This window comes from Paenibacillus sp. cl6col (genome assembly GCF_900102125.1).
Taxonomy (GTDB): Bacteria; Bacillota; Bacilli; order Paenibacillales; family Paenibacillaceae; genus Paenibacillus_B; species Paenibacillus_B suaedae.
The window spans coordinates 1-57,671 of the sequence record NZ_FNAZ01000015.1 but is presented as its reverse complement, the minus strand read 5'-3'; the positions used below and the strand labels follow the sequence as shown (position 1 = coordinate 57,671).

Here is a 57,671-nt window from a genome sequence, read left to right as displayed (position 1 = left end):
AACGCTCAGGTTGATGACATGATCAAGACTGCGATTCAGTTCTACCAAGATGCTATTCAACGCTTCAGCTTGCGCCAATGTGCGTGGGAAACCATCCAGAAGGAACCCTTTCTCGCAATCAGGTTGTGCAAGGCGCTCTCGCACGATGCCTACCGTCACGTCATCTGGAACGAGCAGACCCTGATCAATGTACTCTTTAGCCTTCAATCCGATAGGAGTGCCTTCTCCAATTGCTTTGCGAAATGCGTCTCCTGTCGAGATATGAGGAACGCCGAATTGCACTACGATGCGCTCGGCCTGTGTTCCTTTTCCTGCCCCAGGAGGCCCCATGAATAGAATGTTCATCGAATGTCACTCCCTTTATGGTAAGCACAGGCTTAACTTCGTCGGAAGTGGGGTGCTTCGATGCCATTCGTTAAGCCTCTGCTCTACAAGAACAGCACAATAGGTGCCAATGAGCCTAGATGGTCTCACCGGAACCTATTGCCTATTTATTAATGAAACCTTTGTAATGACGTTTGATCAACTGGCTTTCGATTTGCTTCATTGTGTCAAGCGCAACGCCGACAACGATCAGAATCGAAGTACCGCCAATTTGAACAGATTGCGGCAATCCAGCTAGTGCTCCGAAGAACACTGGCAAGATGGATACGCCAGCGAGGAAGATAGCACCTGCAAGTGTGATACGAGACATAACTCGAGTCAAGTACGTTGCTGTTGCTTTCCCCGGACGAATTCCTGGGATATATCCGCCATTCTTTTTCATTTGATCTGCCATTTGTTGTGGATTCAACTGTACGAACGTGTAGAAGAACGTAAACCCGATAATCAAAAGAACGTATAAGAACATGCCCAGCGGCTTGTTCAATCCCATATGTTCAATGATCCAACGAGCCCACGGCTTATCCGCCCAGAATTGAGCAATTGTAGCCGGGAACATCAAGAGCGAAGATGCAAAGATGACCGGAATAACGCCTGCACCATTTACTTTAAGCGGAATGTGTGTGTTCTGTCCACCATACATTTTGTTACCCACAACACGTTTAGCGTATTGTACCGGGATTTTGCGGTTCCCTTGCTGAATGTAGATAACACCGATCACAATCAGCACGATAACCAATACGATAACGATCATTTTGACGATGTTGAGGAACAATTGTCCGCTTGCATCGGCAAATTGACTACGATAAATTTCCCCAATATGAATCGGGATAGCTGCGACGATACCTGCGAAGATCAGAATCGAAATACCGTTGCCGATACCCTTTTCCGTGATTTGTTCACCGATCCACATCAAGAACGCCGTACCAGCAGTCAAGACAATCGCGATTAGGATATAATCCGCATATGTTGCACCTGGAACCAGCTGCGCACCGTACATGCGATTAAACCCAATCGCCGTACCGAAAGCTTGAATCAATCCCAATACTACTGTGCCGTAGCGCGTAATTTGGGAAAGCTTACGTTTGCCGACTTCTCCTTCTTTTGCCCATTGTGTAAATTTCGGAATAACGTCCATCGACAGAAGCTGTACGATGATCGAGGCCGTAATGTACGGCATAATTCCTAGAGCAAAAATTGAGAATTTAAACAGCGCACCACCAGAGAAAGTGTTCAGCATGCTGAACAAGTCCGTGTTTTGGTTTGCTGTAGCAAAGACCGACGTATCGACGCCGGGGACCGGTATAAAGGACCCGACGCGATAAACGATCAGAACCATGAGCGTAAACAAAATCTTACGTCTCAAGTCCTCGACTCGCCATATATTCGATACGGTCTTGAACATTAGATCACCTCGGATTTACCGCCGGCAGCCTCGATCTTCTCTACCGCAGATTGAGAGAACTTGTTAGCTTTGACCGTCAATTTGACGGACAAATCGCCATTGCCCAATACTTTGATTCCGCTCATTGGGTTGTTCACGATGCCTTGTTCCATCAACAATTCCGGAGTTACTTCCGTACCAGCCTCAAAACGGTTCAAATCCGTTACGTTAACTACCGCATACTCTTTACGAGTTGGATTTACAAAGCCGCGTTTTGGCAGACGACGGTAAAGTGGGTTTTGTCCACCTTCGAAGCCCGGACGAACACCACCGCCGGAACGGGAATTTTGACCCTTGTGACCACGGCCAGATGTTTTACCGTTTCCTGTCGCGATACCACGGCCTACACGGTTACGTGTTTGGCGGGAACCAGGTGCCGGAGAAAGTTCATTCAACTTCATCGTTCGTCGCACCTCCTTTAATATTTATGACTCTAATCTTTTGTATTGTACCATGTAATCTATAACTGATTACAGAAGTCGTATGGTTTTACCCTTACGCTTCGATCTCTTTGACTTCAACCAAGTGTTTAACTTGGTTTACCATTCCGCGGATCGCAACGTTGTCGTTATGAACAACCGTCTGATTCAACTTGCGCAAACCCAAAGTGTTCACCGTTTGGCGATGAGTTTCCGGGCGACCGATCAGACTGCGAACGAGGGTAATTTGCAATTTCGCCATCTTCGTCCCCTCCTTAACCTAACAGTTCTTCAACGGTTTTACCGCGCAATTTAGCTACTTGTTCAGCTGTCTTCAAACGAGACAAGCCTTCCAATGTAGCGTTAACCATGTTCATGGAGTTAGAGGAACCAAGCGATTTCGTCAAGATATCGCCTACACCAGCCAACTCAAGAACGGCACGAACAGGACCGCCTGCGATAACCCCAGTACCTTCGGATGCTGGCTTCAAAAGAACTTTACCAGCGCCGAACTGACCAATTACTTGGTGAGGGATTGTCGTGTTAACAAACGGAACATGAATCAGGTTTTTCTTAGCGTCTTCGATACCTTTGCGGATTGCGTCTGGTACTTCGGATGCTTTACCGATTCCAGCGCCAACCCAGCCCTTGCCATCGCCGACAACCACGAGAGCGCTAAAGCTAAAGCGACGTCCGCCTTTAACAACTTTAGCAACGCGGTTAATTTGAACAACTTTTTCAGAAAGTTCTAACGTGTTTGGATCAACTCGCAAGTCGTTTACCTCCTTCGATTAAAAATTAGAATTCAAGGCCAGCTTCACGTGCTGCGTCAGCCAAAGCTTGAATACGTCCATGGTACAAGTAACCGCCACGATCGAATACGATTGTCTCGTATCCTTGCTCTTTCGCACGTTTTGCGATCAATTCGCCAACTTTGCGAGCGGATTCTACGTTACCACCATTTTTGATATCTTCACGAAGCTCTTTGTCCATAGTCGAAGCGGAAGCGACTGTTACGCCTTTCACGTCATCGATAAGTTGAGCGTAAATATGTTTAGAAGAACGGAATACGTTCAAGCGAGGACGTTCCGTTGTACCTTCGATTTTTTTACGGACACGCAGGTGTCTTTTCAACCGAGCTTTGTTCTTATCGCCTTTGGTAATCATCGGATTGTTTCACTCCCTTCAGTTTAACCATTAAGCTGCTAAGGTAAGTGAGCTAGGCAAGATCTTACTTCTTCTTGCCTGCTTTACCTTCTTTACGAATGATGCGTTCGCCTTCGTACTTGATACCTTTACCTTTGTAAGGTTCTGGCTCACGTACTGCACGAATGTTCGCTGCATAAGCACCAACGCGCTCTTTATCAATGCCTTTAACGATGATTTTCGTTTGAGCAGGCACTTCGAATTCAATACCAGCTTCCGGTGTAATTTCAACCGGATGGGAGTAACCAACGTTCAAGACAAGCTTGTCGCCGGATTTGTTTGCACGGTAACCTACACCGACCAACTCAAGGGTTTTGGAGAAACCATCAGTTACTCCGCTAACCATGTTGTTGATTACGCTGCGTGTTGTACCGTGCAACGAACGATGAAGTTTATTTTCAGAAGGACGTTCTACGGAAATGACGTTCTCTTCTACAGACACTTTCATGTCTTTGTGAAGTTCACGAGTCAAAGTTCCTTTCGGTCCTTTTACTGTAATAACGTGGTTTTCCAAAGTGACAGTTACGCCACCTGGTACCTCAATTGGTTTGCGACCAATACGGGACATGTTGTTGCACCTCCAATCTTATGCGAATGGTTTACCAAACGTAGCAGATTACCTCGCCGCCGGATTTGGACTGGCGAGCTTCTTTGTCAGTCATGACGCCCTTGGACGTCGAGATGATTGCGATACCGAGACCGCCGAGTACGCGAGGAACCTCATTAGCCTTCGTGTACACGCGCAGTCCTGGTTTACTGATGCGCTTCAAGCCTGTGATAACACGCTCGTTGTTTGCACCGTACTTCAGGAACACGCGAATGATCCCTTGTTTGTTGTCATCGATATATTCAGCGTCACGGATAAAGCCTTCACGCTTCAAGATTTCTGCGATTTGCTTCTTCATAGTAGAAGCAGGCATTTCCACCGTTTCATGACGCACTGTATTAGCATTGCGAATGCGTGTAAGCATATCTGCAATCGGATCGGACATAACCATTAGTGTAAACCTCCTTCCCGCAACAGGGTTGATTACCAGCTTGCTTTTTTAACGCCAGGAATCTGGCCTTTATATGCCAATTCGCGGAAACAAATCCGGCAAATTTTGAACTTACGTAATACGGAATGCGGACGTCCGCAGCGCTCACAGCGCGTATATGCCCGTACTTCAAACTTCGGTTTGCGTTGTTGCTTGATTTTCATCGAAGTTTTTGCCACGTGAGTTGACACCTCCTAGAGATTTGTGTCGATGGATTAAGAACTGATTGCTCAGTCCGTATCTCAAACGTAACCGACCTTTAAAACGAATTACTTCGTGAAAGGCATGCCGAGTTGCGTCAACAATTCGCGGGATTCTTCGTCCGTCTTCGCTGTTGTAACGATGACGATATCCATACCACGAACCTTGTCAATTTTATCATACTCGATTTCAGGGAAGATAATTTGCTCCTTCAAACCGAGTGTGTAGTTGCCGCGGCCGTCAAACGCTTTATTCGAGATACCGCGGAAGTCGCGGACACGAGGAAGCGTGACATTGAACAATTTGTCCAAGAAGTGATACATGCGCTCACCACGCAATGTGACTTTCACACCAATCGGCATTCCCTCACGAAGTTTAAAGCCTGCAATAGACTTCTTCGCGCGAGTGATTACTGGCTTTTGACCAGCGATTAGTTGCAATTCAGCTACTGCAGCATCCAAAACTTTGGAGTTTTGAACAGCCTCACCCATACCAATGTTGATGACGACTTTCTCCACTTTTGGTGCTTGCATTACTGATGTATAGTTGAACTTCTGCACTAGCGCAGGAGTAATTTCGTTTAAATAACGTTCTTTCAAACGAGCTGCCATGTAGAATGGACCTCCTTTCCGAAGCGATTAGTCGATAATTTCGCCGGAGCGTTTAGCTACGCGCACTTTTTTACCGTTTTCCACTTTGTAACCGATGCGCGTTACTTTACCCGACTTTGGATCCACGTGCATAACGTTAGATGCATGAATTGCTGCTTCTTGCTCAACGATACCGCCTTGTGGGTTCTTAGCGTTAGGCTTCTGATGCTTCTTCACCATGTTTACGCCTTCCACAATAACGCGGTTTTCACGAGGGAATGCTGCAATAACACGGCCTTTTTTGCCTTTATCTTTACCCGTGATTACGATGACAGTGTCATCTTTTTTCACGTGCAATTTGTTGTTATGCGACTCGAGAATTTTTTTCAATCGTGGCATGTGTCACACCTCCTGAGTCTTGCCTGGCGGGCAAGCTGATTAGATAACTTCCGGTGCCAGGGAAACGATTTTCATGAAGTCTTTTTCGCGAAGTTCGCGAGCGACAGGTCCGAAAATACGAGTCCCACGTGGGCCCTTATCTTCTTTCACGATAACCGCTGCGTTTTCGTCAAATGCGATGTAAGAACCGTCTTTACGGCGTACAGAACGCTTCGTACGAACGATAACCGCTTTGACTACGTCACCCTTTTTGACAACGCCGCCTGGTGTTGCTTGTTTGACAGAGCATACGATCAAGTCACCGATGTGAGCTGATTTACGGCCAGTACCGCCCAACACGCGAATACACATCAGTTCTTTCGCACCAGAGTTGTCTGCTACATTTAAACGTGAAAATGCTTGAATCATTCGAATGTCCTCCTTTCGGTGAAACTATCCGTTCATTAAACGATAACTGCTTTCTCAACGATTTCAACGAGTCTCCAGCGCTTGTCTTTCGACAACGGACGCGTCTCCATGATTTTTACAGTATCGCCAATTTTGGCTTCGTTATTTTCGTCATGCGCTTTGAACTTCTTCGTGTATTTGATGCGTTTGTGATACAAATCATGCTTCTTGTATGTCTCAACCGCTACTACGATTGTTTTGTCCATTTTATCGCTGACAACTTTACCAATTTGCACTTTACGAGCGTTACGTACTTCACTCATTAGTGTTCTGCCTCCTTCCTGGATACAGGATGTCTATTTTTCCGAAACTGACATCTTGGTGTATTAGCTAGTAATACCAAGTTCTCTTTCACGCAGAATCGTATGTGCACGAGCAATCGCTTTACGCACGTCACGAATGCGAGTTGGGTTGTCAAGCTGTCCGGTAGCCAATTGGAAACGGAGGTTGAAAAGTTCTTCCTTGAATCCGGCAATCTTTTGTTCGATTTCGGCAGTGGTCAAGTTGCGGAATTCACTAGCTTTCATTTGCTTCACCACCCATTTCTTCACGTTTCACAAACTTAGTCTTAATAGGCAGTTTGTGAGCAGCAAGGCGCATAGCTTCGCGAGCTACCTCTTCAGGTACACCGGAAAGTTCGAACATTACTTTACCAGGCTTAACTACAGCAACCCACTTCTCAACGTTACCTTTACCGCTACCCATACGAACCTCAAGCGGCTTAGCCGTTACTGGTTTATCTGGGAAAATTTTAATCCATACTTTACCGCCACGTTTGATGTAACGAGTCATCGCAATACGAGCAGCCTCGATTTGACGGTTAGTAATCCATGTAGGCTCCAATGCTTGCAACCCGTATTCACCGAAGTGAACTGTCGTGCCACCTTTAGCTTGACCCTTCATGCGTCCTTTTTGCTGCTTCCGGTGTTTTACACGTTTAGGTACCAACATGATTAGTTGCCTCCTTCCTCAACAGCCTTTTTCTTAGCCGTAGGAAGTACCTCTCCACGATAGATCCATACTTTTACGCCAATACGGCCGTAAGTTGTATGAGCTTCAGCTGTGCCGTAGTCGATGTCGGCGCGAAGCGTATGAAGTGGCACTGTCCCTTCGCTGTAACCTTCTGTACGAGCGATTTCAGCACCGCCCAGACGACCGCTAACTGCAGTCTTGATTCCTTTCGCACCAGAACGCATGGAACGTTGAATTGATTGTTTCAAAGCGCGGCGGAAAGAAACACGGCGTTCCAGTTGTTGTGCAATGCTCTCTGCAACGAGAGTTGCGTCCAAATCTGGAGTTTTGATTTCCGAGATGTTGATGTGTACTTTTTTGCCGTTAGCAATTTTCGTTACTTCACGACGAAGTGCTTCAACTTCGGAACCGCCCTTACCGATTACCATACCCGGTTTCGCAGTGTGGATTGTAACGTTCACGCGGTTAGCTGCACGTTCAATCTCAATGCGGGATACGGCGGATTCTTTCAATTTATTCTTAAGGAATTCACGAATCTTAACGTCTTCGATGAGCAATGTACCGAAATCTTTTTCGGCATACCACTTGGATTCCCAATCGCGGATAACGCCCACTCGAAGTCCGACTGGATTTACCTTTTGACCCACACGTTGTCCCTCCTTATTTTTCAGATACTACAAGCGTGATGTGGCTTGTTCTTTTGTTAATGCGGCTCGCACGTCCCATAGCGCGTGGACGGAAACGTTTCATCGTTGGTCCTTGGTTTACGAAGACTTCCGAAATAACGAGACTATTAACGTCCATTTGATGGTTGTGTTCTGCATTGGCAATTGCAGAGTTCAACAATTTTTCAACCACTGGCGAAGCTGACTTCGGCGTGTGGCGCAAAATTGCGATTGCTTCGCCCACTTGTTTGCCGCGGATCAAGTCAATAACCAGCTTAACCTTGCGTGGGGCGATGCGAATGTTATTCGCATGTGCTTTTGCTTGCATGGAAGTACCTCCCCTCGAATGCTATATCAATAATTAGCGTTTGCCTGTTTTTCTGTCATCGTCATGACCTTTGTACGTACGAGTTGGTGCGAATTCGCCAAGCTTATGCCCAACCATATCTTCCGTTACGTATACTGGTACATGTTTACGTCCGTCATATACCCCGAACGTATGACCGATAAATTGAGGGAAAATCGTAGAACGACGGGACCAAGTCTTGATAACAACTTTCTTGCTTGTATCGTTCAATCCTTCAACTTTCTTCATCAGGTGACCATCAACGAATGGTCCTTTTTTCAAACTGCGACCCATATATGAATCCTCCCTTCGACAGAACTGATTCGTTTGTGATTACGCTGCTGCGCAATCAAATGGAAACATATTATTTCGTGCGACGACGAACGATATATTTATCGGAATGTTTACCTTTTTTACGCGTTTTGTAACCAAGTGTCGGTTTGCCCCATGGAGACATAGGAGACTTACGACCGATTGGAGCTTTACCTTCACCACCACCGTGAGGGTGATCAACCGGGTTCATTACCACACCACGAACGACTGGACGTTTGCCCAACCAGCGGTTACGGCCTGCTTTACCGATTTTGATAAGCTCATGGTCACCGTTACCTACGGAACCGATTGTAGCACGGCACACTTTCAACAATTTACGAACTTCGCCAGAAGACAAACGTACTGTTACGTACTTCTCTTCTTTACCAAGCAATTGAGCTTCCGTACCAGCGGCGCGAACCAACTGACCACCCTTACCTGGTTGCAATTCGATGTTGTGGATAACTGTACCTACTGGAATGTTTTCCATTGGCAATGCGTTACCGATCTTGATGTCTGCGCCGGTACCGGACTCGATAACGTCGCCTACTTTCAATCCTTTAGGAGCGATGATATAACGCTTTTCACCATCAGCATAGTTGATCAACGCAATGTTGGAAGTACGGTTTGGATCGTACTCAATTGTAGCAACGCGGCCTGGAATGCCATCCTTGTTACGTTTGAAATCGATGATACGGTATTTACGTTTGTGTCCACCACCGTGGTGACGAACCGTAATTTTACCTTGGTTGTTGCGGCCCGCAGTTTTGCTCAAAGGCGCCAGCAACGATTTCTCCGGTACATTCGTTGTAATTTCTTCGAACGTGGACACGCTCATATTACGACGAGCCGGGGATGTCGGTTTGTACTTTTTGATAGGCACTTGTTTTCCCTCCTTACTTCAGAAGTCTATATTAAACCGTCTCGAAGAACTCGAGTGGCTTGCTGTCTTTTGCCAAAGTGACAAACGCTTTTTTCCATTCGGAAGTGTAGCCGGAGTGACGGCCATAGCGTTTTGGCTTAGCAGGCATACGAAGCGTGTTCACGTTCGCTACCTTCACTTTGAAGATTTGCTCTACAGCCAATTTGATTTCAGTCTTGTTAGCACGCATATCAACTTCGAATACGTATTTCAAGTCATTCATCATGTCTGCTGTACGCTCAGTAATAACCGGACGCTTAATGATATCGCGAGGGTCTTTCATTATGCGAACACCTCCTCTACCTTCTGAACCGCATCCTTCGTGATGATGAGCTTCTCATGGCGAAGAACATCATATACGTTAACACCATCAGCTGCAACAAGCTTCACAGAAGGAATGTTGCGAGCGGAAAGTGCCACGTTGTCGTTGTACTCAGGAAGCACGACAAGCGCTTTGCGATCCACTTTTAGGTTGTTCAATACTGCCGCGAATTCCTTCGTTTTCGGTGTGTTCAAAGCAAGGCTATCGATTACGATAATTTGCTCTGCCAACACTTTCGAAGACAATGCGGATTTAATCGCCAAACGACGAACTTTCTTAGGAAGCTTGTAAGCATAGCTACGTGGTGTCGGTCCAAATACTGTACCGCCGCCAACCCATTGTGGCGAACGAATGGAACCTTGACGCGCACGACCTGTGCCTTTTTGTTTCCATGGTTTACGACCGCCGCCGCGAACTTCGGAACGGCCTTTAACTTTATGAGTACCTTGACGCATAGATGCAAGCTGCATCACAACTGCATCATGAAGTACGTTTTTGTTTGGTTCAATGCCGAATACGCTGTCGGACAATTCGATCTCGCCAACTTGCGCACCGCTCATGTTGTAAACTGCTACTTTAGGCATAATGTGCTCCTCCTTTCCTCACCAATTACTTTTTAATTGCAGATTTAACGTTAACGAAGCTGTTTTTAGGGCCTGGAATAGAACCTTTAACGAGGATAACATTGCGTTCTGCATCCACTTTAACAACTTCAAGATTTTGAATTGTTACTGTGTCAGTACCCATGTGACCTGGAAGGCGTTTGCCCTTCGGTACGCGGTTCGCTTGAATGGAACCCATGGAACCTGGTCCACGATGGTAACGGGAACCGTGAGACATAGGACCCGTGCTTTGTCCCCAACGCTTAATTACGCCGGCAAAGCCTTTACCTTTCGAGATACCTGTAACGTCAACGAATTCTCCCTCAGCGAACAAATCAGCCTTCAATTCTTGGCCAACTTCATATTGAGAAAGATCCACACCACGAAGTTCCTTAACGTAGCGCTTAGGTGTTGCGTTAGCTTTTTTCGCGTGACCGATTTCTGGTTTCGTAGCACGCTTTTCTTTCTTATCAGCGTAGCCGATTTGAATAGCTTCGTAGCCATCGTTCTCAACGTCTTTCTTTTGAAGAACGACGCAAGGGCCAGCTTCGATAACAGTTACCGGCAGTACATTACCTTCAGCGGTAAATACTTGAGTCATGCCGAGCTTTTTACCTAAGATACCTTTCATGTTGACACCTCTTTTCTTTCCTTAGTCCGTTCATAGTGAAGTAGAAACGGCTTCGCTATCCACATGTGGATAACCGTTTCAACTGTCTTACAATTTAATTTCGATATCTACACCGGACGGCAAGTCCAAGCGCATCAGCGCGTCCACCGTTTGCGGCGTTGGATTCACGATGTCGATAAGGCGCTTATGAGTGCGCATTTCGAACTGCTCGCGGGAATCCTTATACTTGTGCACCGCACGAAGAATCGTAATGATTTGCTTCTCCGTTGGCAACGGGATTGGACCGGATACTCCAGCACCGGAACGTTTAGCCGTTTCAACGATTTTCTCAGCGGATTGGTCAAGAATTCTGTGATCGTATGCTTTCAAGCGGATACGAATTTTTTGCTTTGCCATTTTAGTCCCTCCTTTTATCGCCCAATTTTGCATCGGACATACTCCGTGAAAATTTTCCTAACACATCGCCATGGCAAAGGGGCCGGGTGTGTCGGTAACCTCTCACTTCATCGCAACGTCGACGAACAACATTCACTATTATATATAAATATCCCGACTATTGCAAGTTTTTTTCGTAACTCTTTTTGACGATGCTTGCGGACAGCCAGGACACTACATAAATCGATTCTATTAGGCACTTGTTAGAGTCTATCACAGTTTATATATATAATAAAAGTTGAAGGTTCTGGATGTTGTTCCAGCCTCCGTAAGCTGCCCGAATTACTTCGCTCTCCATACTGTGCCGTCGGAGAACTTAACCGAAGTTACCTTCACACTTGCCTTTACCATAGTGTCATGCAAATGCATTTTCCAGGTGTAGACTCCTCTACTTCCCATTCCTATCACTTCAGACAGATTTTGAGCAATTCCCTTTAATGACGATTCCTTTGTAATGCTATTTCGGACGACTCGATTGTAACTGTCATATCCCGTCATTACAACTTCGAATGCGACAACTCTCTTTTCCGTTAAATTTATGATATCAACATTTACTTCAGGAGTACCTATAGAGTCATAACTCACTTCTGTACCTAGCACTTTTAATGGTTGGTTATTATTTTTCTTCAACTCCTGCTTCAAAAACTCTTTGACATCTTTCTCGAATACCAGATATTCCTTATCCAATTGGTACTTCACGTCTTCAAGTCGTGTCTTACTTTTGTAATAATCGATTTCATCCAAAGCTCTTGAGTTTGCTATTGTTTCCCCATCGGTGGTTACCACATTAAATAATACCGTTCCTAAGTATCCCATCACGATTCGTTTTGCATCGTCCTCTTGCTTATTACCTTTAACTGTAGCCACTGTTTCAACATTACGTAAGGTTTCGAATTTCTCTTTTATCTGCCCATCCTGTAAGTAGAAATGCTTAATTTGAATTTCACTCATCGTTTGACCACTGCGGTTATATACTTTATCGTCTGTGACCCAAATGTTCAATTCATTATTGTAAGTCGAAGTACTGAGGTTCAATTGTATTGTTTTACTTTTTGCATCCCATGTCATGCCACCAAACATTTTTAGGTCGCTTAAACGAATTACATTTGTGTTATCAATTTGATAGGCGGTTAGCTTAATGTTTCCCACGTAGATTTCTTTGTTTGTATATTGAACCGTAATTTCTTTTTTTGATGGAGCTGTATTCGCTTGTTTTACTCCTTTTACTTCCTTATTGAGGTTACGAGAAATGCGTATTGGATCCGATTTACCACCAACTGCTACATCAAATCCGTATTCGGTTAACTGTTTAATCGGTATCCAGAAAGAATTTCTAAACGTAAATCCTGATATCGATAAATCGTTTATTTTTCCTTTCATTTGCTCAGATGAAATCTTCCCAATAACAGCACCTTCTTGTAAATAGTTCGATTTTGCTGATGCTACGCCCGACAGCGAGGTCAGCAGTAATACACTTACAAGCGTCAATACAATCCCCTGAATCATACACTTTCTCATTTTTCTCCCCCTGCTCATCATAACGAAGTAAATACGAAAGCAATCATAACATGATAAACTGCCATAACATAGAAAAAGACTAGTTATTAAACCAGTCTCTTCCACTGTATGCTATATTTCTATCGAATAGGAAATTAATTAGGCTACAAATGCTTCGTCGTTCGATTGAGCTGCTCTGCAGATGCCGCAACTTCAGCTGTCGCCTCATGGATATGACTGATCATTTGCAGCAAATCGCTCATCTCGCCTTGGATATGCTCCATATTCGATGTACTCTGCTCAACATGATCAACAATTTGCTGGAACGCGTTTCCGGCAGCATCTGCTTGTCCCCGAACTGTTCCTACACTCGACTTCACGACTTCAATATTATATATAACTGCATTCGTTGCCAAATTCGAATTGCCGACGAGTTCTTCAATATGATCCACGGTATCCTTTGTATGATCAGCCAGCTTGTTCACTTCTTTGGCTACCACGGCAAAGCCTGCACCATGTTCACCTGCACGCGCTGCTTCAATAGATGCATTAAGCGACAGCAGTTTCGTTTGACCTGCAATTTCCTTTACAGCACTAACAATTGTCCTGATCTGAGCAGACGTGTCCTTTAATTGATCAACATGCCCCTTCATCAAATAAGCATTGTGGTCAATGTCCTGAATGCGCTCGATATACGTACGCATCATTCGCTCCCCCTCATCTGCCTCTAGTTGAGCATGCCGTACAGTAGAAGCTGTATGTTCAATGATATTTTTTACACTCTTGCCTCGTTCGACCAGTTGTTCAATTGTATGCTTTGTTTCCGTCGTTAACAGTTCAAGTTGATTACTAAGTTGTGCGATACTCCCCTTCAGTTCATTCTTGACCTGTTGATATTGTTCTTCTCGTTCTAATCGGTTTCGTTCTTCATATGCCTCAAGGACAAGCTGTTGTTCCAAGTTCAATATTTTATTCACAGCCAAGATCGCCTTCATTCGATCTTCTACGTTGCGGATCTCCGCTGCTATCAGATCAAGAAGCCTGTTCTGCATATTCTGAAAAGCTGCCATGTACCATTTCGTTTCGAGACCGATATGGCGATGAACGTCTGCAATCCGAATTCGTTTCCCTACAAATTCATCATTTATCTTTCCATCAAACATTTCTTCGATATGACGTTCGAGCGTTAACTGCAATCGTTCGATTGTACTATGTTTTGTTATGAGTTGCTTTAAATGCTCTACACTCAAAATAACCGAATAAAATGCCTCCGTTAATGATTTCATGTGCGGCAATAAATATGGCTTGAGCTGACGCAGTAAAGTTAGGTCTTCTGTTGTCAATCCGATCACTTCGATCTGTTTATGAATAGGATGAGTTGTGGATAAATGAATCATACCTTGCTCCATTAATTTAGCTTCTTCGGATATTGGTGTAATTCTATCCACAGTTTGTTGTTCCTTATTCCACTTTCCTGCCCATCCTAATAGCTTTTTGCTCATTTCAGTCGCTCTTCCTTCCTGCGCCTCACTTATCGGCCTAAATCCCTATATTACTAGATCTACATACCTATATGTAAGCTTATATTGTTACATATTATAGCGCTATAACAGAAATCATGTACAGTGATCTGGAAGGGACTTCTTGAAAGAATATTGAACAAAAGCTGTGTTTCTTGTAAAGCAAAAAGCCCCTTATCCGTAAGGATAAGGGGCTCTTATTACCGACTATTGTCGGTACTATCATTATTTAATGATAGTTGCAACCGCACCAGCACCTACTGTACGGCCACCTTCGCGGATCGCGAAGCGTGTACCTTCTTCGATCGCGATTGGAGCGATCAATTGTACAGTAACTGTGATGTTGTCACCAGGCATAACCATTTCAGTACCTTCTGGCAAGTTGATGATACCAGTTACGTCCGTTGTACGGAAGTAGAACTGTGGACGGTAGCCTGTGAAGAATGGCTTATGACGGCCACCTTCTTCTTTAGTCAAAACGTAAACTTGAGCAGTGAACTCAGTATGTGGTTTAACCGAACCTGGCTTAACCAATACTTGACCACGCTCGATGTTGCTGCGGTCTACACCACGAAGCAACGCACCGATGTTGTCACCAGCTTGAGCGGAATCCAAAAGTTTACGGAACATTTCAACGCCTGTTACTACGGACTTACGAGTCTCTTCTTGGATACCAACGATTTCGATCTCGTCGCCGACTTTAACAGTACCACGCTCTACGCGGCCAGTAGCAACTGTACCACGACCAGTGATGGAGAATACGTCCTCGACTGGCATCAAGAATGGCTTGTCAGTGTCACGTTCTGGAGTTGGGATGTACTCGTCGATTTGTGTGAACAATTCAACGATTTTGTCAGCCCATTCTCCGTCTGGGTTTTGAAGAGCTTCACGAGCGGAACCGCGGATAACTGGAGTGTCATCGCCAGGGAATTCGTATTCGCTAAGCAAATCGCGAATTTCCATTTCAACCAATTCCAACAACTCTTCGTCTTCAACCATGTCGCATTTGTTCATGAATACGACGATGTAAGGTACGCCTACTTGGCGAGACAACAAGATGTGCTCGCGTGTTTGTGGCATTGGGCCGTCAGCTGCGGATACTACGAGAATCGCGCCATCCATTTGAGCAGCACCAGTGATCATGTTTTTAACATAGTCGGCGTGACCTGGGCAGTCAACGTGTGCATAGTGACGGTTAGCGGACTCATACTCTACGTGGGACGTGGAGATTGTGATACCGCGCTCGCGCTCTTCTGGAGCTTTATCGATTTGATCGAATGCTACAGCTGCACCGTTACCATATTTTTTAGACAGAACTGTTGTGATAGCCGCTGTCAAAGTTGTTTTACCATGGTCAACGTGACCAATTGTACCGATATTAACGTGCGGTTTCGTACGTTCAAACTTAGCCTTTGCCATTTGAACTAGTCCTCCTTCAATAAGTGGAATAGATATATGTTATAAGCAGCCGAGACACATGACAAGTCATGCGCTCAGCCGATAGCAAATGAATCAGAAGCGAAATTATTCGCCTTTGTTCTTCGCGATAATCTCTTCGGAGATATTCTTAGGAACTTCTTCATAGTGAGAGAGTTCCATAGAGAACACACCGCGTCCTTGAGTACCGGAACGCAATGTTGTGGAGTAACCGAACATCTCGGAGAGAGGCACCTTAGCACGGATAATTTGTGCACCTGCACGAGTATCCATACCTTCGATACGACCACGGCGGGAGTTCAACATACCCATAACGTCGCCCATGTACTCTTCTGGTACTGTAACTTCTACTTTCATGATTGGCTCAAGCAATACTGGCTTACACTTGTCCTTAGCAGCTTTAAGCGCCATGGAACCAGCGATTTTAAACGCCATTTCATTGGAGTCAACATCATGGTAGGAACCATCGAAGATAGTAGCCTTGAGGTCAACCAATGGGAAGCCTGCCAAGACACCGTTCTTCATGGATTCTTCAATACCAGCTTGAACCGCAGGTACGTATTCACGAGGGACTACGCCACCAACGATTTTGTTCTCGAACACGAATCCTGATCCTGCTTCGAGAGGTTCGAAGTCGATCCATACGTGACCGTATTGACCACGACCACCGGACTGACGTACGAATTTACCTTCAACTTTAGCTTGTTGACGGAATGTCTCACGATAAGCAACCTGTGGGCTACCTACGTTCGTCTCAACCTTGAACTCACGACGCATACGGTCGATGATGATATCCAGGTGAAGCTCACCCATACCGGACAAGATCGTTTGACCTGTCTCTTCATCAGTGTAAACACGGAGTGTTGGGTCTTCTTCTGTCAATTTCGACAAAGCTGTACCCATTTTATCTTGGTCTGCTTTTGTCTTCGGCTCAACTGCGATACTGATAACCGGATCTGGGAAGTTCATGGATTCCAAGATGATCGGAGACTTCTCATCGCAGAGTGTGTCGCCTGTACCGGTATCTTTCAAACCAACGGCAGCAGCGATATCGCCAGCATGTACTGTAGCGATTTCTTCACGGCTGTTCGCATGCATTTGAAGGATACGGCCAATACGTTCACGCTTGCCTTTTGTCGCGTTCAAGACGTAGGAACCGGAGTTCAATACACCAGAGTAAACGCGGAAGAACGTCAGCTTACCAACATAAGGGTCAGTCATGATCTTGAACGCAAGTGCCGAGAACGGCTCTTCGTCCGAAGAATGACGAACTTCTTCTTCACCATCTTCAAGATGACCTTTAATGTCAGGTACATCAAGCGGGGATGGCAAGTAGTCAACGACAGCGTCAATCATGAGCTGTACGCCTTTATTACGGTAAGAAGAACCACATACTACTGGGAAGATTTGAACATTACATACCCCTTTACGAAGAGCAGCTTTCAGTTCTGGAACCGAAATCTCTTCTCCTTCGAGGTATTTCATCATCAACTCTTCGTCGAGTTCTGCGATTTTCTCGATCATTTCCATACGAAGTTCAGCGACTTTGTCTTTGAACTCAGCAGGAACTTCTGTTTCATCAACTTCTTTACCCAAGTCATCTTTGAAGATGTAAGCTTTCTCTTCCATCAAATCAATGATGCCTGTGAAGTCGTTTTCTGCACCGATAGGCAGCTGAATTGCAACAGCGTTCGCTTGCAAACGATCCTTCATGGACTCAATAACGTTGAGGTAATCAGCGCCGATGATGTCCATTTTGTTAACGTAAGCGATACGAGGTACGCTGTACTTGTCAGCTTGACGCCATACCGTTTCAGATTGCGGTTCTACGCCTTCTTTAGCGGAGAACACGCCTACTGCTCCGTCCAATACGCGAAGGGAACGCTCAACCTCTACCGTAAAGTCAACGTGCCCCGGAGTGTCGATGATATTTACACGATGGCCCTTCCATTGCGCTGTAGTCGCAGCGGAAGTGATCGTAATACCACGCTCTTGCTCTTGTTCCATCCAGTCCATCGTAGCGGCGCCTTCATGCACCTCTCCGATTTTGTGAGTACGGCCTGTGTAGAACAAGATACGTTCCGTAGTTGTTGTTTTACCGGCATCGATGTGAGCCATGATTCCGATGTTACGCGTATTTGCTAAGGAGAACTCTCTTGCCATGGTATGGTCTCCCTTCAAATTGGGTTTGGTTACTCGAATATCGAGACCAAAACAGCTTTATCCTACCAACGGTAGTGAGCAAACGCTTTGTTCGCTTCAGCCATTTTGTGCGTATCTTCGCGTTTTTTAACTGCTGCACCAGTGTTGTTGGAAGCATCGATAATCTCTGCTGCCAAACGCTCTTCCATCGTTTTCTCACCGCGGTTGCGGGAGTAGTTAACCAACCAGCGCAATCCCAAGGATGTGCGGCGCTCAGGTTTAACTTCGATAGGTACTTGATAGTTAGAACCACCTACACGGCGAGCTTTAACTTCAAGGACTGGCATGATATTTTTTAGTGCTGCTTCAAATACTTCCATAGGATCGTTGCCTGTACGCTCACGAATGATTTCGAAAGAGTTGTACAAGATCGATTGAGCAACACCACGTTTACCGTCGAGCATGATGCGGTTGATCAAGCGAGTAACAAGCTTGCTGTTATACACCGGATCCGGCAACACGTCGCGCTTAGTAACAGGACCTTTGCGTGGCATGTGAATCCCCCTTTCTGAGTAGCATTAACTTCTTATTTCTTAGCTTTAGGACGTTTCGTACCGTATTTGGAACGAGCTTGCATACGATTGTTTACGCCTGCAGTATCCAATGCACCGCGAACGATGTGGTAACGAACACCCGGAAGGTCTTTTACACGACCACCGCGAACGAGAACAACACTGTGCTCTTGCAAGTTGTGGCCAATACCACCGATGTACGCTGTAACTTCTACACGGTTCGTCAAGCGAACACGAGCATATTTACGAAGCGCGGAGTTCGGTTTCTTCGGAGTCATTGTACCTACACGAGTGCAGACACCGCGTTTTTGTGGCGCGCTCAAATCCGTTTCTTCGCGTTTCAACGCGTTGAAACCTTTTTGCAAAGCTGGGGATTTGGATTTAGTTACTTTATCTTTGCGGCCCTTACGTACCAATTGGTTAATTGTTGGCATGTTGGCACCCCCTTCCCATATTATCGACACCTTCACAAATCATTCATTTAAGTCCACAGATCCAGGTGGTTCATAAATGAACAAATGAAATGTCTTTGCCCCAGAATTTCTTCTGTTACAAAAACAATCGGCTTCCCTATTCTTCTTCAACGACAGCTGCGACTGCTGCACCTACTTCAATGCCGCATGCCTTGCCAAGGTCGCGCATCGTGCTGACATATGTCAATTTGATGCCCTTCTTCTCACATAAGCTTACGACTTTCGATGTAACGTGTTCATCAGCGTCTTCGGCAATGTACACCTCGATGGCTTTATCAAGTTCAACCATCTTCAATGTTTGCTTCGTCCCAATACGAATTGTTGCATCCTGTAAACCTTTTTCATTACACATGATGCATGTTCCTCCAAAAGTACAGGTCTTTGTCTTGGGCACACTACGACATAATAGCACTTCGTTTACCCAGTGTCAAGCAATTTCATAACTTCTTTTTTAAAACGATATATTTGTCACAAAAATGGAGATTGGCGCCATCTAGACAGCGCCAACCACCTCATTTGAAACCTCTATAGTAGAGCTTACTCCGCTGCGCCAACACCTGCTGCATCAAGGGATTCTTCCGTTACTTCCTCGTCAAGCGGATTAATCACTTTAACGCTGCGATAACGGTTCATACCTGTACCTGCAGGAATCAACTTACCGATAATAACGTTCTCTTTCAAGCCGAGCAATTGGTCAACTTTACCTTTGATCGCTGCATCAGTAAGAACGCGAGTCGTCTCCTGGAAGGATGCTGCAGACAAGAAGGAGTCTGTCTCCAAGGATGCCTTCGTGATACCGAGCAAGATCGGTTTCGCAACAGCAGGTTCCTTGCCTGAGAGGATCGCTTCTTTGTTCGCTGCTTCATATTCATGCATGTCAACGAATGATCCTGGAAGCAATGTCGTTTCACCCGCATCGATGATACGGATTTTGCGAAGCATTTGCTTGATCATAACTTCAACGTGCTTATCGTTAATTTCTACCCCTTGGTTCCGGTATACGCGTTGAACTTCCTGCAAGATGTAGTTCTGAACGCCACGGATACCTTTAATGCGGAGCATTTCTTTAGGGTCGATAGAACCGTCTGTAATCTCATCGCCGGCTTCGATTGCCATGCCTTCGCTTACGCGGACACGAGAACCGTATGTGACGGAGTACACTTTGGACTCTGCCTCACCTTGGACTTCGATTTCGCGACGATCTTTCGCTTCGCGAATTTCTTTAACCACACCATCGATCTCGGAAATAATCGCTTGCCCTTTCGGATTGCGCGCCTCGAACAACTCCTGGATACGCGGCAAACCTTGTGTAATATCGTCACCCGCGACACCACCGGTATGGAACGTACGCATGGTGAGCTGTGTACCTGGTTCACCGATGGACTGAGCCGCGATGATACCAACAGATTCACCAATCTCAACGTGCTTACCAGTCGCCAGGTTGCGACCATAACAAATTTTACATACACCGTGACGAGCACGGCAGCTGAGTACGGAACGGATCATCATCTTCTTGACGCCAGCATTGACGATCAACTCTGCCTTATCCGTATCAATCAGTTCGTTGCGGTTAACAAGGATCTCCTTTGTCTCCGGATGACGAACCGTTTCACCGGAATAGCGACCTTCGATACGGTCATACAAGCCTTCGATAACTTCCTTACCGTCGGAGATGTTGGCTACTAAGAAGCCTTTATCCGTACCGCAATCCTCTTCACGAACGATAACGTCTTGTGCAACGTCAACGAGACGACGAGTCAAGTAACCCGAGTCCGCCGTACGAAGAGCCGTATCCGCGAGACCTTTACGCGCACCGTGAGTGGAAATAAAGTATTCCAAGACCGTCAGGCCCTCACGGAAGTTCGATTTAATTGGCAACTCGATGATTCGACCGGACGGGTTGGCCATGAGACCACGCATACCACCCAACTGAGTAATCTGCGATTTGTTACCCCGTGCTTTGGAGTCAACCATGAGCATGATGGAGTTGTAACGTTCCATCGATTTCATCAAAATCTCGGTAATACGATCTTTCGTGTTCGACCATACCTCGATAACACGATCGTAACGTTCCTCATTCGTAATCAGACCACGACGATACTGATTTGTAATGACACGAACCTTCTCTTCGGATTCCTTCAAGATATCCACTTTCTCTTGCGGTACGATAACGTCGGATACCGCAATCGAGATACCTGCTTTTGTGGAATACGTAAAGCCGATCTCCTTGATTCGATCCAAAATAACCGAAGTCTTCGTTGTATGGAATACATCGAAGCAGCGGGCGATAATTTGACCAAGATAGTCTTTACCTACACCACCTGTTTGCGGAATATTTTCGATTATTTCTCTAATATTCGCGCCTTTCTCATATACGAAATAATGATCCGGTGTTCCCTCGAACAAATTGCGCTTCGTCGGCTCATTGATGTACGGGAAATCTGCCGGGAATATTTCGTTGAAAATGATACGTCCAACCGTTGTAATAAGGAACGCATCTTGTTGTTTTTCAGTAAAGTCAGACTTGCCCAATTCACGTACTGGAATTGCAACACGTGCATGCAAGGATGCTGAACCACGTTGATAAGCAGATACAGCCTCATTCACGGAGCCAAAGATCATACCTGTTCCTTTAGCTTCCTTGTTGTCCATCGTCAAGTAGAAGGATCCGAGAACCATATCCTGAGATGGTGTTACAACTGGCTTACCGTCTTTCGGGTTCAAGATGTTACCGGAAGCGAGCATAAGAAGACGAGCTTCTGCTTGTGCTTCTGCAGACAACGGAACGTGAACCGCCATTTGGTCACCGTCGAAGTCAGCGTTGTAGGCTGTACATACGAGTGGGTGAAGACGGATTGCTTTCCCTTCTACCAGAATCGGTTCAAATGCTTGGATACCGAGTCGGTGAAGTGTTGGTGCACGGTTAAGCAAGACTGGGTGCTCACGAATAACCTCTTCGAGAACGTCCCATACTTCCGGGCTAATGCGCTCTACTTTACGTTTCGCGCTCTTAATGTTGTGTGCCAAACCTTTATTCACGAGTTCTTTCATGACAAAAGGTTTGAACAGCTCAAGCGCCATTTCCTTCGGCAAACCACATTGGTACATCTTCAAGTAAGGACCTACCACGATAACGGAACGACCAGAGTAGTCAACCCGTTTACCGAGCAAGTTCTGACGGAAGCGACCTTGCTTACCTTTGAGCATATGGCTGAGCGATTTCAATGGACGGTTACCAGGACCTGTTACTGGACGACCACGGCGACCGTTATCAATCAAGGCGTCTACTGCTTCTTGCAGCATGCGCTTCTCGTTCTGCACGATAATGTCCGGAGCACCCAAATCAAGCAAACGCTTCAAGCGGTTGTTCCGGTTGATAACACGGCGATACAGGTCATTCAAGTCAGACGTCGCGAAGCGACCGCCATCGAGCTGTACCATTGGACGAAGCTCTGGAGGAATAACCGGAAGAACATCGAGAATCATCCAATCTGGTTGGTTGCCAGAGTTACGGAATGCCTCGATTACTTCTAGTCGCTTGATCGCACGGTTGCGGCGTTGGCCTTGTGCCGTACGAAGCTCTTCCTTCAGCACTTCAAGTTCTTTCTCAACATCCAAGTCTTGCAACAGCTTCTTAACTGCTTCAGCACCCATACCAGCTTGGAATGCATGACCATATTTTTCACGGTAGCTGCGATATTCCTTCTCGGAAAGCAGTTGCTTTTTCTCAAGAGGTGTATCCCCAGGCTCTGTTACAACATAAGAAGCAAAGTAAATGATCTCTTCCAAGGAGCGTGGAGACATGTCCAGCGCCAAGCCCATGCGGCTTGGAATCCCCTTGAAGTACCAAATGTGCGATACAGGAGCAGCCAATTCAATATGGCCCATCCGTTCACGGCGCACCTTCTGGCGTGTTACTTCAACGCCGCATCGATCACAGACAACGCCTTTGTAACGTACACGCTTGTATTTACCGCAATGACACTCCCAGTCCTTCGTCGGCCCGAAAATCTTCTCGCAGAACAAACCTTCTTTCTCCGGTTTGAGCGTACGATAGTTAATCGTTTCCGGCTTCTTGACTTCGCCACGGGACCAAGAACGAATCTTTTCGGGAGAGGCAAGCCCGATTTTCATAAATTCAAAATTGTTGACGTCCATCAAGGAGCGACCCTCCTTAATCTGTACTTGAGTGTACCGCTCTGTCAGTACACAGGAGCGGAATTCTGTGTTCGAACCATATATGGGCTGGCGGTGGCCGTATAGCAATTCGCTAACGGCCACCGTCCGATCCAACGTTATACGACTTCGGCAGCTTACTCGGTGACGTACTCGTCATCCATGCCGAGATTCAACTTATCCTGCGGAATATCGTCATCTTCATCGATTTCACGCATCTCAATTTCTTCTTCGTTCTCTGTCAAGATCTTGACATCCATACCCAAGCTTTGAAGCTCTTTGATAAGGACCTTGAACGATTCAGGAACACCTGGCTCAGGAACATTTTCGCCCTTCACAATCGATTCATACGTCTTCACGCGGCCGACGACATCATCGGACTTGACTGTAAGAATCTCTTGCAATGTATAAGCTGCACCATAGGCTTCGAGTGCCCATACCTCCATCTCCCCGAAGCGCTGACCACCGAACTGTGCTTTACCACCGAGCGGCTGCTGCGTAACGAGAGAGTATGGTCCAGTAGAACGAGCATGGATCTTATCATCAACCATGTGTGCGAGCTTGATCATGTACATGACACCAACCGTAACTTCGCGCTCGAACGGGTCACCTGTACGACCGTCGTACAAGATTGTCTTACCGTTGCGCTGCATGCCTGCTTCTTCCATCGTATCGAACACGTCATACTCTGTAGCACCGTCGAATACCGGAGTAGCCATGTGCATACCAAGATAACGTGCCGCCATACCCAAGTGAACCTCGAGTACCTGACCGATGTTCATCCGCGATGGTACCCCTAGTGGGTTCAAGACGACTTGAACAGGCGTACCGTCCGGAAGGAACGGCATATCTTCTTCAGGCAAGATACGTGCGATGACACCCTTGTTACCGTGGCGTCCCGCCATCTTATCGCCCTCGGAAATTTTACGTTTTTGGGCAATATAAACACGAACGAGTTGATTCACACCTGGAGGGAGTTCGTCCCCGTTCTCACGTGTAAATACTTTAACATCAACGACGATACCGTCAGTACCGTGAGGCACACGCAAGGAAGTATCACGTACTTCACGCGCCTTCTCGCCGAAGATTGCATGCAAGAGGCGTTCTTCTGCTGTCAGTTCCGTAACCCCTTTAGGTGTTACTTTACCAACGAGAATGTCACCGTCTTTAATTTCCGCACCGACGCGAATGATTCCGCGCTCATCCAAGTTCTTGAGCGCTTCTTCGCCGACGTTCGGAATATCACGAGTAATCTCTTCTGGTCCAAGTTTCGTATCACGAGCTTCGGACTCGTACTCTTCGATGTGAATGGACGTGTATACATCCTCTTTCACCATCTTCTCGGAGAGCAAGATCGCATCCTCGTAGTTGTAACCTTCCCATGTCATGAACGCGACGACAACGTTGCGTCCAAGGGCCAATTCACCAACCTCAGTGGAAGGTCCGTCCGCCAAGATGTCGCCTTTTTTGACGATATCGCCTTTTTTGGCAAGTGGACGTTGGTTAATGCATGTTCCTTGGTTGGAACGCATAAACTTCTGCAATTTATATTTGACGAGGTCACCTCTGACCTCTTTACCATCAATCACTTCAACCTTGCGAACTTGAACTTCATTCGCTGTAACACGCTCGATGACACCGTCTACTTTGGAGACGATACATACACCAGAGTCTTTTGCAGACTTGTATTCCATTCCTGTACCAACAAACGGAGCTTCTGGTATGAGCAAAGGCACCGCTTGCCGCTGCATGTTCGATCCCATGAGCGCACGGTTGGAGTCATCGTTCTCCAAGAACGGAATGAGCGCTGTCGCCACCGACACAACCTGCTTCGGCGATACATCCATGTAGTCAACACGATCCGTTGGCATCGTCAAGATGTTATCTGATTGCTTGTTGTAACGAACGATAGCTGTTTCGTCACGGAATGTGCCGTCTTCATTCAGCGGTGCATTCGCCTGTGCGACTACATAGTTATCTTCTTCGTCAGCAGTCATGTAATCGATTTGTTCTGTAACCTGCCCTGTCTTCGGATCGACCCAACGATATGGTGCTTCAATGAAGCCATACTCGTTCACTCGAGCAAACGTAGACAAGGAGTTGATCAAACCGATGTTCGGACCCTCTGGAGTCTCGATCGGACACATACGGCCATAATGGGATGGATGGACGTCACGAACTTCAAAGCCCGCGCGCTCACGCGTCAAACCACCAGGTCCGAGTGCAGACAGACGACGCTTATGCGTAAGTTCCGCAAGTGGGTTCGTCTGATCCATGAACTGAGACAACTGCGAGCTACCGAAGAACTCTTTAATGGATGCAATAACCGGGCGAATGTTAATGAGCGCCTGTGGCGTAATCACGTTCGCATCCTGAATGGACATCCGCTCGCGCACAACGCGCTCCATACGGGACAAACCGATACGGAACTGGTTCTGCAGCAATTCACCAACGGAACGCAGACGACGGTTACCCAAGTGGTCGATATCATCTGTGCTACCAATTCCGTGCAGCAAGTTAATAAAGTAGTTGATCGACGAAATGATATCCGCTGGAGTAATGTTCTTCACGGACTTGTCGATATTGCGGTTTGCAATAATTTTAGTAACTTTACCGTCCTCAATTGGCGAGAACACGTCGATGACTTGAACCGGAATATCTTCCGACTCCATAACTCCGCCTGCCACATGATAGGTTTTGAAACCTACATTGCTTTCAAGACGAGGCAGAATTTCGTCCAAGAGACGACGGTCAACAACTTGACCTGCTTCAGCAATGATTTCGCCTGTTTCTGTATCAACAAGCGATTCCGCCAAGCGTTGATTGAACAAACGGTTCTTAATGTGAAGCTTCTTATTAATCTTGTAACGACCTACATTCGCTAGATCATAGCGCTTCGGATCGAAGAAACGTGCAATCAGCAAGCTTCTTGCATTCTCGAGTGTAGGAGGCTCGCCCGGACGCAGACGCTCGTAGATTTCAATCAGAGCCTTCTCTGTTGAATCCGTATTATCTTTGTCCAGCGTATTGCGGATATACTCATCATGGCCAAGCAAATCTAAGATTTGCTCGTCTGTACCGAATCCAAGTGCTCTCAGCAATACCGTAACAGGAATTTTACGAGTACGGTCGATACGAACATAGATAATGTCCTTCGCATCCATCTCAAGTTCCAGCCATGCACCACGATTCGGTATAACTGTCGCCGTGTAAGTTTTCTTCCCGTTCTTGTCAACTTTAGTACTGAAATAGACACTCGGAGAGCGAACCAACTGGCTGACAATTACACGTTCAGCACCATTAATGACGAACGTGCCCGTTTCCGTCATGAGCGGGAAATCACCCATAAACACTTCCTGCTCTTTGACCTCTCCGGTCTCTTTGTTAAGAAGGCGCACTTTCACGCGGAGCGGCGCCGCATAAGTTACATCGCGTTCTTTCGAATCATCGACTGTATATTTGGGTTCACCCAAGCTGTAATCGATAAATTCCAAAACCAAATTACCTGTGAAATCCTGAATCGGCGAAATATCTTGGAACATTTCGCGCAATCCTTCGTCCAAAAACCATTGATACGATTTCTGTTGGATTTCAATCAAGTTCGGAACTTCGAGTACCTCTTTGATGCGCGCATAACTGCGCCGAGTGCGTCGTCCATATTGAACAAGATGTCCTGCCAACTTTAACTCACCCCTCATGTCTACTCACAAAAATGGATTGCGAATCCTTTTCGGTATCCTTTATAATAAAGTCCACGAAAGAGACTCTAAAAACAAATAATATAGTACAAAATGTCAGAAAAAAGAAAAACGCACGTTCACGGCAAAACGCAAATGCGATGGACGCCGTTTTCCCCCGTGTCGCCGTTTCCTGTTGTCGATACAACTACATATCCGATAGACTTGCCCAAAATGTAAACATTATACGTCATTTCGCAAAAATGTATGCATCCTTTCAAAAAAAGGCTTGACATTTGGGCCATGTGTAGACATGGAGTCCATCCTAATACTGACATTTTATAATAATACCATATTGGGCACTCAGAGTCAACTTGGAAATGATTTCTTCGCTTGATAGATCCGATACCCTTTGTCCTTCACAACTAACTCTACGTTTTCTTCTCCAAACAACTGCTGCAGCTTCGCTTCCGCTGATGGCGCTCCCTGTTTCTTCTGAATGACAATCCATAGAGAACCTCCGTCTGCTAAATGCTCATAGGATTGTTCAAAGATGCGATGAACAACCTCTTTGCCTGCACGAATCGGCGGATTGGTGAGAATAACAGAATAATGCTCACTACCTAGCGCATTGAGGCCATCACTCTCTTGAATCGTGACGTTATGGACTCCATTTAGAAGAGCGTTCTCTCTCGCTAAATCTAAGGCTCGCTCATTCACATCTACCATCGTTACTCGTCCGCGCTTAGCCAGTTTTGCAGCTGTTAATCCAATCGGCCCATAGCCACAGCCGACATCAAGAACGGTGGCGTCTTCAGGAATGTCCATGCAATCAATCAGCACTCGACTGCCGTAATCGACACCGCCTTTGGAAAATACACCGGCATCCGACACGAATGCTAGCTGCATACCTCGCAAGGATGCCGTCCATTTCTTGCGATTATGCTCTACATCTGGACGCTTGCTGTAATAATGCCCTGCCATCTTGATCCCTTCCTGTCATGGTAAAAATAAAAAGTGCTATCGTTCATTGGCTAAGATGCGCGTCGAGTTCCCTATTTACACTTCGTATTCGATGACACCTAAGCTAAATCGGTAAGTCGTATCTTAGACAACGAACCCCTTGAAAACAAGTTCCAAGGGGTTCGCACTTTGCAAGCAGAGATTACTTCACTTCTACAGATGCGCCAGCTTCTTCGAGCTTCGCTTTTACTGCTTCTGCTTCTTCTTTGCTTACTTTTTCTTTCAATGGTTTCGGGCAGTTGTCTACCAAGTCTTTAGCTTCTTTCAAGCCAAGACCAGTGATTTCACGAACAACTTTGATAACGTTGATTTTGCCTGCGCCTGGTGCAGTCAAGATTACGTCAAACTCAGTTTGTTCAGCTGCGCCAGCATCACCAGCTGCGCCACCCATTACAGCTACAGGAGCTGCTGCAGTTACGCCGAATTCTTCTTCAATTGCTTTAACAAGGTCGTTCAATTCCAATACGGACATGCCTTTGATGGCTTCCAAGATTTGCTCTTTGCTCATTTGTTAAACCTCCATATTTAGTAAAGTGTATGTTACGCGATTAAGCTTACGCTTCCGCTTCGTTCTTCTCTGCAACGGCTTTGACAGCCAATGCGAAGTTGCGCATTGGTGCTTGGAGCACGCTGAGCAACATGGACAACAAACCTTCGCGGGAAGGCAATGCTGCCAAGGCTTTGATTTGATCTACGTCAACGACGCGACCTTCAACTACTCCACCCTTAATTTCAAGAGCTTCGTTTTTCTTCGCAAAGTCGTTCAAGATTTTCGCAGGTGCTACTGCGTCTTCACGACTGAATGCGATAGCTGTCGGACCAGACAATACTTCATCAAGTTCAGACAACTCAGCTTCTGCTGTCGCACGGCGTACCAATGTATTTTTCAACACTTGGAATTCGATGCCTGCTTCGCGCAGTTGCTTACGAAGTTCAGTAACTTGAGATACTGTCAATCCACGGTAGTCAGCAACAACCGTTGTAGCGCTGCTACGGAATTTCTCAGCGATATCTTGTACAGCTTGCTGTTTCGCTTCGATTACTTTTGCGTTTGCCACTCGTTCCACCTCCTACAAGGTTCTACTTAACACCGCATCCTGTCCGAGATCTTCTACCTACTTCAGCATAAGAAAAGCCTCTGCAGTTTACTACAGAGGCATCACGATAGCACTTGGTGCGCAGACGTGTCAACGACACGCTCCAAGCACTCAGTCTATTTCGAACACCTCGGTAGGAGATTAAGCCTTTCGGCACCTACTGTCTACGGTACGATTATTCAAAAGTTAATTGCACATCATGTGTTAGCAACTCTATTAGCATAGCATGGACAGTTGAACCATGTCAACCACTCTCAAAACTTGCCAACAGATTCCCACTAAAGAATAAATCTTAGCGGAAAGATGCTGTGTTCACACGTGCTGCAGGACCCATCGTGGAAGAAACCGCGATGTTTTTCAAATACACGCCTTTAGCCGCTGCTGGCTTCGCACGGTTCAATGCATCGATCAACGCTTTGAAGTTGTCATGCAACTTGTCTGCATCGAAAGAAGCTTTACCGATCGGTGCGTGGATTTGTCCTGCTTTGTCCAGACGGTACTCGATTTTACCAGCTTTGATCTCTTGAACAGCTTTAGTAACGTCGAATGTAACCGTACCAGCTTTAGGGTTAGGCATGAGACCTTTACCACCGAGGATACGTCCCAATTTACCTACTTCGCTCATCATGTCTGGCGTAGCTACGCAGACATCGAAGTCGAACCAGCCTTGTTGAATTTTGTTGATCATATCTTGATCGCCTACAAAATCAGCACCAGCTGCTTCTGCTTCTTTTGCTTTTTCGCCTTTTGCAAAGACGAGAACGCGTTTTGTTTTACCTGTACCGTGTGGAAGTACAACTACCCCACGAACAGCTTGGTCTTGTTTACGAGGGTCTACACCCAAGCGAACAGCAACTTCAACTGTTTCGTCGAATTTTGCTGTAGCCGATTTCTTAACCAACTCAATAGCTTCCATCGACTCATAAGCAGCATCTCTATCGATAAGCTTTGCAGCTTCGACATATTTTTTGCCACGTTTTGCCATGATTTTTTCCTCCTTTGTGGTTTTAACGGATTAACCTCCCACATGCGCCAAAGAAGAACGTATTAGTCTTCTACGACAAAGCCCATGCTGCGAGCTGTACCTTCAACCATACGCATAGCCGATTCAACGGATGCTGCGTTCAGGTCAGGCATTTTTTGCTCAGCGATTTGACGTACAACGTCGCGTTTCACTGTTGCAACTTTTTTCGTGTTCGGTTCACCGGAACCTTTTTCGACCTTAGCCGCTACTTTCAACAATACTGCAGCCGGTGGAGTCTTCGTGATGAACGTAAAGGAACGATCTTCGAATACAGAGATTTCAACAGGAATAATCAAACCTGCTTGATCAGCTGTTTTCGCATTGAATTCCTTACAGAACGCCATGATGTTGACACCCGCTTGACCCAATGCTGGACCTACCGGAGGCGCTGGATTCGCCTTACCCGCTGGAATTTGCAATTTAACGACTTTAATGACCTTTTTCGCCATTTCAAACACCTCCTTGCGCTAGTTATGTGAGGTTCAGGTTGCCCTATCTCACAGTAGAAACCAATAGAAAGATGTATTAGATCTTCTCCACTTGGTGGTAATCCAACTCAAGAGGGGTTTCTCTTCCAAACATGTTGACATGAACCTTAAGCTTCTGCTTGTCTGTAATGATCTCTTCGACCGTACCGACGAAGTTTGCGAAAGGCCCTACCATAATGCGAACCGATTCCTTCAAGTCGAAATCGACTTTTGCTCTCGGATCTTCCATGCCCATTGTCTTTAAGATCTGATCGACCTCTTCAGGCAACAGTGGAATAGGCTTTGAACCAGAGCCGGTAGATCCGACGAATCCGGTAACCCCTGGCGTGTTGCGAACAACATACCAAGACTCATCCGTCTGAATCATTTCAACCAAAACATAACCCGGGTAAACTTTACGCATGACAACTTTCTTTTTGCCATCCTTGTTTACCATTTCTTCTTCCATCGGAACAAGAACGCGAAATATTTTGTCTTCCATGCCCATGGATTCAACGCGCTTTTCCAAATTGGCTTTAACTTTGTTCTCATAACCTGAGTAGGTATGAACAACGTACCATCTTTTTTCCATAACTAAGCCACCTTGGGACTTTATTAAATAATCGCTTCGACTATCGCGGAAATTCCGATATCAAGGACCCAGAAATAAAGCGTCATAAAGATAACCGTGGCTAAAACGACGATCGTATAGCTTGTCAGTTCTTTACGACTGGGCCAGCGAACCTTTTTTAATTCACCCCAGCTGTCGGCAAAGAAGGAAAACATCGAACCGAAACTTTGTTTCAGTTTCCCGAAGAAAGCCACGGACTACACCTCCATCAGACTTATCTCGTTTCGCGATGAGAAGTATGCTCGTTGCAGAACTTGCAGAATTTCTTCAACTCAATGCGGTCTGGGTGATTACGTTTGTTCTTTGTTGTCGTATAGTTGCGTTGTTTGCAGTTCGTGCAAGCCATCGTAACGATTACCCGCATGTAGTACACCTCCTGAAGACACCTTAATGATAAGAAGCGTCGAATTTCCCCAAGCAGAAACGGATTGACCATCCTTCTACAGGGGGACAAATCGTCTCTTGTTCGCTGAATAATCCACTCTCAGTCTAATAACCAATCATTTCTTATTCAGTAAATACGTACGCATATTTAGGGCTACCTAAAACACTTTATCACAAGGGGCAAATGATGTCAATGATAAGATGTTGACGCCGTGGGGGGCGATGTCATTCACTCTATCATATCCGACAGCTGCTTGACAAAGGAAAAGATCACTAATGTTCCTAGTCGCTATCAGTATGGTGGAATATTACGCAATCTAAACCTTCATTCTCGTAAACTTTCGATGTAAAATTAATTGCTTTCAATCGGGAACAGTATGTAAACAATGAAAAAGAGCCTATCTCCCATACTAGGTTGATAAGCTCCTACATCTGTATTCGACTAATTAACATCCGCTATCCCCGCCATCCCGTAACTCCAAATATCGCTCCAACTTTCGCTTGACTCGCTGCAGCGCATTGTCTATCGATTTGACGTGGCGATCCAGATCAACGGCAATTTCCTGATAGGAACGCCCATCCAAATACAGCATGAGCACTTTCCGTTCCAAATCGCTCAAAATTTCAGACATCTTGTCCTCGAGCCCAACGAATTCTTCTTGATTAATGATCAATTCTTCTGGATCAGACACCCGCGAGCCACCAATCACATCTAGCAAGGTGCGATCTGAATCTTCGTCATATATCGGCTTATCCAACGACACATAAGAATTCAATGGTATGTGCTTCTGGCGCGTCGCAGTCTTAATCGCAGTAATAATCTGTCTAGTAATGCACAGTTCGGCGAATGCCTTGAATGATGCCAGCTTGTCTCCCTTAAAATCACGAATTGCCTTGTATAATCCGATCATGCCCTCTTGAACAATATCCTCACGGTCAGCGCCGATTAGAAAATATGAGCGTGCTTTTGCTCGAACGAAATTGCGGTACTTGTTAATTAAGTATTCGAGCGCTTCGCTATCTCCCTCCCTGACCGCGTCGACTAGCTGTTCATCCGACGAACGATCGTATGAGGAGGTGCTTAATACTTTGAGGTCAACACTCACTAGCAATCCCTCCGGCCTGCAACGCAATCCACCCGTTACATCACAAATGATAGATTCAGTATATATGAATCTATCTATCATCGTCAACCAAAGGAAGCCTTATCCTGTGCGGAATTTGAGCATTATTCCAAAATAAGTCTATGCATTTGACTGCATACGCCAAAAATAACGTTGAAAATGACGCTCATGCTCCTGTCCTACGCTACTCAATCTTCTTCCCCTCGGCGCAGCCGTTCAAGCTTAAGCAGTTGATCCAGCTTAAGCTTGCCTTCAATCGGGTTACGCTTGATCGGCTGCAGTGCCTGTTCACGAATCTTCGTCTCCACCTCGCGCCGGGCCTGTACAATAATGAGCCTCAGCTCGCGTGCCGAAATACGAAGTGCACCTTGTGCAAAAGCTACGTTCTGTTCTGTCATGTCTGATGTTGCTACGTAGATTTGACGGCGGCGATGCCCAAGCCCCCTGGCAAGCCGCTCGATGCATTCGTCCGCTGTCTCTTTCTCCTTCGTGAACTGTACAGAGACTTTACCCTGCGTGTACTTGGCTCCTAAGCCAGGAACGCGATATGCGTCAAATACCACAATTACTCTTCGGCCGGAATATGCTAGATAGTCTGCAAGCATATTTAACAGTCGTTCTCTTGCTTCATCTAAGTCTTTATCTTTCAGCTCTCTTAATTCCGGCCACGCCCCGATCATGTTGTAGCCGTCAACAAGAAGCACATCGCGCCAATCCTGCCGATCCATATCGGGCAGCCTCAGCCGCGACGCCGGCGCACGACCTCATACATGAAGATGCCTGCAGCTACCGACGCATTAAGCGAGTTAATTTGCCCTGCCATTGGAAGCTTATACAACATATCGCAATTTTCCCGAACAAGTCTGCCCATTCCTTTATTCTCGTTACCGATGACAAGCGCGATTGGAAGATTGAATACATCCGCTTCATAAATGTCTTGAGTTGCTGTTACATCTGTACCTACGATCCACACTCCACGGTCTTTAAGCTGCTGCATCGTCTGAACCAAATTCGTCACCTTGGCTACCGGCACATACTCGACAGCTCCAGCAGAAGTCTTAGATACCGTAGCAGTCAGTCCAGCTGAGCGGCGTTTCGGAATAACTACGCCATGCGCACCTGTGCAGTCCGCTGTCCGAAGAATGGAACCCAAATTGTGCGGATCCTCGATCTCATCCAATAGGATCAGAAACGGAGTCTCGCCTTTAGCCTCAGCTTGAGCTAAAATATCTTCCACTTCTACATAATGATAAGCTGCAACCTGTGCGACAACTCCTTGATGCTGAACCCCCTCGACCATTTGATCGAGCTTGCGCTTATCGACCATTTGAATCACGACGCCAGCTTTCTTGGCTTCTGCAATAATCGGCCCTGTTAAATGTTTTTGTGCATTTTCCGCAATCCATACTTTATTTATCGTTCTCCCGGATTTGAGCGCCTCGGTTACCGAATGCTTCCCGGCAATATATTCTTCTTCATGCATGCGTAAGTGTGCCTCCCGTCTAGATGTTTCCCTTTTACTTTTGCTGCTGTTCTGTCCCATGTGCTTGAACAATCATATTAACGAATTGCCGCATCCGTTCAAAATTTTCATTCAGATATAAATAGCCGAATAAAGATTCAAGCGCTGTAGCCTGTCTATATTCACTTACGTTCGCACTTTTCGGCACACTGGACTTCGTATTGCGTCCTTGACGAACGACGTCTGCTTCTTCATCTGTTAATATCGGCATCAGAAGCGATAGCGCACGCGCCTGCGCCTTGGCAGACACATACCCCGTCGCTTCACGATGCAGGTGGTTCGGCCGATGATTCGGCTGTGATATAAGATATTGTCTGATGGCAACTTCGAAGATTGCATCGCCTATATAAGCGAGTACAATCGGATTAAGCTGCTGCGGCCGCTTGGTCGGGGCGAAAGGGAACAGCCATGTTCCAGCATCCCCTGACCTTGCTTCTATTGTTGTCGATTGATGTTCCTGTTGATTATCATTCATTGCGTATGCATAAGCTCCTTCGTCGACCGTAATGCCGCTGCGACTATTTTCGGCGCCAGCGCACACCCTGAGGCGTATCTTCCAGAACGATCCCCTGCTCGGTTAACAGATCGCGAATTTCATCGGCTCTCGCCCAGTTTTTCGCTTTGCGAGCATCGTTGCGTTCTTGGATAAGTTGGTCGATTTCCTCATCCAGCAATTCCTCTTCCTTCTCCAATACCAGTCCAAGCACCTCGTTCATCGCTTCAAAGGCATCCAGCAATGCTTCCAAGTCCCCAGCTGCAAGCGAATCAGCTTGCTGCAAATACGAATTCGCCTCACTTGCCCATTCGAATACAGCAGTAATGGCATCTGCCGTATTGAAGTCATCCTGCATCTTCGCATCAAAGGTCTCTAGAATGGAAGCTATCTTCACTTGAAGTGCCTCGTTCGCATTTTCCTGCACAGATGGATCTGTATTCAGAGATGCCAATGCATGGCGGACATTCGCAACTGCATTCGCTATGCGGCTGACGCTTTTCTCTGCCTGTTCCATCGCTTCTGCATTGAAGTTCAGTGGGTTGCGATAGTGTGTCGACAACATGAAGTAGCGCAGAGCAGCCGGATCATATTGCTTAAGCAATTGATGAACCGTTACCCCATTACCAAGCGACTTCGACATTTTTTCATTATCAATATTAATATATCCGTTATGCATCCACACGTTGGCAAGTGGTTTTCCTGTCACGGATTCGGACTGTGCAGCCTCACATTCGTGGTGCGGGAACTGAAGATCCTGGCCGCCGCCATGGATATCGATCGTTTCACCCAAATATTTGCGCGACATAGCCGAGCATTCAATATGCCAGCCTGGACGGCCTTCGCCCCATGGGCTTGACCAAGAGATTTCCCCTGGCTTCGCCGCTTTCCATAAGACGAAGTCAGCTGCGTCATCCTTGCGCTCATCCACTTCGATTCGAATTCCGAGCTGCAGCTCATCAATGTTCTGACCGGAAACCTGGCCATACTTCGCAAATTCTCTCGTACGGAAATACACATCTCCGCCCGATTCATAAGCCTTACCGTTTGCCACAAGCTCTGAGATGAAGGCGATGATTTCCTCCATATTATCCGTTACACGCGGGTTATTCGATGCACGGCGAATACCTAGACCATCATTATCCTCATAGAACGCCTGAATAAAGCGCTCCGCAACTTCTTGTACCGTGGATCCCAGATCTGCTGCTTTGCGGATCAGCTTGTCATCAACATCTGTGAAATTCACGATGTAGTTTACTTCGTAATCCAGCGTCTCTAAATAACGGCGAACAACGTCAAAAAAGATCGCAGGCCGCGCATTTCCGATATGGATATAGTCATACACAGTTGGCCCGCATACATACATCGTAATGCGATCCGGATCTATCGGCTGAAACGGCTCTTTCGTACGTGTCAGCGTATTATAAATGTGCAAGGTCATGCAAGTCACTCCTCCTTGATGTTCGGGCATTTATTTGTTCACTTTCTCAAGTTCTTTCCTCGGTTGTTGGACAGACTCCTCTACTTGTATGCTTTCTTGACTTTCAGTCTCTGCAATTTCAGAGTCTCTGCCTTGGGGATGCTTAAGTTGGTGCAGTTCAGCTCTCAATGCATCCATCTCAATCTGCATGCTTCGAAGCATATCAATCACTGGGTCAGGCAGTTGGGCATGGTTCAAGCGGTCAATGCGCACTCCATCCTGCTTCACTACACGTCCCGGAATGCCCACGACTGTACAGTTCGGCGGTACTTCCCGGAGCACGACGGAATTGGCTCCAATGCTTGAATTGTCTCCAATAGTGAAAGAGCCAAGCACTTTCGATCCAGAAGCAATGACGACATTGTTCCCAATCGTCGGATGCCGCTTCCCCTTCTCTTTCCCCGTACCTCCAAGTGTTACGCCTTGGTAAATGACTACATCATCGCCAATCTCACAGGTTTCACCAATGACGACTCCCATGCCATGGTCAATAAACAGTCTTTGGCCAATCCTCGCTCCAGGATGTATTTCAATTCCCGTCATGAACCGGCTTATTTGCGAAATAATGCGCGCAGTCGTAAACCAGCGCCAACGATAGAACCGATGTGCAATGAGATGCGCCCAGATGGCATGCAGGCCTGAATAGGTAAAGATTACTTCGAATCGGTTGCGCGCCGCCGGGTCGTTATCGAACACCGCCTGCACATCGGATTTCATTCTTCGAATGACACGCCACATGCTCTGTCCCCCCCGGAACTCAGCGAATTGAGTTAGCATTCCTCTCTCATACACACAAGCGGATACATAAATTCATCACAATAAAAAACGCCCCTGCAGCATGATGCTGCAGAGACGCGATGCGCGGTTCCACTCTGCTTGGACAACATCATATCTCCGCTATTGCCATCGTATATCTATCCTCCACTTACACCGGATACAAAACCATGACATAGCCAAATACTTGTTGCCCCTCTTGAATATCCTTAACGCGGATGATTCGCCACCCCCTACCCATGTACCAGGTACATGCTCAAGGACGGAGCTTCCGGGTGCATCGCATAAGCTTAAAAATGGAACGACTCACAGCCTGTAAGGAGCGATGGACACCAGATCCATAGTCTTCCTTATCTCGATCGTTCTCTCTGTTCATTTTTATCCCGCTTATACTCTCCCGTTCAACGCTTTTATTAGTATGCTCAATCATACTGTACGAAGCATGACTTTCCTTCAGAACGAAATAATGAAAAGGATTCTATCGTTAAGTATATTCGAAGCTCCTACTGCATGACAATAACAATCGTTGAAAGTTATCCGCATGTGCATTCGAATCAAATCCTATCCAGAAACATCAAATCTGATCTATCCATTCAAGCGAGCTAGGACCTTCTCTTTACCAAGCAGAACAATCGTCTCATTCAAATCACGGCCGTGCATTTGCCCAGATACTGCAACACGAACCGGCATGAACAGACCTTTGCCCTTGGCGCCTGTTTCCTTCTGAACTTCCTTCAAGGATACCTTGATCGTATCTGCATCCCAAGTCGTTGCAGCTTCCAGCTTCGCACGAAGTGCTGCCAATACAGTAGGAACCTGCTCTTCAGCGAGCACTGCCTTAGCTTCTTCGTCGATGACAAGTTCTTCACGGAAGAACATCTCCGACAATTCCACAATGTCGGATGCACAGTTCATTTGCTCCTGATACAGCTTCACAAGTGCAGCCGCCCAAGCTTGCTGTTCTTCATTCAGCTGCTCTGGCAAGCGTCCTGCACGCTGGAGGTGAGGAATCGACAATGCCGCAATGCGATCAGGTTCTGCTTTCTTCATATACGTATTATTAATATGCGTCAGCTTATTCGTATCAAATACAGCAGGGCTCTTGGACAAGCGCGTCTCGTCAAAGATCGAGATGAGCTCCTCCATTGAGAAGATCTCTTCTTCCCCTTTTGGTGACCAGCCAAGCAATGCGATGAAGTTAACCATTGCCTCTGGCAAGTAGCCGAGCTGCTCATATTGTTCAATAAATTGAATGATCGACTCATCCCGTTTGCTGAGCTTCTTGTGATTCTCATTTACGATAAGCGTCATATGTCCGAATACAGGCGCTTCCCATCCAAACGCTTCAAAGATCATCAATTGGCGAAGCGTATTCGTCACATGATCTTCTCCACGCAGAATGTGAGACATCCGCATCAAATGGTCATCGATGACAACCGCGAAGTTATAAGTCGGTATACCGTCCTTCTTCACGATAACCCAGTCGCCTGTTGTATCGGATTCAAACGTAATTTCACCTTTAACCATATCATTAAAGGTATACGAGCGTCCTTGCGGCACGCGGAAGCGGATGCTAGGCTTGCGGCCTTCTGCCTCCAGGTGTGCATGATCCTCAGCGGACAAGCTGCAGCACTTGCCGGAATACTTCGGCGTTTCGCCGCGTTCAACTTGTGCTTCCCGCTCCGCTGCAAGCTCTTCTTCCGTACAATAGCAGCGATAGGCAAGCCCGCGCTCTAGAAGCTCGTCCACATATTTATTATAGATATCCAAGCGCTCCGTCTGACGGTACGGGCCGAAATCCCCACCTACATCAATGCTCTCATCCCAATCCATGCCGAGCCACTTCATGTACGTAAATTGGTTCTCTTCTCCGCCTTCCACATTGCGCTTAACGTCCGTATCCTCGATGCGAACGATGAACTTACCCCCATGGTGACGTGCGAACAAATAGTTAAACAATGCCGTACGCGTATTACCAATATGTAAGTGTCCTGTAGGGCTTGGTGCGTAACGAACTCGAATATCGTTATTCATGATTGCTTCACTCCCGTACTTTGTCTTTCCATTAATCATTTCATCATACCATATTGTGAAATAAGCAGACAACAGCCTGTGCGGCAATTCCCTCACCGCGTCCAGCAAATCCTAATTGTTCCGTTGTCGTAGCCTTCACATTCACCTGCGAATCCTCTGCGCCGAGAGCACGAGCGATATTCGCTACCATCGCTGGAATATGCGGCAGCATCTTCGGTTTCTGTGCAATAATCGTGCAATCGATGTTGCCAAGTCGATAACCGCGCTCAACAGCTAGCTGCCATACATGCTCTAACAGCTTCATGCTGTCCGCATCCTTGAATGCAGGATCCGTATCTGGAAAATGCTTGCCGATATCCCCTAATCCTAGTGCGCCCAGAATTGCATCACTTACCGTATGCAGAAGCACATCAGCATCTGAATGCCCAAGCAATCCCTTCTCGTAAGGAATATGAACGCCGCCAATAATGCACGGCCGTCCCTCTACTAACTGGTGCACGTCGAATCCCTGTCCCACTCTAATCATACGTAAGCCTCCCTCTCCTTCTGCCTCAACATTCAATTTCGCTCAGCTTCATGACGAGACAGCCACCATGCAGCCCAATCCAGATCATCCGGCGTCGTTAGCTTAATGTTCGTGTAGCTCCCCTCCACTACGTGAACAGCAATTCCCATCCGCTCAACAAGCATCGCATCATCCGTTCCCACGAATTGCTCCTGCTCCGCGAGCTCATGAGCAGCCATTACATCAGCAAGCCGGAAAGCCTGTGGTGTCTGAATCGCCCATAAGCTGCTGCGATCAGGTGTTGCCGTAATAATACCGGACTTGTCCACCTGCTTAATGGTATCCTTGACCGGAACGGCCAATACGGCCGCTCTGTGCTGCCGGGCCGCATCGTAACATGCGCTTACTCTGCCCGGCTCTACAAAGGGCCGTACACCATCGTGGATGCACACATATTCGAGTCCACGCGCTTTCAGAGCCTGCAAGCCAGCATATACTGAATGCTGACGTTCCTTGCCTCCTGTAACGATGTCTTGAACCTTATGCAATCCGTATTGTTTCACCCATGCTTCGCAGCGCGCATAATCCTGTTCCGTGGTTACCCATGCGATCGATTCGCACTCCTCCATGGACTGAAACCGCTCTACGGTATGGATGATTACTGGCTTATCCTGTAAATGCAAATACTGCTTACTCTCTTCCGTGCCCATGCGCGTGCCTCTGCCAGCAGCGACTATGACCACGCCAAACCCTCTGTCCATCCTTACTAACCCCCATGATGGTAGTATCCCCATCATACCTGTTTATTGGGCTTTTTCCAACAGTTTTGGCTTAGCAAATATCATTCGTCCTGCTGACGTCTGAAGTACACTGGTCACCAGAACCTCCATCGTCATGCCGATATAATCTCTGCCGCCCTCAACGACGATCATCGTACCATCATCCAAGTAGGCTACACCTTGACCATGTTCCTTACCATCCTTGATGACTTGAACAACAATCTCTTCTCCTGGGAGAACCACTGGCTTCACAGCGTTGGCTAGATCGTTAATATTGAGCACTGATACTCCCTGCAGCTCACATACCTTGTTCAAGTTGAAATCATTCGTGACGACTTTCCCCTTTAGCAGCTTCGCGAGCTTAACCAGCTTGCTGTCTACCTCCGAAATTTCGTCAAAGTCCCCTTCATAAATGAGTACTTTTACTTCCAGTTCTTTTTGAATTTTATTCAGAATGTCCAACCCTCTGCGTCCACGGTTCCGCTTGAGCAAGTCCGACGAATCCGCGATATGCTGCAACTCCTCTAAGACGAACTCAGGAATGACGATTGTCCCTTCAATGAATCCGGTCTTGCATATATCTGCGATGCGACCATCAATGATGACGCTTGTATCCAAGATCTTATGTTCTTCCATTCCTCTGCTCTTCTCTTCACCTCGTTCAGGCATGCGGAAGGCGGAGACCCACTTTACAATCTCATCCTGCTTCATAAGTGCTGCTTGCAACCCTGCTGTTGACAGCAGGACAATCATACAAACCGATACCATACGCCCTACTGTCCCAAACGGCTCAAATAGCGGTACAAGCAACCCCCCAAAGGACAGTCCCATCAATGCGCCAGAAGCTCCAATCACCAGCATCCCTGCTGACATATTCACCATGCGTTCTTCCAAGCTGCCCCATAACCGTGCCAATGGCGTAAAAAGTGCACGACCCATCACAATAAAGCAAAATGCCCCGCCAAGTGCCCATAACAGTCCGTTAGAAGTTATTCCAGGGTTGGATAATGACGAAAACTCCATTGTCTGCATATTCCAATACCGATGGAACTCTGTCCCACTCCATGCTCCGATCAATCCTGCAACCGCATAAAATAATCGTCTGAACACGAAGTCCACCTCCTTATCTAATTTGAATATCTTTACAATTATGGCCCAACCCTCTCGCTCCTAATCGTCCATTCTTACATTTTTAAATTCGAGGCGAAGTTGAAATGTAGGAAATCCTAGTCGTATAATAGGGGAGTAGTACGGAATGGGGAGAGCTGAAATAACGTGAGTCCCTTGAGCAGTATGGCTCGGGCCGAACCACGATTCCATGAATAGAGGTGGATGAGTAATGAGTACTTCCAGGTTGCAATCTTTCCAGGATCAAGTCGGCGATTTATTGTTAAGACACCGAAGCTTGCTGGACATTCTTTCGAAATACGGACAGTCTGACGCCTCGGTAAACCGCGCGGTAACAAAAGCCATAACAGAATGTGGCTGCTTGGAGCTGCATGCGAAGCGGCAGCCCTACCATGACGACATGGATATGGATCAAGCGAAGCAATCTCTTGAATCACATGTTCAAGGTCACTTATGCGAGAACTGCAAGGATGTTGTGAAGAGCGAGCTTGGCAAGCACCTATTCTATATGTCTGCCCTGTGCAATCTGCTTGATATTGATCTTGACGATGTCGTCAAACAGGAATCGAGCAAGTGCCAAACTCTCGGGATATTCAACCTGTCCTAATGGAATGAAGAAGAACTGAAAATTGATACAAGATAATTGGAACGGAAATCATATACAACACAAAAAGCACCTGCCGCCCAATTATGGACTGCAAGTGCTTTTCTTTTGGGTTTATTCGCTTAAGAATGCTTTGACTGGTACCACTCTTCCGCATCAAGCTGTTTCTTGCGGCGGCGATTCAGCATTCTAACGTTTTTTTTTAAACCAAGCAGCGCATACAGTACCAACGGCACAAAAATCAGCTTCGGTGTCTGTTCTGGCTGCCATACCGCGATCGCTACTGCCCCTGCAATAACAAAAGGCGTAATCCAGATGGCCTTCTTCGGAATACCGACTTTCTTGAAGTTCGGATATTTCACAGTACTAACCATTAAGTAAGATAATAAAATCATCGCTATCATAAGATAAGCCGCTGGGATGCTCTCATGGAACAAGGCAAGTGTACATGCCACACCGCCAGCCGCTGGGATTGGCAAGCCGATGAAATACCCCGGAATACCATCCTTAACGTTGAAGCGTGCAAGTCGCAGCGCACCACAAATCGGGAAGATTGCAGTAACGATGCAAGCCAGCACCGGGTTACTATCTGTAAAAGCGACGGCATACATAATGAAGGCTGGCGCTACACCGAATGAAATCACATCGGATAGGGAGTCAAGCTCCTTGCCGAATTCACTCTGTGCGTTCAATGCTCTTGCTACACGCCCATCCAATCCGTCGAGCAACATGGCAATAATAATCATAAGAGCTGCTAAGTTGTAGTCATCGTGAAACGCAAGCATGATGGAAATGATTCCGAGAAACAAGTTACCGATCGTAAACAAGCTCGGAATGGACTTTGTAATCATAGGTTCACCTCTAATTTTACTATGCCCAACGTACGTCCTTTCATTGTAGGAAAATCAAATTTGCCTGTCAATGAAGACCTGCTCCTGAATCCGCTTAAGCCCTTCCTTAATCGCACGAGCGCGAACTTCGCCAATGCCGTCTACTTCATCCAATTCCTCAATCGTTGCCATCATGACATGAGGGAGGTATTGGAAGGTTTCGACTAAGTTGTGAATTATGACATTAGGAAGTCTTGGTATCTTGCTAAGAACGCGGTAACCGCGCGGCGAAACGGATTCTTCCTGAATCGTGCTCGTCGTCGGGTAACCGAGCAGTCTTATTAAATGATGGGTATCAAGCAGTTCATCTGCCGTGCATTTCTTAAGTTGGGCTATGATCTCACGTACCTTCTCATCGCTTCCGTCCCGGGCATAATCCTTCAACAGCAGCCAAGCGTCTTCTTCGGTGTTGCTTACGAGCTCTTCGAGCTGCATGCTGATAAGACGTCCCTCTGTTCCCAGTTCGTTGATGTAACGCTTGATCTCCATCTTAATACGTAACACCATCTCAATACGTTGCACAACGTTTACGACATCGTATAAGGTAACCAATTCTTCGAACTCGGATGCAGTTAAATTTGTCATGCCTTGTACAAGCACAACCTTATATTTTTCCAATGTCTGAATCGCTTGGTTCGCCTTCGTGAGAATAACGCCAATCTCCTTAAGTGCATAACGCAGACTGCCTTGGTACAGTGTAATGACATTCCGGCGCTGGGAGATGGAGACTACCAGCTTCCCCGTCTGCTTCGCTACCCGCTCCGCTGTCCGGTGCCGGATGCCTGTCTCCGTAGATGGAATGGAGGAATCCGGAATGAGCTGTGTGTTCGCATATAATATCCGCTTAATGTCTTCACTCAAGATAATGGCGCCGTCCATCTTGGCCAGTTCGTACAAGTAGCTCGGTGAGAAGTCACAGTTAATAGAGAATCCCCCGTCTACAACTTCCATTACTTCTGGACTGTATCCAACGACAATAAGTGCCCCTGTCTTCGCGCGCAGCACATTCTCAAGCCCGTCGCGGAAAGGCGTTCCTGGTGCGACCATCCGCAGCAGGTCGTTCATAATATCCAGTTGGCTTTCCTTCATTCTATATCTATGCCCCCTAACCTAACGCCACAGCTAATGCTTCAGCAACCGTATTTACTCCAATAATCTCAATATTGGCAGGCGGCTTCCAGCCGCGCAAGCTCTTCTCTGGTAATATAATGCGCTTGAATCCAAGCTTCTCTGCTTCCTTCACTCGCTGTTCTGCACGAGATACCCCACGCACTTCACCAGTTAACCCCACTTCGCCAAAGACAACATCGAATGGTTGTGTCGGCATATCTCGGAAGCTCGAAGCAATTGCAACCGCCATAGCCAAGTCAACAGCTGGCTCATCAAGCTTAATTCCACCCGCTACATTCACGTATGCATCCTGATTTTGCAGGAACATTCCCATTCGTTTCTCCAGCACCGCAATAATAAGCGCCAGACGATGATGATCAATCCCTGTCGCCATCCTCCGCGGAGACGGGAAGTTCGTCGCCGATACGAGCGCCTGCATCTCAACAAGGACGGGACGGGTTCCCTCAAGGCTGGCTACAACCGTGGATCCTGCAACACCTAGCGGTCTCTCCTGCAGGAACATCTCGGATGGGTTCTTCACCTCGACAAGACCGCCCTCCGTCATCTCGAAGATTCCTATCTCATTGGTCGAACCGAACCGGTTCTTTACAGCCCGCAAAATACGATAGGAATGATGCCGCTCTCCTTCGAAATAAAGGACACAATCGACCATATGCTCCAGCAGCCGCGGACCGGCAATCGCACCTTCCTTCGTCACATGTCCAACAAGGACAGTTGCGATGCCCTTCCCTTTAGCGATGCGCATGAATGTGCTTGTGCATTCGCGTACTTGTGCAACACTGCCGGGAGCTGATTCCACCGAAGGTTGGAAGACGGTCTGGATGGAGTCGATAACGAGGAAGTCAGGCTGTGCCGCCTCAAGCGCCTCCTCGATATATTGCAGATTCGTCTCACTGAGGACGAATAAGTTCTCCGACAAGACACCAAGACGGTCTGCCCGCAGCTTCGTCTGACGCATCGATTCCTCACCAGATACGTACAGCACCTTGAGGCCGCTGGCAGCCAGTGCATTGGAAGTCTGCAGTAGAAGTGTTGACTTCCCGATACCCGGGTCGCCCCCCACTAGAATAAGTGATCCAGGAACAACACCGCCGCCCAGTACGCGGTTCAACTCACTAAGTGTCGTAGTGAGTCTAGGTTCACGTCCACTTTCTATGTGTATGATAGATTGCGGCTTTTCTTTCGTTTGAATCAAGGAAGAATGCACACCTGCTGTCTTAATGACTGTCTCCCGCTCTTCCACCATCGTATTCCACTCACCGCAGCCAGGGCATTTCCCCATCCATTTCGGTGTTTCGTATCCACATTCCGTACAGAAAAATTTCGTTTTCACTTTGGCCATGAAGCCGACACTCCTAATCAATATGCTGCAAGTCGTCGGTCGCCATGTCCGCAAACAGGTACCTCGTTACTCATTACTCATTAGTTTACCATTTTTAAGAAGGAGGATAAAGTGCTTTAGCATATCGCAAGCAGAAACAGGCATATGTGGAGCAATAAATAACGAAGAAAAAAAGAACCGTACCTTCCTCCGGGAGGGAGAAAGTACGATTCTTTCCTAAATACTACAGTTCATTATACATGTGCTGTGTTAACCTCGTTGTTGCGCAGGACGAGCAGCTCGCCATCTTTCTCGTCGATGACGACGGCATCGCCCTTGCTGACATTACCCTTCAACAATTCCTCTGACAGGCGATCCTCGATATGCTTCTGAATCGCTCTACGCAATGGACGGGCGCCATACGCTGGATCAAAGCCTTCCTTCGCGAGGAAATTCTTCGCATTGTCTGTCAATTGGAAATCAACATCCTGTTCCTTCAGACGCTTGCGAAGCTCACCAGCCATCAAGGATACGATTTCAGCGATGTGCTTCTGCTCCAAGGAGTGGAACACGATAATTTCATCAATCCGGTTCAAGAATTCTGGGCGGAAGCTCTTCTTCAATTCACCCATCACTTTATCCTTCATGTTGTTGTAGTCTTTGCCTGCATCATCAACTGCAGTGAAGCCAAGCGTAGAATTACGCTTAATTGCTTCGGCCCCAACGTTGGATGTCAGGATGATAAGCGTGTTACGGAAGTCCACTACACGTCCCTTCGAATCGGTGAGACGGCCATCTTCCAACACTTGAAGCAAAATGTTGAATACTTCTGGATGTGCCTTCTCGATTTCGTCCAACAAGACGACTGAGTATGGCTTACGGCGAACCTTCTCCGTCAATTGGCCGCCCTCTTCATAGCCGACATATCCCGGAGGCGCTCCGACGAGACGAGCTGTCGAATGCTTCTCCATGTATTCGGACATATCAATTCGGATTACCGCATTCTCATCACCGAACAAAGATTCGGCCAAGGCACGAGCAAGCTCAGTCTTACCTACCCCAGTTGGGCCAAGGAAGATGAAGGAGCCCATCGGACGCTTCGGATCCTTCAACCCTGCACGCGCACGGCGGATTGCACGACTCACTGCTTTCACCGCTTCATCTTGGCCGATGACACGCTCATGAAGAATCTCTTCCATCTTGAGCAAGCGCTCTGTCTCTTCTTCCTTCAGCTTCAATACCGGAATTCCGGTCCAGCTCGCTACGACTTGAGCAATATCCTCTGGCGTAACTTCAGAATCCACGCGTCCCTGCTTCTCTTTCCACTGGTTGCGAACGGTCTCCAGTTCTTCGCGCATCTTCTGCTCCGTATCACGCAGCGCAGCGGCTTTCTCGAATTCTTGGCTTTGCACAGATGCGTCCTTCTCTTTGCGGATGTCTTCCAAACGTGCTTCAAGCTCTTTCAAATTTGGTGGTACTGTATACGAATGAAGGCGAACTTTCGAGCTCGCTTCATCAATCAAGTCAATTGCCTTATCCGGCAGGAAGCGGTCTGTAATATACCGATCCGAGAGCTTCACCGCTTGCTCAATTGCCTCATCGGTAATTTTCACACGGTGATGGGCTTCATAACGATCACGCAGCCCAGTCAAGATCTGGATTGCTTCCTCTGGAGTAGGCTGGTCAACCGTAATCGGCTGGAAGCGGCGTTCGAGCGCTGCATCCTTCTCGATATATTTGCGGTACTCATCAAGTGTTGTCGCCCCAATGCACTGCAGCTCTCCACGAGCCAATGCAGGCTTCAAAATGTTCGATGCATCAATGGCGCCTTCAGCACCGCCGGCACCGATGAGCGTATGCAATTCATCGATGAACAGGATGACATTGCCTGCTTGGCGGATTTCATCCATGATCTTCTTCAGGCGATCCTCGAACTCACCCCGGTATTTCGTTCCGGCTACAACCGAACCCATATCAAGCGTCATAACACGCTTATCGCGAAGCGTCTCTGGAATTTCATTGTTAATAATCTTCTGTGCCAGACCTTCAGCTACGGCCGTCTTACCAACCCCAGGCTCACCGATAAGTACGGGGTTATTCTTCGTACGGCGGCTCAGTACTTGAATGACGCGCTCAATTTCCTTCGAACGGCCGATAACCGGATCAAGATTGCCTTCCTTCGCTACTGCTGTCAGATCACGAGCTAAGCTGTCCAGTGTCGGTGTGCTTACATTTTGCGATTGTCCATGATGGCTGGATACCGCTTCGCTGCTTCCAAGCAGCTGCAGCACTTGTTGGCGTGCCTTGTTCAAGCTAATGCCAAGGTTGTTCAACACCCGTGCTGCTACGCCTTCTCCTTCCCGGATCAAACCAAGCAGAATGTGCTCTGTACCCACATAAGTGTGGCCAAGCTTGCGCGCTTCATCCATGGACAGCTCAATCACTTTCTTCGCACGCGGGGTATATGCAATATTGAGTGGCTGTTCTTGACCGCGCCCGATCAAGGTTTCGACTTCGTCCTGAATCTTCTCCAATCCAAGGCCAAGCGCTACAAGTGCCTTAGCTGCGATGCCTTCCCCTTCGCGGATAAGTCCAAGCAGAATATGCTCCGTTCCGATATTGTTATGCCCGAGTCGTACTGCTTCTTCTTGTGCCAAAGCCAATACTTTCTGCGCACGTTCTGTGAATCTACCGAACATCATAAGTGTTGCACCTCCATATTACATTATGATTTAGATTTGGATAACGTCTCGCGAATCATCTTCGCGCGATATGAATCCCGATCTTCTTGAGATAATGTCGTGTTGTATTTATATTGTAAGAAGCCTGGCTGTGTCATGACCAATAATTCATTCAGTTGTGACGATTGAATATGCTGCAGGATGCCAAGGTCAGAACCAAGCCTAATGTCGGACAACCGCTGTGCGGCTTCTTTTGAATCCATAATAACTGCATGCTTCAAAATTCCATATGAGCGGCAAATGCGATCCGTAAGCCGCATGCTATTGCTTGTCAGCAGCTGTTCCCGAGCTGCCTTCTCATGCTCGATTAATTGCTTCACAACACTGTACAAATTATCAATAATCTCAGATTCGGATTGGCCTAATGTAATCTGATTTGATATTTGGAACAGGTTGCCGATCGCTTCGCTTCCTTCTCCGTATATGCCTCTAACCGCCAATCCAACTTGGGTAACGGCCTGAAGCATGAGGTTAATCTGCTGTGTCATTACCAATGCTGGCAAATGCATCATCACCGATGCCCGTATTCCTGTTCCCACATTCGTCGGGCAGCTCGTTAAGAAACCTCTCTTCTCATCGAAGGCGTAGTCGATTTGCGATTCAAACACATCATCGATGCGGTTAGCCTGCTCCCAAGCCTCACGAATTTGCAGCCCTGGTGATAGGCATTGAATACGAAGATGATCTTCCTCGTTAATCATGATGCTGGTTGACTCATCCTCACTGACAATGACCGCGCCATTGCGGGACTCATTTGCCAAACTCGGGGATATCAAATGCTTCTCTACTAGAACTTGCTTCTCTGTATCGCTAAGCTCTGCCAGCTCTAATTCATGAAAGTGATTCAATTGCGCAAATTCCGGGTCTTTCATGACTGCTGACAAACGATCCAACACCTCGGCCGATTGTTGATTCGTAGCCAAGATCGGGAACGGCAGTCCGCTAATATTCCGTGCTATACGGATACGGCTGCTGATGACGATATCGGAATCCGGACCCGTGCCGCGCATCCAATCGCTTAGGGCTTCTTCAATAAATCGTCGCTCTGTCATCTCGTCATCTCCTTCCAATTCGCACTGCTTATTGTCATCTTACTCTCTCGATAGCGCTTGTATCCTAGGTGCTATGAACTGCTTCTCTCCGAATCGCTTTGCGGCTGCTTCTCCAATTCGCGAATACGGTCACGCAAGGTTGCGGCCTCTTCGAACTCTTCACGCAAAATACTGAACTGCAGCTGCTTCTTCAATTCTTCCAGCTCGCGTCTGCGCTGAATTCGGCCTCCCCCACGCTTCGGAATTTTGCCAACGTGAACGGTATTGCCATGTACCCGCTTCAATAGCGGATCTAAGCGCTCACCGAAAAAGGTGTAGCATTCATCACAGCCAAAGCGGCCGAGCTTACCGAACTGTGCATAAGTCAGTCCGCATTTCTCACAGCGCATAGGCTGTGGCTTCGCATCTTCCTTAGCTCCCTGTTTGCTGCCTGTCAGATCGAAATCAAGCAATCCCGACAATAGATTATGGATGGAGAATCCGTTCGCCGTGCCTGGAATCCATTCGCCTTTTTCCCGGGCACATGATTCACAAATGTGAAACTCCGTCTTCTGTCCATTAATGATTTTCGTAAAATGCAGGGTAGCCGGTTTCTGACCACATTGTTGACACACCATAACCGTCTCTCCTCCTTTATAGGTAGCATCATCTTACATACTTACATCTCTACTTGCTAAGCAGTGCCAGCAGCATCGACCTTAGCAGCCGGGCACGTATCTCGTCGCGGTAAGGAAGCTTTACTGTTATATTGTCCCGAGAAACAGCAGCCCGCAGCAGATTCGCTTCCCGGCGGGAGATGAATTCCGCTTCTTCCAGTTGATAGATAAGACCTTCAGCGGCACTCTGCTCAATCTGCTCCCCAATGGATTCGCACAAATGATTATGAATCGCTTGATGGGCTGGCAAGTCAATTCGCTGAATGCGAATATACCCTCCACCGCCACGTTTGCTCTCAACAACATAACCCTTCTCCAACGTAAAGCGTGTGCTGATCACATAGTTAATCTGCGATGGAACACAAGAGAATTGTTCTGCCAAGTCATTGCGCTGAATCTCAACGGCACCTTCCGAACTCTCAAGTAATATATGCTTCAAGTAGTGCTCGATTAGGTCGGAAATGTTGCGCATCTTCTCCCCCCTTTCCGCCTGCAGCAGTCTCTATATTAGGTTTAACCAAATATAAGCCTCACTTATTCTAGTTTGGCGCAATATTTTGAACTTTTTTGACTATTAATCTGACTTTGACTTTCTTTGACTTTATTTTTATTATAGCGCACTCGTATGATTTTGCAACTATTTTAGATCGATTTCATCAGCTATTCTACACGATAATGTGGATAACCTTCTTCTTGGTTAAAAAGCACACGCTCATTCCATCTCAATTACGCAATATATTCAATTACACGGTTGATGGTAAGCCCTATTCATGAAACTCTATATGTGGATACATGGGAACTTCTCCACACTCGTGGATAAATGATGGGTAAAATGTGCATAAGGAGATTCACTAATCCTCTCTCCACAGCTTGTTCATAGAGAAAATATGCATGGTGTACATTTTACCGCTATGTCCGTCCAATTATGCACATGTGAATAACAAGTTGAAATGACCTAATGAATGATTGCGTTCGTCCCAGTTAAAAAACTCCCGCTGCCGTCCTTACGGATGACACGGGAGTGTTGGTCGTGCTATTCAGCAATATATTGTAGAGCAAGAAGAAGTCTGGTCAATGCAACTCCTGCTTCTGCTCGTGTAGCGTCACCATTAGGACGCAGCGTGCGGTCTAGGTAGCCATTGAGGAAATCGGTTGAGAGTTCCAGATGATGACCTGTAAGACGAGCAGCATTGACAAGCATTTGTGCCAATTGCTCGCGAGTAATGGATGCATTCGGATGGAATGAGCCGTTACCATCCCCCTCAACAAGTTTCAGTTGTACCGCAGTCGCAAGTGCATCTGCATACCATGCTGATGCTGGCACATCCTTGAAGGCATCGGCATCCTTGGACAGTTTCTGTCCTTGGACATCGCCAGAGCCTAACGCCCGCACAAGCATGGACGTGAATTCTGCCCGAGTTACCTTATCATTCGGGGCAAACTGTCCATTTCCTCTGCCTTGAATAATGAACTTAGAAGCTAGCAGCTCCATATTTGCTTTCGCCCAATGGCCGTTCAAATCATGGAAGCTAGGTGCATACTTGAGTACTGCGAAGATACCGTTATAATCGTGCTTCATGTTCATTATCGAATTCGATTCGCCCTCAGTACGCTCCATCCAGGACGGAACGAATGAGAATGTCTTTGTCTTTGCATTATACTTTACAGCCGTCATCTTCCTAGCACTTTGGCTGCTCGGCAGCCGGATAGAGCCCGTTGTAAGAATGCCTGCACGATCAGGAATTGGTTCCTGCCTCCCATCCTGCTCCAAATGCAACTGGAACTGAACAGCTGCCATCAAATGAGCCCCTGGCTGTGTGGATGCCGCAGATGTAAGCACCTTCAGCAATTCAGCCGAAGGCTTCATCATGTGCACGATGAGCTGTTGTGATGTATTCCCATTGCTCAGATCTGCTAGCTGTTTCACCGGAAGTTGATAGCTGCCTGTTCCCGAGCGTACCACAATGTTCAATTGCGTATGTTCCTTCATTGCCTGACTCAATTTCTTCATCGGGATTCGAATACGTACGTCTTCTGACTCCGACGGCGCTGCAATTATCCAAGTTCTCCTTTCTGTTGCCGAACCTGTCAAACGAGACATCTCTTCCATATCTTCATTGCGAATGAACAGCTCAACAGTCGCCCTTCCGTCAGCATTCTTCAGAAAATTCAACGTTGTTGGCTCATAACGAACGCCATCCTTCGTGACGGTCATTCCCTTGAATGACTCTTCTGTGCCCCTTTATGAGCAGCCCCGCCATTTCGTTCCTTGCTGCCATTTTCGTTTTCAGAGCCGCTTCCTGTGTCAGTGCCCGTTTCTGGCTTCGTACCGGGGTCTGTTCCTGGGTCTTTCACGACGACAATCGAGCGTCCGTTTACGGTATTGTGCGGGTCATTCAGTTCGTTCGTTACTCCATCCTTGGTAATGGAGAATTTGTACGTATAATCGCCTTTCGCTGCGTTCTTCATTACGTAGATGAACCATTCATTTTCTGCATCGTACGTCATCGAGTAAAACTTGCCGTTGATCGCAATATCAGCCTGCGTGATCCGATCCTGCGCTCCACTCGCAAACAACGCCTCATCCCGATAATAGAACGCAACCTGACTCTTCTCTTGAACTGGGCCAGTTACTGAAGGCAGCGTCCGAAATGATTCCTGCCCACTGTATACATACACCTTAGTTAACGTGTCATCCAAATTTGTCTTAATGAAGCGATTGGCATCGATATCTTTCTCTTCCCAGTTGCCCCGTTTGACGATAAACCCAATCGATTCAGACTCTGGAGCGATTTCAATCATGGCAGTCGCCATTCCTTTGTCAAACCGCTGGAACTCATGACCGTCATCTTTTACACCTGTCTGCCATACCCATAATCCCCAGTTGTCATATTTCGCGTCTGGACGTACATAGTTGATTTGTACATAGCGCTTCAGTAACGGCTTAACCACTACCTTCTTCAAGGCCTCTGCTGCTCCAACCCGAGCTGTAATGACCACCGTTCCTTCCTTCACGCCTGTTACCTTCCCAGCACGGTCGATTCTAGCCACTGATGCATCCGACGTACTCCACTCCACAGCTGCACCAGAAATCGTCTGTCCGAATTGATCCTTGATAGCAACTGTAAATGGTGATGTGCGACCCTCAAAGATTGAATCTGCACCGTTAATGGACAGCGTCGTAGGAACAAGCTTCGCTACTGTCACATTTACCTGTGCTTTCAAATTGCCCGAGGTTGCGGTAAGAACTGCGGCTCCTTCCTTCACTGCTGTTACTTTGCCTCCACTGTTAATGACGGCCACCGCAGCATCGGATGTTGACCATGTTACATTCTCAGTAAACATAGGACGGCCCTTCTGATCACGCACCACTGCTGTCAAACGAGTGCTTGTGCCTGGCTCTAACCCAAGCGTAGCAGGCGCTACTTCAAGCTTTGACGCTATCGGTGTATAGCCATTCTCCTGATCGTACAACACCATCATGGACAATCCGGCTACTTCTACCTTGCCGCCCTTCACCGTACGTATCGTCTTCACTCCAGCAGACGTATGGTCGACAACCACACTCCATTCATCCGCAGTGGGCAGTGCAACTTCTTGCGGAGCAGTCGAACCGTTATAAATGACGGCAATATTGCGCCATGTATCCCCATTTGCATAGTTATTCAGCTTGAATGCGATAACTTGCCCTTCTTGGCGATACACTTGTAAGTTCGATTTCACCTCATCCTTCGTTGTCATGCGGAATGCTGGATGCGCTGCTCGCAGCTCGATAAGACCTTTCAAATAATCAAATACTGGCTTGTACTCCGCCTTCTGTTTCCATAAGATTTGATTAATCTCATCTGGGCTCTCATAGCTGTTATGATCTCCGAACTTGCTGCGAAGCAGCTCATCTCCTGCATGAAGGAACGGAATGCCTTGTGCCGTAAGAACAATGCCATTTGCAAGCAAGGAACGCTTAACGGTCTCGTTATCCAGTACATTTGACTCCGTCAAGGTTGCGAACGGATTGCGTTTTATGTCCGTATCTTTCCCTTGCGTCTTCAGCACCTTATCCCACAAATTCAAGTTATCATGTGCGGTTACATAGTTAATCGTCTCTGTCGGGGAGGCCGTAAAATCTGTGATTGCACCAAGCAGACCTTTCACTACATCCGCTTCTTTGCCTTCGGCTCCTGTGGCGAATCCTTTGGAAGCATCGTCACTTCCACCCTTTATTGCCCCACGAATATTGTCATTGAATACTGCAAACCCTTCTCCGCGCTGCTTGCCCTTCTCGATCTGCAATTCCGCAGCAAGCGGTGTGCTGCCCCCCGACCACGGCTCGCCATAGATCATGATGCTTGGATCAATTTCTTTCAGCTCACGCACGATAGCGCGTGTTGTCTGCAGATCGACTAGCTTCATCAAGTCGAAGCGGAATCCGTCTACATTGTACTCCTCAGCCCAGTATTTCACGGAGTCCTGCACGTATTTGCTAACCATCGGTCGCTCTGTTGCTACTTCATTCCCTACACCGGAGCCGTTAGTGAAGTTGCCTTGCTCATCGCTCCGATAGAAATAACCCGGTACAATCTTATCAAATACCGACATATCCGATTCCAGGCCGGTTACAAATGTATGGTTGTACACGACATCCAGCACGACCCTAATGCCTTGGTCATGAAGCGCTTGCACCATTGCCTTGAACTCACGAATTCGCTTCGCTGGGTCTTCCTGTGCTGCCTTGGTCGTATAGGAACCCTCTGGCATGTTATAGTTTACCGGATCATAGCCCCAATTGAATTTTCGTTCTTTCAAACTTGGATCATCCACCAGCTTCTCATTTACCGAACCGAAGTCATAGGTCGGAAGCAAGTGAACATGCGTAATACCAAGCTCTTGCAAATGGTCGATCCCTGTCTTTATATCTGGCTTTCCAGGCAAAGTCGTTCCCGTTTCCGTAAAGGCAGTAAACTTGCCTCGATTGCCTGGCGATACGCCTGAATTCTCATGAATTGAAAAATCACGGACATGCAGTTCGTATATGACAGCATCTGTTGGATTCAGGAATGGGGGCTTCCGATCTCCGTCCCAGTTCTTCGGATTGGTTGCTGCAAGATCAATAATTGCCGACTTCCCGCTGTTCACCGATGCCGATCTCGCATATGGATCAAGTGCATACGATGTGCTGCCATCTGGGAATTGCAGCTTGTACATGTAATAGGTTCCATGTAAGTTGCCATTCACGTTAGCGGCCCATACCCCTGTAGCTGCATCCTTACGCATCGAGACTTCCCTGCTAGGCACGTCTTTCGCCATGTCCGCTCTATCGTACAAGGCTAACGAAGCTTGTGCAGCCGTAGGCGCCCATACTTTGAAGCTGCTTGAAGTCGAATGATACGTAACACCTAAGTCATCCCCAGCATATACGTAGCTATCCAAAATACCACGCATCTTGATCGGCATATCCCGATACATGTTCTGTGGATTTCCTTCATAGCGTACTGTATATGCCTTTGACACATCATCAACCGGATTGGACAAATAGATCTTCACAGATTTCTCATCTGCGCCCTGAGAGGATACACCCTCCAATTTGGTTGTACCTTCATATGCGGCAAATGCGGAGTAATCCAAGTTCGGAACAATGTCCTTCAATGTAACGCGAACTTCATGATCCTGATCCATCCATGCAGCATGCATAGAAGGCTGAGCCTTCGTTGTAAAGGAAAACTCATATGCTGTGTTCGGTGTATTCGTGTCTTTCCCCGTTGCCACTCCCGCTGGAATAACAACCTTATACTCTGTATAATAGCGCAGCGGTTGACTCAGTGTAACGACCAACTGCTGCTCCTTTATCGTCACATCTATCGGTTGGGTCGCACCTAGCTTATCCTCAAGCGTGATGCCTTGCCCATTCATCTCAATTTGTTCGGAGAAGGTGACGATAATCGGCTTATTAACTGCTACATGCTGCTGTTTATGGGCCGGATCTGTGCTAATCAGCTCCAGAGCGTCACTCATCCCCTTTATCTCGTAATTTCCGGCATATACACGTTGTACATTCGGGTTCGATGATTCATTCCAACTACTTGCTCGTGTATTCCCCGGATCTTCTGGTATTACATTGAATGCACCATGCGTGTCCTCATTTCCGCTTAGAACAACAATTGGACGCAAAACGTCATGATTTTTTAGCTTGAGCTGATGCAGTGGTATAGACGCTTCAAATCCTGACTGTCTGGATACAGCGAATTCTGCTCCTTTGCGATCTCCCCATGTGGATAAAATGGGGGTATTGTAATCCGAGGCCTCATATAAAGCAGCGCCTTCTATTTCATTGTCTTGTTTCAAACGCATCATAAGATGATACTGCGGCTTCTCTGTTGTACCGCTAAAATTATATTGCGCTTTCCATGGGTTGTCCGCATTGCCTGAATCAACCTGATCTACATTAAGAGCAATATCAATATACTGCCCCTTATCTCCCCAATTTGGCAATCGTGCATCTACCCATATATACAGCTTCTTACTATCATTGATCAGTTTGATTGCACCTAGTTTCGTATCGCCATATGTGCTCTCTGTTACTGATGTCCCAAGTGCCTCCACATCGTCCCAGAGATTGTCTTTAACCCCATCAATGATTGGAGCAAAAGTAACCGTAAACGGCTCGCTATAGGTAGATAAGCCGTTCGGGTTCTGTTTCATATTCCAGCCTGTCGCAATTTCATTGTCTGCCGTTTCGGGAATGACATCGAATACACCATGCTCATCCGCGCGATCACCGCTAAGAACAACAATCGCTTTGACGGTGTCATCCAGCTTCAATTGAAGCTTGTTCAGAGGAATTGCCCCTGTCATCACTTTGGCTTGGTCTGTAACTTGGAAGTATGCCCCTTGCAAATCTCCTGTATGAAGCAATGGTGTTGATGAGGCACTCTCATATACAGCCGCCTCGCCGCCTTGCTTCGCTTCCATCACGATATGGAACTTCGGCTTCAGCTGTGTATGGTTATAATTGAATTGTCGTTGATAAGGATTGGTTGCGACTCCGGAATCAAAATCATTGATCTGCAAAGCGATATCAAGATACTGCCATGACTCCGCATGAGCTGCATCGACACGGAAATACAAATACTTTGCATCGCTTGTCAATTTCATCTGATCCAACTTGGCACTATTCCAGCCTGCTGTCGATGACGAGCCTAATGGCTTCACCATATTCCAATCAACAGCCTTCAATGCGTCTTCTGCCGTTGTCTGTTCTGCTGATTGGGGCTGTAGTTGCTGCTTCTTCTCGCCTAAGGAGTCTTGGACTGCAGATGTAGAAAATGCATAAGTCATCCCTCCTCCCCATACTGGCATCAAGCTAATTAGCATGACACCAACTAACATACCAGAGATCGAAGCCTTCCATTTCCTCATGACATATCCCCTCTCCAAATAAATGCAAACGTTTGCATAAATAACAAAAAATAATGATGCTAGATTGATTGTCTTTATCTAATTATGTAGTGGTGCAATACCTCCATAGATAAATCACCCTCAATGTAAACGCTTGCAAAATCAAGCATACTGGTTCGTTTATTCCCTGTCAACCATCCTTAAGACCTAGCCTAAGTCCTTATATACAAAAAGACCACCGTCGAGATATCTCAACAGTGGTCTTTCATTGCTTGGCGACGTCCTACTCTCCCGGGACCCTGCGGTCCAAGTACCATCGGCGCTGGAGGGCTTAACGGTCGTGTTCGGGATGGGTACGCGTGGAACCCCTCCGCCATCGCCACCAAACAGCATTGGCTAAAGCCAATATGAAATTCAAGGTTTGAACCTTGAAAACTGAATGCGAAAGTTAGTGCTAGATGTTCATCCGGGGCCCCCGGAAAGTATTCGGTGTTGCTGCAAAGCTTCACTTCACTTTTTGGGGTTTAATCTTTTAGGATAAGCCCTCGACCGATTAGTATTGGTCAGCTCCACACATTACTGTGCTTCCACCTC

The 57,671-nt window shown here is 46.9% G+C and carries 60 protein-coding genes, 1 rRNA gene and 1 other annotated feature (1 of these 62 running past the window's edge); of the genes, 1 reads left to right on the top strand and 60 read right to left on the bottom strand.

What is annotated here, in order from left to right:
* The 50 genes from BLS15_RS26645 to BLS15_RS26400 all read right to left on the bottom strand — a co-directional run.
* Positions 1 to 345, bottom strand: partial view of an adenylate kinase gene (locus BLS15_RS26645; protein WP_028532518.1) — the 5' portion only. Its footprint begins 300 nt before the window's first position; 345 of the gene's 645 nt are visible here — the first part of the coding sequence; its start codon is at positions 343 to 345; the stop codon falls past the left edge of the window.
* Positions 346 to 487: 142 nt separating this feature from the next.
* The gene (gene secY / locus BLS15_RS26640) at positions 488 to 1,786 is read right to left on the bottom strand and encodes a preprotein translocase subunit SecY (RefSeq protein WP_021252444.1); all 1,299 of its coding nucleotides are present in this window, start codon (positions 1,784 to 1,786) and stop codon (positions 488 to 490) included.
* Entirely contained in the window at positions 1,786 to 2,226 is a 441-nt protein-coding gene (rplO, locus tag BLS15_RS26635) for a 50S ribosomal protein L15 (protein WP_021252445.1), read from the bottom strand. The genes secY and rplO overlap by 1 nt, the downstream gene beginning before the upstream one ends.
* A 94-nt stretch (positions 2,227 to 2,320) precedes the next feature.
* Positions 2,321 to 2,506: a 50S ribosomal protein L30 gene (gene rpmD, locus BLS15_RS26630; protein ID WP_005544529.1), complete on the bottom strand. Its 186-nt coding sequence runs from the start codon at positions 2,504 to 2,506 to the stop codon at positions 2,321 to 2,323.
* A gap of 13 nt (positions 2,507 to 2,519) precedes the next feature.
* Positions 2,520 to 3,017 carry a 30S ribosomal protein S5 gene (rpsE, locus tag BLS15_RS26625; protein WP_021252446.1) on the bottom strand — a complete coding sequence of 166 codons (498 nt, stop codon included), beginning with the start codon at positions 3,015 to 3,017 and terminating at the stop codon, positions 2,520 to 2,522.
* 25 nt (positions 3,018 to 3,042) lie between these two features.
* Positions 3,043 to 3,411: a 50S ribosomal protein L18 gene (gene rplR / locus BLS15_RS26620; protein WP_021252447.1), complete on the bottom strand. Its 369-nt coding sequence runs from the start codon at positions 3,409 to 3,411 to the stop codon at positions 3,043 to 3,045.
* A 64-nt stretch (positions 3,412 to 3,475) separates the two neighbouring features.
* On the bottom strand, positions 3,476 to 4,018 hold the full coding sequence (gene rplF, locus BLS15_RS26615; RefSeq protein WP_021252448.1) for a 50S ribosomal protein L6: 543 nt from the start codon (positions 4,016 to 4,018) through the stop codon (positions 3,476 to 3,478).
* Between the two features lie 31 nt (positions 4,019 to 4,049).
* Positions 4,050 to 4,448: a 30S ribosomal protein S8 gene (gene rpsH / locus BLS15_RS26610; RefSeq protein ID WP_005544534.1), complete on the bottom strand. Its 399-nt coding sequence runs from the start codon at positions 4,446 to 4,448 to the stop codon at positions 4,050 to 4,052.
* A 32-nt stretch (positions 4,449 to 4,480) separates the two neighbouring features.
* On the bottom strand, positions 4,481 to 4,666 hold the full coding sequence (locus BLS15_RS26605) for a type Z 30S ribosomal protein S14 (RefSeq protein WP_005544535.1): 186 nt from the start codon (positions 4,664 to 4,666) through the stop codon (positions 4,481 to 4,483).
* 90 nt (positions 4,667 to 4,756) lie between these two features.
* Positions 4,757 to 5,299, bottom strand: coding sequence for a 50S ribosomal protein L5 (gene rplE, locus BLS15_RS26600; protein ID WP_021252449.1), 543 nt, complete (start codon positions 5,297 to 5,299; stop codon positions 4,757 to 4,759).
* Positions 5,300 to 5,326: 27 nt separating this feature from the next.
* On the bottom strand, positions 5,327 to 5,677 hold the full coding sequence (rplX, locus tag BLS15_RS26595; RefSeq protein ID WP_005544537.1) for a 50S ribosomal protein L24: 351 nt from the start codon (positions 5,675 to 5,677) through the stop codon (positions 5,327 to 5,329).
* Positions 5,678 to 5,716: 39 nt separating this feature from the next.
* Entirely contained in the window at positions 5,717 to 6,085 is a 369-nt protein-coding gene (gene rplN, locus BLS15_RS26590) for a 50S ribosomal protein L14 (protein ID WP_021252451.1), read from the bottom strand.
* Between the two features lie 35 nt (positions 6,086 to 6,120).
* Positions 6,121 to 6,387, bottom strand: coding sequence for a 30S ribosomal protein S17 (rpsQ, locus tag BLS15_RS26585; RefSeq protein WP_005544539.1), 267 nt, complete (start codon positions 6,385 to 6,387; stop codon positions 6,121 to 6,123).
* 63 nt (positions 6,388 to 6,450) lie between these two features.
* Positions 6,451 to 6,651, bottom strand: coding sequence for a 50S ribosomal protein L29 (rpmC, locus tag BLS15_RS26580; protein ID WP_005544540.1), 201 nt, complete (start codon positions 6,649 to 6,651; stop codon positions 6,451 to 6,453).
* On the bottom strand, positions 6,641 to 7,075 hold the full coding sequence (gene rplP, locus BLS15_RS26575) for a 50S ribosomal protein L16 (protein ID WP_021252452.1): 435 nt from the start codon (positions 7,073 to 7,075) through the stop codon (positions 6,641 to 6,643). The genes rpmC and rplP overlap by 11 nt, the downstream gene beginning before the upstream one ends.
* Positions 7,076 to 7,077: 2 nt before the next feature.
* Positions 7,078 to 7,743, bottom strand: a complete 666-nt coding sequence (gene rpsC, locus BLS15_RS26570; protein WP_021252453.1) for a 30S ribosomal protein S3 — start codon at positions 7,741 to 7,743, stop codon at positions 7,078 to 7,080.
* A 13-nt stretch (positions 7,744 to 7,756) separates the two neighbouring features.
* The gene (rplV, locus tag BLS15_RS26565) at positions 7,757 to 8,089 is read right to left on the bottom strand and encodes a 50S ribosomal protein L22 (RefSeq protein ID WP_021252454.1); all 333 of its coding nucleotides are present in this window, start codon (positions 8,087 to 8,089) and stop codon (positions 7,757 to 7,759) included.
* Between the two features lie 33 nt (positions 8,090 to 8,122).
* Positions 8,123 to 8,401, bottom strand: a complete 279-nt coding sequence (gene rpsS / locus BLS15_RS26560; RefSeq protein WP_021252455.1) for a 30S ribosomal protein S19 — start codon at positions 8,399 to 8,401, stop codon at positions 8,123 to 8,125.
* 70 nt (positions 8,402 to 8,471) lie between these two features.
* Positions 8,472 to 9,302 (bottom strand): 50S ribosomal protein L2, encoded by an 831-nt coding sequence (gene rplB, locus BLS15_RS26555; protein ID WP_021252456.1) that lies wholly within the window; start codon positions 9,300 to 9,302, stop codon positions 8,472 to 8,474.
* Between the two features lie 31 nt (positions 9,303 to 9,333).
* Positions 9,334 to 9,624 (bottom strand): 50S ribosomal protein L23, encoded by a 291-nt coding sequence (gene rplW, locus BLS15_RS26550; RefSeq protein ID WP_005544549.1) that lies wholly within the window; start codon positions 9,622 to 9,624, stop codon positions 9,334 to 9,336.
* Positions 9,624 to 10,247, bottom strand: coding sequence for a 50S ribosomal protein L4 (rplD, locus tag BLS15_RS26545; protein ID WP_021252457.1), 624 nt, complete (start codon positions 10,245 to 10,247; stop codon positions 9,624 to 9,626). The genes rplW and rplD overlap by 1 nt, the downstream gene beginning before the upstream one ends.
* Before the next feature lie 25 nt (positions 10,248 to 10,272).
* On the bottom strand, positions 10,273 to 10,896 hold the full coding sequence (gene rplC, locus BLS15_RS26540) for a 50S ribosomal protein L3 (RefSeq protein WP_021252458.1): 624 nt from the start codon (positions 10,894 to 10,896) through the stop codon (positions 10,273 to 10,275).
* Between the two features lie 87 nt (positions 10,897 to 10,983).
* Positions 10,984 to 11,292, bottom strand: a complete 309-nt coding sequence (rpsJ, locus tag BLS15_RS26535; RefSeq protein WP_005544556.1) for a 30S ribosomal protein S10 — start codon at positions 11,290 to 11,292, stop codon at positions 10,984 to 10,986.
* A gap of 321 nt (positions 11,293 to 11,613) precedes the next feature.
* Positions 11,614 to 12,849: a hypothetical protein gene (locus tag BLS15_RS26530; protein WP_028532519.1), complete on the bottom strand. Its 1,236-nt coding sequence runs from the start codon at positions 12,847 to 12,849 to the stop codon at positions 11,614 to 11,616.
* A 143-nt stretch (positions 12,850 to 12,992) separates the two neighbouring features.
* Positions 12,993 to 14,330 carry a globin-coupled sensor protein gene (locus BLS15_RS26525; protein WP_254777409.1) on the bottom strand — a complete coding sequence of 446 codons (1,338 nt, stop codon included), beginning with the start codon at positions 14,328 to 14,330 and terminating at the stop codon, positions 12,993 to 12,995.
* Positions 14,331 to 14,573: 243 nt separating this feature from the next.
* Positions 14,574 to 15,767 carry an elongation factor Tu gene (tuf, locus tag BLS15_RS26520; protein WP_021252461.1) on the bottom strand — a complete coding sequence of 398 codons (1,194 nt, stop codon included), beginning with the start codon at positions 15,765 to 15,767 and terminating at the stop codon, positions 14,574 to 14,576.
* A gap of 105 nt (positions 15,768 to 15,872) precedes the next feature.
* A complete protein-coding gene (fusA, locus tag BLS15_RS26515; protein ID WP_021252462.1) occupies positions 15,873 to 17,948 on the bottom strand; it encodes an elongation factor G in 2,076 nt (691 codons plus the stop codon).
* Positions 17,949 to 18,010: 62 nt separating this feature from the next.
* A complete protein-coding gene (gene rpsG, locus BLS15_RS26510) occupies positions 18,011 to 18,481 on the bottom strand; it encodes a 30S ribosomal protein S7 (protein ID WP_021252463.1) in 471 nt (156 codons plus the stop codon).
* Positions 18,482 to 18,513: 32 nt separating this feature from the next.
* On the bottom strand, positions 18,514 to 18,933 hold the full coding sequence (rpsL, locus tag BLS15_RS26505; RefSeq protein WP_005544563.1) for a 30S ribosomal protein S12: 420 nt from the start codon (positions 18,931 to 18,933) through the stop codon (positions 18,514 to 18,516).
* 136 nt (positions 18,934 to 19,069) lie between these two features.
* Complete coding sequence (locus tag BLS15_RS26500; protein ID WP_021252464.1) at positions 19,070 to 19,324, bottom strand: ribosomal L7Ae/L30e/S12e/Gadd45 family protein; 255 nt, start codon at positions 19,322 to 19,324, stop codon at positions 19,070 to 19,072.
* Positions 19,325 to 19,509: 185 nt separating this feature from the next.
* A complete protein-coding gene (rpoC, locus tag BLS15_RS26495; RefSeq protein ID WP_021252465.1) occupies positions 19,510 to 23,133 on the bottom strand; it encodes a DNA-directed RNA polymerase subunit beta' in 3,624 nt (1,207 codons plus the stop codon).
* Between the two features lie 152 nt (positions 23,134 to 23,285).
* Positions 23,286 to 26,828 carry a DNA-directed RNA polymerase subunit beta gene (gene rpoB / locus BLS15_RS26490; protein WP_021252466.1) on the bottom strand — a complete coding sequence of 1,181 codons (3,543 nt, stop codon included), beginning with the start codon at positions 26,826 to 26,828 and terminating at the stop codon, positions 23,286 to 23,288.
* A 366-nt stretch (positions 26,829 to 27,194) separates the two neighbouring features.
* Entirely contained in the window at positions 27,195 to 27,809 is a 615-nt protein-coding gene (locus tag BLS15_RS26485; RefSeq protein ID WP_028532521.1) for a class I SAM-dependent methyltransferase, read from the bottom strand.
* Between the two features lie 181 nt (positions 27,810 to 27,990).
* Positions 27,991 to 28,356, bottom strand: coding sequence for a 50S ribosomal protein L7/L12 (rplL, locus tag BLS15_RS26480; RefSeq protein WP_021252468.1), 366 nt, complete (start codon positions 28,354 to 28,356; stop codon positions 27,991 to 27,993).
* Positions 28,357 to 28,402: 46 nt separating this feature from the next.
* Positions 28,403 to 28,906 (bottom strand): 50S ribosomal protein L10, encoded by a 504-nt coding sequence (rplJ, locus tag BLS15_RS26475; RefSeq protein ID WP_021252469.1) that lies wholly within the window; start codon positions 28,904 to 28,906, stop codon positions 28,403 to 28,405.
* Between the two features lie 61 nt (positions 28,907 to 28,967).
* Positions 28,968 to 29,133: a sequence feature (ribosomal protein L10 leader region), on the bottom strand.
* A gap of 104 nt (positions 29,134 to 29,237) precedes the next feature.
* Entirely contained in the window at positions 29,238 to 29,930 is a 693-nt protein-coding gene (rplA, locus tag BLS15_RS26470; protein ID WP_021252470.1) for a 50S ribosomal protein L1, read from the bottom strand.
* Between the two features lie 62 nt (positions 29,931 to 29,992).
* Complete coding sequence (rplK, locus tag BLS15_RS26465; protein WP_021252471.1) at positions 29,993 to 30,418, bottom strand: 50S ribosomal protein L11; 426 nt, start codon at positions 30,416 to 30,418, stop codon at positions 29,993 to 29,995.
* 76 nt (positions 30,419 to 30,494) lie between these two features.
* Positions 30,495 to 31,028, bottom strand: a complete 534-nt coding sequence (gene nusG / locus BLS15_RS26460) for a transcription termination/antitermination protein NusG (protein ID WP_021252472.1) — start codon at positions 31,026 to 31,028, stop codon at positions 30,495 to 30,497.
* Between the two features lie 23 nt (positions 31,029 to 31,051).
* The gene (gene secE, locus BLS15_RS26455; protein WP_028532522.1) at positions 31,052 to 31,243 is read right to left on the bottom strand and encodes a preprotein translocase subunit SecE; all 192 of its coding nucleotides are present in this window, start codon (positions 31,241 to 31,243) and stop codon (positions 31,052 to 31,054) included.
* 38 nt (positions 31,244 to 31,281) lie between these two features.
* Positions 31,282 to 31,431 carry a 50S ribosomal protein L33 gene (rpmG, locus tag BLS15_RS26450; protein WP_019420680.1) on the bottom strand — a complete coding sequence of 50 codons (150 nt, stop codon included), beginning with the start codon at positions 31,429 to 31,431 and terminating at the stop codon, positions 31,282 to 31,284.
* Between the two features lie 466 nt (positions 31,432 to 31,897).
* A complete protein-coding gene (sigH, locus tag BLS15_RS26445) occupies positions 31,898 to 32,557 on the bottom strand; it encodes an RNA polymerase sporulation sigma factor SigH (RefSeq protein WP_021252474.1) in 660 nt (219 codons plus the stop codon).
* Between the two features lie 206 nt (positions 32,558 to 32,763).
* Positions 32,764 to 33,303 carry an NYN domain-containing protein gene (locus BLS15_RS26440; RefSeq protein WP_028532523.1) on the bottom strand — a complete coding sequence of 180 codons (540 nt, stop codon included), beginning with the start codon at positions 33,301 to 33,303 and terminating at the stop codon, positions 32,764 to 32,766.
* Positions 33,304 to 33,314: 11 nt separating this feature from the next.
* Positions 33,315 to 34,058 carry a 23S rRNA (guanosine(2251)-2'-O)-methyltransferase RlmB gene (gene rlmB, locus BLS15_RS26435; protein ID WP_028532524.1) on the bottom strand — a complete coding sequence of 248 codons (744 nt, stop codon included), beginning with the start codon at positions 34,056 to 34,058 and terminating at the stop codon, positions 33,315 to 33,317.
* 34 nt (positions 34,059 to 34,092) lie between these two features.
* Positions 34,093 to 34,572 (bottom strand): Mini-ribonuclease 3, encoded by a 480-nt coding sequence (locus BLS15_RS26430; RefSeq protein ID WP_090514553.1) that lies wholly within the window; start codon positions 34,570 to 34,572, stop codon positions 34,093 to 34,095.
* A 43-nt stretch (positions 34,573 to 34,615) separates the two neighbouring features.
* Positions 34,616 to 36,031: a cysteine--tRNA ligase gene (cysS, locus tag BLS15_RS26425; protein ID WP_028532526.1), complete on the bottom strand. Its 1,416-nt coding sequence runs from the start codon at positions 36,029 to 36,031 to the stop codon at positions 34,616 to 34,618.
* A 30-nt stretch (positions 36,032 to 36,061) separates the two neighbouring features.
* Positions 36,062 to 36,808 carry a serine O-acetyltransferase gene (cysE, locus tag BLS15_RS26420; RefSeq protein WP_021252479.1) on the bottom strand — a complete coding sequence of 249 codons (747 nt, stop codon included), beginning with the start codon at positions 36,806 to 36,808 and terminating at the stop codon, positions 36,062 to 36,064.
* A gap of 621 nt (positions 36,809 to 37,429) precedes the next feature.
* Positions 37,430 to 38,878 carry a glutamate--tRNA ligase gene (gltX, locus tag BLS15_RS26415; protein ID WP_028532527.1) on the bottom strand — a complete coding sequence of 483 codons (1,449 nt, stop codon included), beginning with the start codon at positions 38,876 to 38,878 and terminating at the stop codon, positions 37,430 to 37,432.
* Between the two features lie 43 nt (positions 38,879 to 38,921).
* On the bottom strand, positions 38,922 to 39,404 hold the full coding sequence (gene ispF / locus BLS15_RS26410) for a 2-C-methyl-D-erythritol 2,4-cyclodiphosphate synthase (RefSeq protein WP_028532528.1): 483 nt from the start codon (positions 39,402 to 39,404) through the stop codon (positions 38,922 to 38,924).
* Positions 39,405 to 39,436: 32 nt separating this feature from the next.
* Positions 39,437 to 40,144, bottom strand: coding sequence for a 2-C-methyl-D-erythritol 4-phosphate cytidylyltransferase (ispD, locus tag BLS15_RS26405; protein ID WP_021252482.1), 708 nt, complete (start codon positions 40,142 to 40,144; stop codon positions 39,437 to 39,439).
* Between the two features lie 42 nt (positions 40,145 to 40,186).
* Positions 40,187 to 41,272, bottom strand: a complete 1,086-nt coding sequence (locus tag BLS15_RS26400) for a PIN/TRAM domain-containing protein (RefSeq protein ID WP_028532529.1) — start codon at positions 41,270 to 41,272, stop codon at positions 40,187 to 40,189.
* Between the two features lie 229 nt (positions 41,273 to 41,501).
* On the opposite strand from BLS15_RS26400, the gene BLS15_RS26395 reads away from it, so the two are divergent.
* Entirely contained in the window at positions 41,502 to 41,897 is a 396-nt protein-coding gene (locus BLS15_RS26395) for a nucleoside triphosphate pyrophosphohydrolase family protein (protein WP_021252484.1), read from the top strand.
* 119 nt (positions 41,898 to 42,016) lie between these two features.
* Here BLS15_RS26395 and pssA read toward each other — a convergent pair whose 3' ends face one another.
* From pssA to rrf, 10 genes are all read right to left on the bottom strand, one after another.
* A complete protein-coding gene (gene pssA, locus BLS15_RS26390; protein WP_021252485.1) occupies positions 42,017 to 42,745 on the bottom strand; it encodes a CDP-diacylglycerol--serine O-phosphatidyltransferase in 729 nt (242 codons plus the stop codon).
* Positions 42,746 to 42,799: 54 nt separating this feature from the next.
* Entirely contained in the window at positions 42,800 to 43,873 is a 1,074-nt protein-coding gene (disA, locus tag BLS15_RS26385) for a DNA integrity scanning diadenylate cyclase DisA (RefSeq protein ID WP_021252486.1), read from the bottom strand.
* 16 nt (positions 43,874 to 43,889) lie between these two features.
* Positions 43,890 to 45,257, bottom strand: coding sequence for a DNA repair protein RadA (gene radA, locus BLS15_RS26380; protein WP_021252487.1), 1,368 nt, complete (start codon positions 45,255 to 45,257; stop codon positions 43,890 to 43,892).
* Positions 45,258 to 45,490: 233 nt separating this feature from the next.
* Positions 45,491 to 47,938, bottom strand: a complete 2,448-nt coding sequence (clpC, locus tag BLS15_RS26375) for an ATP-dependent protease ATP-binding subunit ClpC (protein WP_021252488.1) — start codon at positions 47,936 to 47,938, stop codon at positions 45,491 to 45,493.
* 23 nt (positions 47,939 to 47,961) lie between these two features.
* Entirely contained in the window at positions 47,962 to 49,029 is a 1,068-nt protein-coding gene (locus BLS15_RS26370) for a protein-arginine kinase McsB (protein WP_021252489.1), read from the bottom strand.
* Between the two features lie 71 nt (positions 49,030 to 49,100).
* Positions 49,101 to 49,646, bottom strand: a complete 546-nt coding sequence (locus BLS15_RS26365) for a protein-arginine kinase activator protein McsA (RefSeq protein ID WP_090514539.1) — start codon at positions 49,644 to 49,646, stop codon at positions 49,101 to 49,103.
* Between the two features lie 49 nt (positions 49,647 to 49,695).
* On the bottom strand, positions 49,696 to 50,157 hold the full coding sequence (locus tag BLS15_RS26360) for a CtsR family transcriptional regulator (RefSeq protein ID WP_021252491.1): 462 nt from the start codon (positions 50,155 to 50,157) through the stop codon (positions 49,696 to 49,698).
* A 561-nt stretch (positions 50,158 to 50,718) separates the two neighbouring features.
* Positions 50,719 to 51,900, bottom strand: coding sequence for an S-layer homology domain-containing protein (locus BLS15_RS26355; protein WP_090514536.1), 1,182 nt, complete (start codon positions 51,898 to 51,900; stop codon positions 50,719 to 50,721).
* The gene (pulA, locus tag BLS15_RS26350) at positions 51,897 to 57,098 is read right to left on the bottom strand and encodes a type I pullulanase (RefSeq protein ID WP_090514533.1); all 5,202 of its coding nucleotides are present in this window, start codon (positions 57,096 to 57,098) and stop codon (positions 51,897 to 51,899) included. The genes BLS15_RS26355 and pulA overlap by 4 nt, the downstream gene beginning before the upstream one ends.
* 249 nt (positions 57,099 to 57,347) lie before the next feature.
* Positions 57,348 to 57,464, bottom strand: a 5S ribosomal RNA gene (rrf, locus tag BLS15_RS26345).
* Positions 57,465 to 57,671 lie beyond the last annotated feature (207 nt).

What these genes read in the sequence shown, in the direction of transcription:
- secY (WP_021252444.1), bottom strand. Translation starts at nt 1,786, where the DNA reads ATGTTCAAGACCGTATCGAATATATGGCGAGTCGAGGACTTGAGACGT.
- rplO (WP_021252445.1), bottom strand. Translation starts at nt 2,226, where the DNA reads ATGAAGTTGAATGAACTTTCTCCGGCACCTGGTTCCCGCCAAACACGT.
- rpmD (WP_005544529.1), bottom strand. Translation starts at nt 2,506, where the DNA reads ATGGCGAAATTGCAAATTACCCTCGTTCGCAGTCTGATCGGTCGCCCG.
- rplR (WP_021252447.1), bottom strand. Translation starts at nt 3,411, where the DNA reads ATGATTACCAAAGGCGATAAGAACAAAGCTCGGTTGAAAAGACACCTG.
- rplF (WP_021252448.1), bottom strand. Translation starts at nt 4,018, where the DNA reads ATGTCCCGTATTGGTCGCAAACCAATTGAGGTACCAGGTGGCGTAACT.
- rpsH (WP_005544534.1), bottom strand. Translation starts at nt 4,448, where the DNA reads ATGGTTATGTCCGATCCGATTGCAGATATGCTTACACGCATTCGCAAT.
- rplE (WP_021252449.1), bottom strand. Translation starts at nt 5,299, where the DNA reads ATGGCAGCTCGTTTGAAAGAACGTTATTTAAACGAAATTACTCCTGCG.
- rplX (WP_005544537.1), bottom strand. Translation starts at nt 5,677, where the DNA reads ATGCCACGATTGAAAAAAATTCTCGAGTCGCATAACAACAAATTGCAC.
- rplN (WP_021252451.1), bottom strand. Translation starts at nt 6,085, where the DNA reads ATGATTCAAGCATTTTCACGTTTAAATGTAGCAGACAACTCTGGTGCG.
- rpsQ (WP_005544539.1), bottom strand. Translation starts at nt 6,387, where the DNA reads ATGAGTGAAGTACGTAACGCTCGTAAAGTGCAAATTGGTAAAGTTGTC.
- rpmC (WP_005544540.1), bottom strand. Translation starts at nt 6,651, where the DNA reads ATGAAAGCTAGTGAATTCCGCAACTTGACCACTGCCGAAATCGAACAA.
- rplP (WP_021252452.1), bottom strand. Translation starts at nt 7,075, where the DNA reads ATGTTGGTACCTAAACGTGTAAAACACCGGAAGCAGCAAAAAGGACGC.
- rplV (WP_021252454.1), bottom strand. Translation starts at nt 8,089, where the DNA reads ATGCAAGCAAAAGCACATGCGAATAACATTCGCATCGCCCCACGCAAG.
- rpsS (WP_021252455.1), bottom strand. Translation starts at nt 8,401, where the DNA reads ATGGGTCGCAGTTTGAAAAAAGGACCATTCGTTGATGGTCACCTGATG.
- rplW (WP_005544549.1), bottom strand. Translation starts at nt 9,624, where the DNA reads ATGAAAGACCCTCGCGATATCATTAAGCGTCCGGTTATTACTGAGCGT.
- rplD (WP_021252457.1), bottom strand. Translation starts at nt 10,247, where the DNA reads ATGCCTAAAGTAGCAGTTTACAACATGAGCGGTGCGCAAGTTGGCGAG.
- rplC (WP_021252458.1), bottom strand. Translation starts at nt 10,896, where the DNA reads ATGAAAGGTATCTTAGGTAAAAAGCTCGGCATGACTCAAGTATTTACC.
- rpsJ (WP_005544556.1), bottom strand. Translation starts at nt 11,292, where the DNA reads ATGGCAAAGCAAAAAATTCGTATCCGCTTGAAAGCATACGATCACAGA.
- BLS15_RS26530 (WP_028532519.1), bottom strand. Translation starts at nt 12,849, where the DNA reads ATGAGAAAGTGTATGATTCAGGGGATTGTATTGACGCTTGTAAGTGTA.
- BLS15_RS26525 (WP_254777409.1), bottom strand. Translation starts at nt 14,330, where the DNA reads ATGAGCAAAAAGCTATTAGGATGGGCAGGAAAGTGGAATAAGGAACAA.
- tuf (WP_021252461.1), bottom strand. Translation starts at nt 15,767, where the DNA reads ATGGCAAAGGCTAAGTTTGAACGTACGAAACCGCACGTTAATATCGGT.
- fusA (WP_021252462.1), bottom strand. Translation starts at nt 17,948, where the DNA reads ATGGCAAGAGAGTTCTCCTTAGCAAATACGCGTAACATCGGAATCATG.
- rpsG (WP_021252463.1), bottom strand. Translation starts at nt 18,481, where the DNA reads ATGCCACGCAAAGGTCCTGTTACTAAGCGCGACGTGTTGCCGGATCCG.
- rpsL (WP_005544563.1), bottom strand. Translation starts at nt 18,933, where the DNA reads ATGCCAACAATTAACCAATTGGTACGTAAGGGCCGCAAAGATAAAGTA.
- BLS15_RS26500 (WP_021252464.1), bottom strand. Translation starts at nt 19,324, where the DNA reads ATGTGTAATGAAAAAGGTTTACAGGATGCAACAATTCGTATTGGGACG.
- BLS15_RS26485 (WP_028532521.1), bottom strand. Translation starts at nt 27,809, where the DNA reads ATGGCAGGGCATTATTACAGCAAGCGTCCAGATGTAGAGCATAATCGC.
- rplL (WP_021252468.1), bottom strand. Translation starts at nt 28,356, where the DNA reads ATGAGCAAAGAGCAAATCTTGGAAGCCATCAAAGGCATGTCCGTATTG.
- rplA (WP_021252470.1), bottom strand. Translation starts at nt 29,930, where the DNA reads ATGGCAAAACGTGGCAAAAAATATGTCGAAGCTGCAAAGCTTATCGAT.
- rplK (WP_021252471.1), bottom strand. Translation starts at nt 30,418, where the DNA reads ATGGCGAAAAAGGTCATTAAAGTCGTTAAATTGCAAATTCCAGCGGGT.
- nusG (WP_021252472.1), bottom strand. Translation starts at nt 31,028, where the DNA reads ATGGAAAAAAGATGGTACGTTGTTCATACCTACTCAGGTTATGAGAAC.
- rpmG (WP_019420680.1), bottom strand. Translation starts at nt 31,431, where the DNA reads ATGCGGGTAATCGTTACGATGGCTTGCACGAACTGCAAACAACGCAAC.
- BLS15_RS26440 (WP_028532523.1), bottom strand. Translation starts at nt 33,303, where the DNA reads ATGGATCGGCAGGATTGGCGCGATGTGCTTCTTGTTGACGGCTACAAC.
- rlmB (WP_028532524.1), bottom strand. Translation starts at nt 34,058, where the DNA reads ATGCATGAAGAAGAATATATTGCCGGGAAGCATTCGGTAACCGAGGCG.
- BLS15_RS26430 (WP_090514553.1), bottom strand. Translation starts at nt 34,572, where the DNA reads ATGAATGATAATCAACAGGAACATCAATCGACAACAATAGAAGCAAGG.
- cysS (WP_028532526.1), bottom strand. Translation starts at nt 36,031, where the DNA reads ATGACCTTGCACATTTATAATACGCTGACACGTACGAAAGAGCCGTTT.
- cysE (WP_021252479.1), bottom strand. Translation starts at nt 36,808, where the DNA reads ATGTGGCGTGTCATTCGAAGAATGAAATCCGATGTGCAGGCGGTGTTC.
- gltX (WP_028532527.1), bottom strand. Translation starts at nt 38,878, where the DNA reads ATGAATAACGATATTCGAGTTCGTTACGCACCAAGCCCTACAGGACAC.
- ispF (WP_028532528.1), bottom strand. Translation starts at nt 39,404, where the DNA reads ATGATTAGAGTGGGACAGGGATTCGACGTGCACCAGTTAGTAGAGGGA.
- ispD (WP_021252482.1), bottom strand. Translation starts at nt 40,144, where the DNA reads ATGGACAGAGGGTTTGGCGTGGTCATAGTCGCTGCTGGCAGAGGCACG.
- BLS15_RS26395 (WP_021252484.1), top strand. Translation starts at nt 41,502, where the DNA reads ATGAGTACTTCCAGGTTGCAATCTTTCCAGGATCAAGTCGGCGATTTA.
- pssA (WP_021252485.1), bottom strand. Translation starts at nt 42,745, where the DNA reads ATGATTACAAAGTCCATTCCGAGCTTGTTTACGATCGGTAACTTGTTT.
- disA (WP_021252486.1), bottom strand. Translation starts at nt 43,873, where the DNA reads ATGAAGGAAAGCCAACTGGATATTATGAACGACCTGCTGCGGATGGTC.
- radA (WP_021252487.1), bottom strand. Translation starts at nt 45,257, where the DNA reads ATGGCCAAAGTGAAAACGAAATTTTTCTGTACGGAATGTGGATACGAA.
- clpC (WP_021252488.1), bottom strand. Translation starts at nt 47,938, where the DNA reads ATGATGTTCGGTAGATTCACAGAACGTGCGCAGAAAGTATTGGCTTTG.
- BLS15_RS26370 (WP_021252489.1), bottom strand. Translation starts at nt 49,029, where the DNA reads ATGACAGAGCGACGATTTATTGAAGAAGCCCTAAGCGATTGGATGCGC.
- BLS15_RS26365 (WP_090514539.1), bottom strand. Translation starts at nt 49,646, where the DNA reads ATGGTGTGTCAACAATGTGGTCAGAAACCGGCTACCCTGCATTTTACG.
- BLS15_RS26360 (WP_021252491.1), bottom strand. Translation starts at nt 50,157, where the DNA reads ATGCGCAACATTTCCGACCTAATCGAGCACTACTTGAAGCATATATTA.
- BLS15_RS26355 (WP_090514536.1), bottom strand. Translation starts at nt 51,900, where the DNA reads ATGACCGTCACGAAGGATGGCGTTCGTTATGAGCCAACAACGTTGAAT.
- pulA (WP_090514533.1), bottom strand. Translation starts at nt 57,098, where the DNA reads ATGAGGAAATGGAAGGCTTCGATCTCTGGTATGTTAGTTGGTGTCATG.